Raw genomic sequence first — 57,671 nt, 5'->3', positions numbered from 1 at the left:
ATTAACGGCATGCAATACCGGGCCGCTGCTCTAGCAGGCCTTGCTACCCAGCTTTTCTTCGGTTTTGTCTTCATTATGATCTACGCGGCTTTTTATAGCGGCGGCACAATCGCTGCGCCGATCTCCCTGCAACAAATCATCACTTACATTTGGCTTCAGCAAGTGTTCTTATCTTTTATTATGCTTTGGTTCAGAGACCAGGAGTTGTTCGATCTCATTACAAGCGGTAACATCGCTTATGAACTTTGCCGGCCGATGGCTCTATATCCCCACTGGTATTCCAAGCTTCTTGCCCAGCGCGTATCCAGCGCCTTGCTTCGCTCCTTCCCGATGCTAGCTGTTTTATTTATTATTCCAGAACCTTATCGGATGAGCCTGCCGCCTTCTTTTGCATCCTTTGGCTTATTTTTGATCGCTCTGGTGCTTGGCTTGCTTGTCATCGTATCGATATCGATGCTGATTTATATATCTGTATTTTGGACGATGTCGCCGATTGGCTCTATTTTAATGATATCGGTGGCAGGCGAATTTTTGGCTGGCATGATTATTCCTCTTCCGCTTATGCCCCCATGGCTGCAAAACATCGCTTACGCGCTGCCTTTTAGATGGACGACGGATTTCCCGTTTCGCGTCTATTCCGGACATATTCCCGTCCATGAAGCGGTATGGGGAATCGGCATTCAACTGCTGTGGCTAGCTGTTCTTGTTAGTGTTGGAAGACTACTGATGCGCAAAGCGCTTCGTTCCGTCGTTGTGCAAGGAGGTTAATATGAGGCTGTATTTTAAATATTTGACTATCCATCTAAAATCTCAAATGCAATACCGGACTTCGTTTTTTCTGATGAGCTTCGGCCAGTTTTTTATCCCGTTTGTAGTATTTGGCGGATTGTACCTGATGTTCGAGCGATTTGGACAGCTTAAAGGCTGGAGCTTTTTTGAGGTGGCGCTCTGTTTCGCCGTTATTCATTTGGCCTTTTCTTTGAGCGAATGTTTTGCCAGAGGGTTTGACGCTTTTTCTTCTCTTATCGTGAGAGGAGATTTCGATCGGCTGCTGGTGAGGCCTAGAAGCGCCGCGCTTCAGGTGTTGGGCTCCAAATTCGAGTTTACGAGAATCGGCAGGCTGACGCAAAGCATGGTCGTGATCATTTGGGCCATTTCCAATTTGCCGGCGGTATGGAGCCTCCCTAAGCTGCTTATTTTACTATGTATGATTATGAACGGCGTGTTTATTTTTACGGGCATATTTATATTGGCGGCTACTTTTTGCTTCTGGACGGTGCAAGCGCTGGAGGTGGCGAACGTATTTACAGACGGAGGGAGGGAAATGGCTCAATATCCTCTTAGCATCTACGAAAAAGGGGTGACGAGGTTTTTTACCTTTATTATTCCGTTTGGCTGCGTCAGCTACTTGCCTCTACTTTATTTATTGGATAAAAAAGAAGGAAGCTTGCTGCTGCCCATCCTTATTCCGTTTGGCGGGCTGTTGTTTTTGCTCCCTTGTCTGCTAGTATGGCGGATAGGAGTTCGGCATTATCGTTCGACGGGATCGTAATGAGCGGGCAGACAACCTCGAAAAATAAAAGGAGCCCGCTCCTCCATTTGTAGGGGATTAGGGCTCCTTTTGTTTCCGTTGCCGGTGCATCCGGCGCAAGGGTTGAATTTAATCCAACGACAAATAGGCGACGGCGCGCTGCTGAAGAACCGCTTCCTCAGAAAAGCCAACATCTGTTGGGGCACCGATTTTTTGAGTCCCTGATTCATGAAAAAGCTGAACGGCTCCAGCAAACAGTTTGTAAGCGCGGTAGTCGGGGTTAATGGATTCCGCAATTCGCTCGGCAAGACTTTCCGATAAGGAAGCAAGCGTGAATCGTCCGAGAAAAGATCGGAGCAGCGTTCCCCATCGGTCAAGCTGCAAGCTGGCGTCGCTGTCGCTGACGAAATGCTCGCTCCATCCATATCCAAGATCGCTGCTAAGACGCAGACAGACACGATGGCCGGAAGGATCGATCGCAAGTGCAGGAATCACAAATACTTCAATGCGGTGAATGGTTAGATGCTGGGGCTCGTTCGGTGGATACGGGGAATCATGTACGGATAATGACAACATAAGACATCTCTCCTTTGTCCGCTTACGAGGTTAGCTGTCGGATTCGGGCTAGAGAGTAGCCCTACCGGAGATACCAATCCCCGGATTCACCCCTTGCAGGCAATGGCATGCGATCTATAGAGCAGCCCCTGCGTTGGTTCCCCCGCTTTTTTCTTGATGAAAAAATTCAGCATTTATGTTTACATAATAGTTTAGCTCTAAAATATCAATTTGTAAATCAAATATTCGGTGAAGGGCAATCGTCTAAATTATCCAATTACCGACATATTTGCTTTGCGTTCATGGTCTTTTTCAAGTATGATGGTAGTTAAAAATGAACTCATGTTCAGATCAAAAGGAGCAGCAAGTATGCATTCGAAAACTAGTCATTGCAAAATTGTCGATTGTACAATCCGCGACGGCGGACTCGTGAATAACTGGGATTTCAGTGTCGAGTTTGTCCAGCACCTTTATAATTGCCTGAACGAAGCCGGCGTAGATTATATGGAGATCGGCTACAAAAACTCGCCTAAATTGCTGAAGGGTGCGGAAGAGGCAGGCCCTTGGCGTTTTCTAAACGATGATTTTCTTAAGAAGGTCATTCCGAACAAAGGCAATACAAAGCTGTCCGCGCTGGTTGATATCGGCCGCGTTGACGAAAACGACATTTTGCCTCGCAGCGAGAGCTTGCTCGACCTGATTCGCGTAGCCTGCTACATTCAAGATGTAGATAAGGCGCTCGAGCTTGTGCAAGTGTTCCACGACCGTGGCTATGAAACGACTCTTAACATTATGGCTCTTTCCAACGTTATGGAGAACCAACTGGTAGAGGCGTTCAACCTGATTAACGATAGCGTCGTCGACGTCGTTTATATCGTGGATTCCTACGGCAGCTTGAAGCCGGATGATGTTGGCTACTTGGTGGATAAATTCCAGCAATATTTGCCGAACAAACGTCTTGGCGTTCATGCTCACAACAACATGCAATTGGCGTTTGCCAATACATTAGTTGCTGCCGGCAAAGGCGTAGAGCTGCTGGACGCTTCCGTTTACGGCATGGGCCGTGCAGCGGGCAACTGCAATACGGAGCTTCTTGTTTCCGAATTGCAAAATACGAAGTATAACGTCCGCCCAGTGCTGGACATGATCGAAAAATACATGATCCCGCTTCGCGAAAAAGAAGAGTGGGGCTACATCATTCCTTACATGATTACAGGCATTTTGGATGAGCATCCGCGCTCCGCAATGGCGCTTCGCGCATCGGCTGACAAGGACAAAGCGGTCGATTTCTACGACCGTTTGACGACACCGGAAATTTCTTCGAAATAATTAGACGAAATTATTTAGTTGAACTTATTTGGTTGAAATTGTGTAGCAGAAATAAATACAAAAGGAGGGAGCATAACGCTCCCTCCTTTTGTGTTGTTGAGAAACTTTTGATATACGTAAGTCTGAGGCTTTGAGACCGCCAAAAACTATGATCAAACCGTCTGACAAGCTAATTTAGTGGTTTCTGGCGCAACTAAAAGCTCCAAATGGCGGGAAACGACTCGTGTAGTGGTTTCTGGCGCAACTAAAAGCTCTACATGGTGGGTTAAGACTCGTGTAGTGGTTTCTGGCGCAACTAAAAGCTCTACATGGTGGTTACGACTTGTGTAGTGGTTTCTGGCGCAACTAAAAGCTCTAAGTGGCGGGTTACGACTTATGTAGTGGTTTCTGGCGCAACTAAAAGCTCCAAATGGCGGGTTACGACTTGTGTAGTGGTTTCTGGCACAACTAAAAGCTCTAAATAGTGGGTTACGACACGTGTAGTGGTTTCTGGCTCAACTAAATGCATCCTCGGCTTGTTTGGCTTGGCAGTCACCATACTTCCTTTTGGCAAGAGCGATTGCCTGGCGAAACGTTCGTCCTAAAAAAGAAATTTAAATGAGAAGGACGGAGCACAACGCTCCGTCCTCTTTTAAACTTTAAATAAATTATTGCGTCTTCTTCAGTTCGCCTTCTCCTCGAATAGCTGCCGCCCGGTTCGGTTCATTAGGATGCAAATATCCGGTTCCTTCCCAAACCTCACCGCTCTTCACCACGGCGAGCAGTTCCACTTTAATATCGTCGCTATGACTGAACCATTCCAGAAGCCCGGCGTCGCTAATTCCATCCACGTCGATATACCAAAGACGGTCGCCATATTGCGTCACCAGAACTAGCTCCGCTTTTTGAAAGTCGAGGCTGTGAAAGTCCCGTCCGCCAAAGCGGATATCCAGCTTTTCCAAAACGAGCGTCTCCATATCCATGCTGTTCATTCCTTCCCCAATCAGTACCGCTTATCTAACCACACCTGTTAATATAACTTCCCTTGGCGGTAAAGGACGGATGAAAGCTTCGTTACCGCATGAACAAAACAATTTTGCCGTAGCGATAGTGGATCGCCGAAATAAGCCGGCAGAATGCTGCTCATCGTTTTTTGCATTTTGGCGAACAGTTGCTTATACACTTCCTCTTCCGAATAGAACTGTGTTTCCCGACCTTGCAGCCACTCGAAATAAGAGACGATCACCCCGCCGGCGTTCGCCAAAATATCGGGAATAATGATGACGCCCTCTGCCGCGAGAATTTCATCCGCTTCTCCCGTTATAGGCGCATTGGCTCCCTCGACAATGATTCTGGCTTTGACGTCCTGCACGTTGCTGCTGTGGATTTGATCCTCAAGCGCAGCCAGAAACAATACGTCTACATTTAAATAAAGAACATCTTCGCGCCCTAGCAGCTTTCCTTGAATTCCGCTTTCCTGCAAAGCCGCTTCAGTGGCAGGCAGGTCGCCCCTATTCGCAGCCGCATATTCGACCAGAGCAGGAATGTCTAGGCCGCCTTCATGGTACAGAGTGACGTTCCGGTCGCTGACGGCGACTACTTTGCCGCGAAGGGACTCGCATTTGAAAGCCTCCATTGCCGTGACAGATCCGACATTGCCGAAGCCTTGAACGGCGATGCTAAGCGGCTTGTCCGCGTGGGCAAGAGCTGTTTCCGCAAACGCGTTGGACGTTTTGGCCAGCCAGCTTCGATTGTCGCGGATAAAATCGTGCAGGAGGTAACGGAATGTAAAATAAACCCCTTTGCCCGTCGCTTCCCTACGGCCTAGCGAGCCGCCGCTGACGATGCTTTTGCCTGTGAAGCTGCCAAGATAAGGAGAGCCGGGATGGATATTTTTGAACTCTGCCATCATCCAGTCCATTTCTCTTTCGCCTGTTCCCATATCGGGAGCGGGAATATCTTTATCCGGCCCAAGCACATCGCTGAAATATTGAACGTATTTTTTGCATATTTGATAAAGCTCTTTTTCCGAATAAATTCTCGGGTTGAGGACAACGCCGCCTTTTCCGCCGCCAAAGGGTACTTCATGCAGCGCATTTTTCAACGTCATCAGCGCTGCCAAATTGGTGACCTCATCTTCGTTTACCGATTCATGAAAACGAATGCCGCCTTTGTAAGGCCCAAGAGCATCGTTATGCTGAATCCGAAACGCCGGAATACGCACGACATTCCCATTTTCCAGCGCAATCCGCAAAAAAGCTTTATGTACCTTATTGGGAGTTGAAAGTATCGCCCCCAAAGATTGAAACGCCTGCTCGCGGCGTTCGCCCTGCACTTGCGGCAGGAAGGACGGATCGTCCATTAATGCGTTTAGTGATTGCTGTACAATGGCTCCGGTTTGGCTTGCCATAAATTTATGACCTCCTTGTTGTAGGTAATAAATGTATTGCCTTGTTTGATTGTAACATATATTGCCGATTCCTTTGAAATAGGTCATAATGTGAGGCAAGTTGACGTGAGAATAGTGACGGGCGGAAAGGAAGTTTAGATGTAAACGATGTCAAACATTCATGTGTTTATATATGGCTCGCTGCTTCCAGGGCAAAGCAATTACGGGGTGGTGGAGAGGTTTGTCAAACGTTCCGAGCCGGGAGTTATTATGGGCAGGTTGGTTGATGTCGGTACTTACCCTGCTGCGGTGCGGGATGAAGCGGCAAGGAAGGGATACAGCGTCATTCGCGGCTTATGGATTGAAGTGGATCGGAGCGGGCTTGCGGCGATGGATGGGCTGGAAGAGTTTGCGGGCATTGAGGAACTGAACGATTACGAGCGCGTTTGGGTAAGCGATTTGGCCGATCAGTCGAAGCAAGGCTGGGTTTATATATGGGAATCGGATCGGGGATGTCCTGCCGTCGCTGAAGACTATTGGCCGGACTACGTGTTACTCAAACAAAAGAACTAATATATCGACGGCCTGGTCCGTAGTTTCTGTTCTTTAGGTTCTGTTCTTTAGGTTCTGTTCTTTAGGTTCTGTTCTTTAGGTTCTGTTCTTTAGGTTCTGTTCTTTAAGTTCTGTTCTTTAAGTTCTGTTCTTTAAGTTCTGTTCTTTAAGTTCTGTTCTTTAGGTTCTGTTCTTTAGGTTCTGTTCTTTAGGTTCTGTTCTTTAAGTTCTGATCTTTAAGTTCTGTTCTTTAAGTTCTGTTCTTTAAGTTCTGTTCCTTAAGTCCATTAGGTTTAAAAAGCAATTGGAGGAAGTGGCGAAATGTTGGGGATGCCGATAAGTCAAAAGAGCGAAAAGGGGGGACGCATAAAAAGAGAAGTCGGGGCTAGAACTGCTATCTACCTGAGGTTGCCGCTTGGTCTCTTATCAATTGGTCTATTTATTGTCCTTTCGATTTGGCTTTTAGGATCGTATCCGGCAACGGTATTTGCCTCCGATGCTCAGGGCCTAGCGATTGAACATACCGCTTTTGCCCCCAAAGTACAGGACATAGCGGTTGAACACACCGCTTTTGCCCCCGAAGCGCAGAGCTTAACGGCTAAACAAACCCTTTTGACCGCACTGGAAGTTTTCGAACACGAACACGATTCTGAGAAATCACTTCAAGAAAGCGCTTCAATTGGCGAGATCTTGATGGAAGCCCTCATGTATACTTCGAGGATTGGTTATTATTTTACGCTTTTGCTGGCTGCGGGGGCCATGCTCCTTAGTCTTTCCATTCCAAAAAATGAATCGGGAGCCGGACAGAGAATATTAATAAGAGGCTGGAGCGGCCCTATTACCAAATCTTTTTTTATGGCTGCACTCGTGTTTATTTTTTTGGCATCCAATGAAATTGTTCGCGAGCTTGGAGGCGGAGCCGAGCAATTTGGCCGCTTATTTTTGGAAACGTCCTCTGGACGGATTTGGCTGGCGCTGCTTGGGCTGGCCATAGCCGGTTTGGCCATGCCGAAACTTCCTGAAGTCGTGCAAGCGGCATGGGCTATGCTTCTGCTTGCCGCAGAAAGCTTTAACGGTCACGCTGCCGCTGCGGAGCGGGCCGAAACGGCCATTTTGTTTGACTTTATCCATCTGTCGGGAGCGGCGATTTGGGCTGGCGGCGTTATGCTGCTTCTTTTATTTTGGCGGACGGACCGCAAAGAAGCTGGCCGCTTTGCAGAGCGGTTTGCGGCTATCGCTTGGATAGCCATTGCTGCGCTGACCGCAAGCGGACTCGTTTTAACGTTTACACTGCTTCCTTCATGGCTCTATCTGATTTACACGGATTGGGGGAGATGGCTAATCGTGAAAACGGCTGCAGCTGCGCTGGTCGTCGTGCTTGGCACAGCTCTTCGCCGCAGGGCAATTCAAAGAGAAATGCCAAGAGGCAAGCTTTTGAAATGGGATGGAGTTCTAATGGCCGTTATTGTGCTCATTGCCAGCATATTCACATGGATCAGTCCGGCACCGGAGAGCAATCCCGTAAGTCTGCATCAGATGGGGGACAAGCTTCATTACACGTTGAAACTGGCGCCAAACGCGCCGGGACCCAACGACGTGTCGCTGACGGTTTGGCTGCCGCTTGCAAGCGGCGAACCGGAGCGCGTATCTCTGACAATGGTTCCGCTGCATTCAGCAAAAGGCGGGACGATAAACGTCTCATTTCAAAACATGGAGGAGGCTGCGAGCGGTATTGCGTTTCCGGGTTTTGCGGAATACCGTTATGCCGTAGAAGGAATGACTTTTCCCCGCCGTGGGGAGTGGAAAGCGGTATTGACCGTAGTGGACGGCAAGGGTGCTGAAATAAAGAGGGAAGAGCTGTTCTCCAATTAAAAGAGGAGCGGTTTCAAAAAGGGGGGTGCACGGGATGTCCTATAAGTGGTTGAAGTGGCTCATTTTATGGATTCCAACGCTTGTAATCGGGCTTTGGGAATATGCTCGCCATGCGTTTTTGCTGCCATACGTTTCGATGGAGCTGGGCAATTGGCTGGCTCCCGTATTTGTTTTTATTGTGTCGCTTACCCTTGTGCGAAGACTATTCCGCAAGCTCGAGGCGATGCAGGAGTCGTTAAAAAGCCAACAGGTCGTCAAAGCCGCGTTTGAGGAACGGGAGCAGCTTGCCAGAGAACTGCATGACGGCATTTCCCAGTCCTTGTTTATGCTTTCGGTCAAGCTGGACAAGCTGGGCAGAGCCCAGTCGGAAGCCGACGCCAGCCAAGCGATGGAAAGCGTCCGACATACCGTCCGCCATGTCTATGAGGATGTTCGCCAATCGATCGCCAATTTGCAGGATGCGCCTCAGCCTGGCGATTCCTCTTGGCTGCAAAGCGTTCATGGCTTAGCCATGGAGCTAGAAGAAAATAGCGGAATAGAAACCGTAATTGAAGCCAGATTGTATGAGGGATTATTTTCCCCTAAGGACAAGGTCGAGCTGCTTGCGATCATTCGCGAGGCATTAATGAACATCCAGAAGCATGCAGCCGCAACGAACGTTCGCATTACGGCCAGACATATAGGAAAACTCAATGTGCAATCTCCTTCTTTCGTATGTATCATTGAAGACGACGGCAAGGGCGCTACCCATAAGCAACTGCAAGAGCCCGGAAAATATGGGATCAAAATGATGCGCGAGCGGGCGGAGGCGATGGGCTGGGTTTTTGAAGTCGGCCCTGGAGAAAACGGCGGAGTCAAAATTGAAATTAAAGGGGGATGACGGCGGTGAAAAAAAACGGCGTGCAAGTTCGAGTGATGATTGTGGACGACCATCCCCATGGCAGAGAAGGCATCCGGGATATTTTGGCCGGCGACGAAATGTTTATGGTGGTGGGCGAGGCGGCTAGTGGGGAAGAGGCCATTGCCCAAGCGGCGGATTTGAAGCCGGATTTGGTGCTCATGGATATTCGGATGCCGGGAATGGGGGGGCTGGAGGCAACCTACCGGCTGAAGCTTCTTATTCCAACGCTGAAAATTATTATGGTAACGATATCGGATGATATTACCCATCTGTTTGAAGCGATCAAAAGGGGGGCGCAAGGCTATTTGCTCAAAAATTTGGACCCCTCCGCTTGGCTGCAATATTTGCGGGAGGTGGCGGTAGACGAGGTGTCTATGTCCAAGGAGCTGGCCTTTAAGCTGCTTCAAGAATTTTCGCTTGGTGCGGGCAAAGGCGATTCCACACCCGCTGCTCCGCGGGAGGCGGCGGCCTATCCGGCTTCTCCGCTCACAGAGCGTGAGAAGGAAGTGCTGCAGCGCGTCGCCACCGGGGCGTCCAACCGCGAAATTGCTGCGCTGCTCATGCTGTCGGAGCATACCGTCAAAAACCATTTGAAAAACATTCTCCAAAAGCTTCATCTCGACAATCGGGTTCAGCTCACGCGATATGCGATGGAGCAAGGGCTCGTTAATCGGCGGCAATAACGTTTGGCTTGGATGAATCCTCGCCGATTGCTTGTTGCAACAATGAGGGACATTGCATATAATAAAGATTAATGTTTGAAAATGTGAGAAAGCTATGATGGAGAATAGTAAGCAGTGCCTTCGTACAGGGAGAGAATGCCGGAGATTGAGAGCGTTCTTGCGAAAACAGGCTGCCGAAGTTCGCTCCGGAGCATGCGCTTGAACCGCAGGGAGAGACTCCTGCACAGTAGGGTGGCACGGTTCCCGCCGTTACCGGGGGCTTAAGGAATGGCGCGGCCGTATGGCTGGAAATAGGCGCGATTCGAATTAGGGTGGTACCACGGTTCTTCCGTCCCTTCGGGGAGGAAGGGCCTTTTTTTATGGATTCCCGGTCTGGATGGAAATGGGAAATACAACTAGGAGGCGATAGGTGTGAAAGAAAGATTGGAGGAACTTCGCGTTGAAGCGCTGCAGGAGCTGCAGGGTGTGGAAACGCAGCAGACGCTTAACGATTTGCGCGTCAAATATTTGGGCAAGAAGGGCGCCCTTACGGAAATATTGCGTGGAATGGGCGGCTTAAGCGCCGAGGAGCGTCCTGTCATCGGACAGGTAGCCAATGATGTGCGCGGCGCCATCGAGGCTGTTATTGAAGAGAAAGCGGCGGCATTCCAGCAGGAGGAAACGAACAAGCGCTTGCTCGCGGAAACGATTGACGTTACCCTTCCGGGCAAAAGCTTACCGACGGGAGCTGTTCACCCGCTTAACAAAGTGGCGCAGGAAATCGAGGATGTTTTTGTCGGGCTTGGTTATTCCATCGCAGAGGGTCCCGAAGTCGAAACGGATTATTACAACTTCGAGGCGCTTAACTTGCCGAAAAACCACCCGGCTCGCGATATGCAGGATTCTTTCTATGTGACCGACGAAATTTTGATGCGTACTCACACGTCTCCGGTTCAGGTTCGGACGATGAAGGCCAAGGAAGGCATGACGCCGGTTAAAGTTATCTGTCCGGGCAAGGTATACCGCAGAGATGACGACGACGCAACGCACTCCTTCCAATTCAACCAAATTGAAGGGCTTGTCATTGGCAAAGGCATCCGGATGAGCGATTTGAAAGGGACGCTTCTGCAATTCGTGCAGCAAATGTTCGGTTCCCAGGCGCAAATTCGCCTTCGTCCAAGCTTTTTCCCGTTTACGGAGCCTAGCGCCGAGGTTGATGTGACATGCGTGCAATGCGGCGGTCATGGCTGCCGGATGTGCAAGCAAACGGGCTGGCTCGAAATTTTGGGCTGCGGCATGGTTCATCCAAGAGTGCTTGAGATGGGCGGCTACGATCCGGAGGAAGTTTCAGGTTTTGCTTTCGGCATGGGTGTAGAGCGTATTGCTCTTTTGAAATATGGCATCGACGATATCCGCCATTTTTATACGAACGATTTGAGGTTCTTGGGTCAATTCGCAAGAATGTGACTGTGACGAAGAGAGAAGGGACGAGAGAAAATGAAAGTATCCTATCAATGGCTGAATGAATATATCGAACTGGACGGACTGACAGGAGCGGAGCTTGCCGAGCGCATGACGCGCGGCGGCATTGAAATTGACGTTGTGGAATCGCGCAACAAAGGAGTAACGGGAGTTGTCGTTGGTTATGTGAAATCGAAAGAAAAACATCCCGACGCCGACAAGCTGAACGTGTGCAAGGTGGATGTTGGAACCGGCGAGGAGCTGCAAATCGTATGCGGCGCGAGCAATGTCGATGCGGGACAACGCGTTCCGGTTGCGGTCATTGGAGCCGTGCTGCCGGATGATTTCAAAATCAAACGCGCAAAGCTGCGCGGCGTGGAGTCGCAGGGGATGATCTGCTCCGCGAAGGAGTTGGGGCTGAATGACAAGTTGCTGCCGAAAGAACAGCAAGAAGGAATTCTAGTTTTGCCTGAGTCTACTCCGATTGGCGCTCCAATTACGGCTATTCTTGGCATCGACGATGAGGTGCTTGAGCTCGACTTGACGCCGAACCGTTCCGATTGCCTCAGCATGCTGGGCGTCGCTTACGAAGTGGGCGCTTTGACGGGCCGTGAGGTGAAGCTGCCTTCCGTATCCGTATACGACGCAGCAGAAAAAACGGAAGGTCAAGTATCCGTTTCTGTATTGGCAACGGAGCAGTGCCCGCATTATTCCGCCCGCTTGATTAAAGATGTGAAGATCGGGCCTTCGCCGCAATGGCTTCAAAACCGGTTGATGGCTGCAGGCATTCGCCCGATCAACAACGTTGTCGACGTCACGAACTTCGTCATGCTGGAGTATGGCCAGCCGCTCCATGCATTCGACGCTGACCGCGTTGCCGGAGGACGCATCGTCGTTCGTATGGCCAATGAAGGCGAAACGCTCGTGACGCTAGACGATCAAGAACGCCGCCTGGAGCCGCATATGCTCGTTATTACGGACGGCAATAAGCCTATCGCGCTTGCGGGCGTAATGGGCGGAGCCAACTCCGAAGTGACGGGATCGACCACACATATTATTTTGGAATCTGCCAAATTTGATGGAGGCACCGTGCGCAAAACGTCGCGCCAGCTCGGACTACGTTCCGAATCCAGCCTCCGTTTTGAAAAAGAAGTCGATCCGGCATCCGTTATTCCAGCGCTGAACCGAGCCGCTGCCCTTATCGCGGAGCTTGCCGAAGGACTTGTAACGGACGGAATCGTCGAAGTAAAATCGACCGCTGCGGCACCTCGCCAAATCGGCATTACGCTGGATCGCATTAACGGGTATTTGGGCACCGATCTGTCGACCCTTGAAGTCCGCTCTATCTTTGGCCGTCTTCAGTTTGCATACGAACTGACGGGCGAAGACGAGTTTAACGTGGAAGTTCCAACCCGCCGTGGAGATATTACGCGCGCCGTAGATCTCATAGAAGAAGTTGCGCGTTTGTACGGATATGATAATATCCCAACGACGCTCATTCATGGCGATGTCATTCCGGGCGCCTTGACAAGGCCGCAAGCGATTCGCCGCGAGCTTCGCAAACGTCTGACCGATTCCGGTCTACATGAAGTAATGAGCTATTCCTTCACTAGCCCGGCTCGGACTGGCCTGTTCCCTATACTTGCAGAAGAGGCGAAGCCAGTGAAGCTGGCGATGCCGATGAGCGAGGAGCGCAGCGTGCTGCGTACAACTTTGCTGGCTCAATTGATTGAAACGGCGATTTATAACCGCAACCGCAAAAACGAGTCCGCCGGCTTGTTTGAAATCGGAAACGTGTTCCATACGGATGAAGAGCAGCTTACTCGTCTTCCGCGCGAAAAACACCGTTTTGCCGCTTTGCTCACTGGAAACAAAAGCACGGCTCAATGGAACAGCAAAGCTGTCGCTTACGATTTCTACGATGCCAAAGGCATTGTGGAGACGGTAACGGAGGCGCTTGGCCTTTCTTCCAAAGTAGTATTCGCTGCTGCTCAGCCGGAGCATTTCCATCCGGGCAGAACGGCGTCGGTTGCCATTGAAACGGCTGACGGACCGGTTCCTATCGGTTATGTAGGACAATTGCATCCCGCGCTGCAAGTGGAATGGGATATGCTGGATACGTATTTGGTTGAGCTGGATCTGGATGCGTTGTATGAAAACGCGGATTCGGAGATTGTGTACAAGGCGCTGCCAAAATATCCGGCTATGGAAAGAGATATCGCCGTTGTTGTCGATGCTGCGGTTGCCGCGGGCGATCTGACGACTTCCGTGCGGAGCACAGCGGGATCGCTGCTTGAGTCTCTGCGAGTGTTCGACGTTTATACGGGCGAGCGGCTTGGCGCAGGCAAAAAGAGCGTTGCACTGTCGCTTGTATACCGCCATGCGGAGCGTACTTTGACAGACGAAGAGGTTACGGCGCTGCACGGCGAGGTTGTCCAGCAATTGGAACAATCTTTTGGCGCAGAATTGCGCAAGTAGGCAGGAAACATCCGAAGCCGCATCGAATTAGTTCCTAGCGAACTTCGATGCGGCTTTTTCCACCATGGATTGCGCCTGTTTAGGGGTCTCGCGGGTACTTAGCCGAAACGGACGAAAGCGATTTGAGTGATAGGAGGATATGACTTCATGGATGGGGATCAAACAGTTGTAACCGTTGACATATATGGCATTCCGTATAAAATTAAAGGCCATTCCAATATCGATTATATGAAAAGAGTGGCCGGCTCCATCGATGACAACATGAAGAAGCTTGCTAAGACGAATCCTAGGCTGGATATGCAGAAGCTTGCCGTCCTTTGCGCGATCCAGACGACGGAGGACGTTTTCCGCCTTAGGCGCGAAAATTCCAGGCTGCAAGAAGAAGAGGCTAGGGCCGTCGAAATCCGGCGGGAGCTAGAGGCGGAAAAAGCGAGAACGGAAGAGCTTTATCGTTTAAAAGAAGAGTTGCAGCGCCATCTGGAGGAAACGAAGCTGGGAGCTGATCAGCGGCTGAGCGAAGCAAACGCGGAAGCGGAGAAACAGCTTGCGGAGTTTATTGCCTTGTCGGAGGAGCAGGCAGCGGCTTCTGAGGAGAAGCTTGTGCGGCTTAAGCAAGAGCTGGCGGAGGAGATGGAGAAGTCCCGTCAAGAGCTTTTGATGGAAAAGAAGACGGAGCTTGTGCAGCTAAAAAGCAGGCTGGAGACGGAACTCGCAAAGCTCGGCAGCGAGAAGGAAAAAGAGATTTCCGAGCTGACCGTCGCAAGAGACAAAGCTATCGCACAAAATGTGGAGCAGAAAGAGGCGCTCTCCGCCCAATTTGCAGCCCAAAAAGAACGGTTGCTTTCGGAGCTTGCAGCGCAAAAGGAAAGTTTGCTGGCGGAGCACGCTTCAGAGAAAGAGGCTCTATCGGCTCTTTATGAGTCGGAAAAGGAGTCTTGGACGGCACAATTTAACATAGAAAAAGAGTCGCTTACGGATAGCTATAAGCTGGAAAAAGAGGCTTTGACTGCACAATTTTCTTTGGAGAAAGGGAAGCTTGTTGCAGACCATGCCGAAGTGAGAGAAAAGCTGGTAGCCGAGCTAGAGCAGCTGGCGGCGGCAAAATCTGCGGAGATGAAGTCGGCTGTCGAAAGCTTTGCCAAGGAAAAAGATGAAGAACAAAGCCGGTTGCAGAGCGGCTGGCAATCCAGGTGGGATAAGCGAGAGAATGAGTGGTCTGCGGCGAAATCCGCTGAACTTGCTTTGCTGGAACGATCGGCTCAGGAACGCGAAGCCTTCTGGAAGCAGGAGCTTGCCAAAGCGGAGCAGGAGAGCAAAGCCGAGTTGGAGATCCAGCTAAACGGTTGGTTGGAGGAAAGCGGAAAGCTGAGCGCTGAGCTGACTGAGCTTGGAGTGGCGCGTGAAGCCGAGAAGTCTTCTTTAGAGCAGCGAATTGCGCTTGCCGACGATCAGTTGGTTCAGGCGTTGGAGCAGGAAGAGGCTCTTCGTTCGACCCTGTCTCAGCTACAGCAGGATCAAGAGGTTATGCAGGAGCAGCTTGAAGAAGCGGCCGAATTGTCGAATCAATTCGTACAGGAGCGCAAAAACTGGGAGCTGAACCAGCAACAGCTTAAAGCTCAGCTGGTGAGCGACTATGAATATAAAGTGGAACAGCTTAAGCTGCAATTGGCTAAAGAGAATGAGCACAGTGCGGAAGAGCTTGAATTGCGGCTGATGAGCGACCATGAGCAAAAGATGCAGGAGCTTGAATTGCAACTGGCGGTCGATTATGAGCAAAAGATGCAGGAGCGGGAGCTTGAGCTTAAGGGCGAGCAAGATCGGAAAATTCAGGATCTTGAACTGCAGTTGACAAGCAATCATGAGCAGAAAATGCAAGATATTGAGTTGCAGTTGATGGTTGATCATGAGCAAAAGCTTCGTGAGCTGGAGGAGCAGCTTGGAAGCGAGCTGAGGCAGCAAGAGCAATTGCTGAAGCAGCAATTTGCGAGCGACCATGAACAGAAGATGCAGGAACTTGAGCTTCAACTAATGGTTGATCATGAGCAAAAAATGCAGGAGCTCGAGCAGCGTCTCGTTAGCCATCATGTGCAAAAAACGGACGGCCTTGCAGCGGAGCTTAAAAAGTATCAGGAGCGGATTGAAGCTGCGGAGCAAAAGGATCGCAGCAACGCGGATGAGCTTGAGCAGCTTGCTTACAGAGAGCTGGAGCTTGGGGAGCAGCTTGAAAAGTTGCAGCTGAGCGAAAGCGAGCTGAGAGCGGAGCTGGAGCGCAAGCAGCAAAGTGAGGGCGAGCTGAGAGCGGAGCTGGAGCGCAAGCAGCAAAGTGAGGGCGAGCTGAGAGCGGAGCTGGATAGTAAGCAGCAAAGTGAAAGCGAGCTGAGAGCGGAGCTGGAGCGCAAGCAGCAAAGTGAGAGCGAGCTGAGAGCGGAGCTGGAAAGTAAGCAGCAAAGTGAGGGCGAGCTGAGAGCGGAGCTGGAGCGCAAGCAGCAAAGTGAGAGCGAGCTGAGAGCGGATCTGGAGCGTAAGCAGCAAAGTGAGGGCGAGCTGAGAGCGGAGCTGGAAAGTAAGCAGCAAAGTGAGGGCGAGCTGAGAGCGGAGCTGGAGCGTAAGCAGCAAAGTGAGGGCGAGCTGAGAGAAGAGCTTGAGCGCAAGCTTGCGTCCGAGCGAGAGCTTTTGGAACAAGTGGATTTGTTGCAGCAACTGGAAAAAGAAGCTTATTCGGAGGTTCAGGAACGCCGCTCGGCAGAAAAGGCCCTTCAATCAAGTTTGGACGAGCAGCAACGGTCAGAGCAAAATATTTTAGCAAAGCTGGAGAATCAGGAAGCCTTATATTTGGAGCTTCAAAAGAAATGGGATCAGTTGCAGCAGCTTGAACATGAAGCTCGAGCGGAACTGAATAACCAGCGTTCTATGGAGCATGCATTGAACGAGCAATTGGAAACTGCGCAAGCTTCAGAGAATGAGCTTCGAGATAAGCTAGCGGAGCGGCAATCGAAAGAATTTGAACTATTGGAGCAGCTAGAGCTTACAGCAGCTAGAGAACGGATTGCAAGCGGTCAGCTTGAAGCGGCCGTTGTTCGCGAGGAAGATTTGGAGAAGCAAATCCGCCAGCAGCAAAACATCATCGTAGAGCTTGAAGCTGAGACAGCTCGCCTAGAGCAAGCCAAGCAAAAATATGCGGCGGAAGAAGAGAGTTTAAGAGAGAAGATAGAACTGGCTATGCTGGAAGCATCGGCATCCTCGGTCACAGAGGAGCGTTGGGAAGAGCAGCTGATTGAAACTAGGCAAGAACGGGATGAAGTAATCCGCAAATCAGAGGAATTGTCGGAACAGCACTCCGTTTTGCAGGAACAGCATCACAAATTGAAAGTCGAGTATTCCAAGCTTCAAACGGAATACAACGAATGGATTGAGTTGATCGAGCAGAGTTAAGGCTGGACTCAAATAGTCCATTCGAAAACAGATTTGTCATATCCATTTCGGACGAACCGTTTGTCAGTGGAGACCGTTCTTCATTTATTTTATAAAATTCAGCATAAAAGACGCCTTCGATTCTGCTTAAAAGCAGCAAGATCGGGGGCGTCTTTATTGTTCGGAGTTATTACATACCTTGTAATTGGATAGCTCAATTTCATATTACATTTGTTGAAGCTGAGCGGTTAGCCATAAGAATGAATCGTTCCCGTTGGTCCGCCGAACGATAAGCTGGCTAGTCTGACGATGTCAGGGGTGACGATGGCGGGATCTTTCCCAGTAGCATGCATTTCGGTGCGCAATGTGCCAGGATTGTATAAATTGACGAGAATACCGTGTTCATGTTCTTCGTCAGCGATTGTCCGCGTAAGCGACTCTAATCCGGCTTTGGCGGCGCCGTATGCCGCGAATCCACCTGCGCCGTTTCGCGATAAGCTTGACGTTATATTAATGATACGGCCGTATCTTTGTTTGCGCATGGAAGGCAGTACTGCCTTGGTTAACAAAAAGGGTCCTGTTAAATTAGTGGCGATTTGATTTTGCCATTCTTCCGAGGTTTGTTCCAAAACGGAACCAGGCTCCAATACGGCGGCATTGTTGAGAAGGACGTCAATTTTCCCCCACTTCTGTAGGGCTGTTTCTACAGACTCCGCAACTTGATGCTCGTCGGTCACGTCGGCGCTGATTACAGTGGCTGTTTTCCCAGTGCGCCGCAAAATAATGGCGGCCGTTTCCTCAAGCCGGTCTACCCGGCGCCCCAATAGGGCTACATCCGCCCCGGCTTCCGCAAATGCAATTGCGGTTGCCCGTCCAAGCCCGCTGCCCGCGCCGCTGATCAAGGCTACGCGATGATCGAGTGCTCCCATCCGCATTCCTCCATCCATGAGATGTTGTGCATTAATTTTATCAAAGCAGGCTTGGCATTGGAAGGCTTTTGGCCATCAGACTTTTTTGGGGGAGAGGTAAGGAAATCTAATATTGTCTATAAGCGCAGTGGAGGACTTTCGCCTGACGGCTATGTTCCTGAGGGAGATATTAATACAGTTGTGTCAAAAACCACTAAACTTGCAGGATCAAGCTAAATGGAGCATTTAGTTGTGTCAAAAACCACTAAACGTGCCCGAGAGCGTGGAATGGAACGATTAGTTGTGCCAAAAACCACTAAACATGCAGGATTAAGCTGAATGGAGCATTTAGTTGTGTCAAAAACCACTAAACGTGCAGGATCAAGCTGAATGGAGCATTTAGTTGTGTCAAAAACCACTAAACGTGTAGGATCAAGCTGAATGGAGCATTTAGTTGTGCCAAAAACCACTAAACATGTCCGAGAGCGCGAAGTGGGGCAGCTAGTTGTGCCAAAAACTACTAAACTCTTCGATAAGCAAGCAGAGGAGCTTCGCCAAATGGCGAAGCTCCTCTTGTTGCAATTATTGACTTGTCCTACTCGACGATCAACTTTGCTACCATTGTACGGTGGCCGGTGCCGCAAGGTACGGAGCAGATCATATCGTAAGTGCCCGGCTCGTCAATTTTGACGGCAACCGTTTTTTTGTTGGCGATATCATAATCCGTTTTAAGGATGCGTACAGCATGCACTCCGCCAGCGGATTTAACCGTTACGTCGACCGTTTCGCCCGCTTTTATTTTGTATTCTTCTTTATCGAATTCCCAGTTTTTTGCGGTAATAACGAGCTCGGATGAAGCAGCCTCGCCGGAGTCAACAGCTTCGCTTCCAGCATTGGAAGAACCGCCCTCCGATTTTTTGTTGCCTTCCGAATTTGCACCGCAAGCCGCAATGACAAGCGTCAAAGCTAGAACGGAAATAAAGGTAAGCCATTTTTTCATCATGTATCCCCTTCCTGTCTCCCTGATAAATTATTTAGGGAGCATACTTCATCATTTTACCCTAAATTTGGGACAGGACAAGCGCTGAAAGGGACAACAGTTTGACAAGTTCATGACATGTAATTTAGGAACGGCCACACAAGCGGATGACAACTGGACTATAGCACTGCACTCCTCAAGCAATAAGGCTGCAATAAGGCTGCAATAAGGCTGCAATAAAGCAGTAGCACTGCTCCGCAGAAGCCTCAAATTGCGGGACGACCTGGCTGCAAAAGAAAAAGCCAACCAGTATAACTGGCTGGCTACGTTCCAACAATCGTCTTTAAACCTGTCAATGCCGAACAGACCGCATGAAATGGTTGCCTCATTAGTCGCCGCTGCGTCTTCCGGCTTCATAAGGGGTGCTGACCGGGATGAACAGGTCGATAATCCCGATAACAAGAGCGGCGAGAATAGCGCCAAGCCAAGTAACCGTAACGCCGCCCACAACGAACTGGGCGATCCAGATCACGGCGGCGCTGGCGAGGAAGCCGACGATACCGCGTCCGAAAGGAGTTACCTTTTTGCCGAAGATGCCTTCAATAATCCAGCCCAGTGCGGCAATGACAAGCGCTAGGAAAAACGCGCTCCAAAATCCGCCTACGCTAAACTGAGGAACAATAAACCCAACGACCATCAGCACCAAAGCGGAGACGATAAATCGTACGACATGCCCGAGAAAGCTCATATTCAAACCCTCCTAACGAATATTGTGGAACCTGCAATTGTGGAACCTGGAAGTGGAACCTGCATTTGCTGAGCTTGCTTTTGCGGAACTTCTTGCTGCATCAAACGTTAATTCTTTTTGGATGATGGATTTTGATTCGTGTTTAGTGTTGCCATCTTAGTATGAAATATATGCGGTAAGAAATGACCATAACCATCTTAGGCTCGTGCATCGCAACGAAGGTTCGGCTATAATATAAGGGCGAGAGGAGTGTTTAGGGTTGGATTCCAAAATATTGACGACACTTGAATATCCAAAAATTATAGATAAATTAATCGGACACGCAAGCACTATGCTGGGCAAAGCGACTGCGGAGCAGCTTCACCCTGTTTCCGGACTGGAAGAGGTAAAAGCGCTCCTGCAAGCAACGGATGAAGCCTACGCTGCAGACCGGCTGAAAGGCAGCGCTCCGTTCGGCGGAATTACGGATATCGCCGCTCCTTTGCATCGGGCTAGAATCGGCGGGACGCTTAGTCCAGCGGAATTGCTTGATATCGCTTCCACCTCGCGCGGCGGACGCCGAGTCAAAAAGCATATAGAAGCTATTCACGAAACTCATCCTGTACCATTGCTGCTTGCTTTGACAGAAGGAATCAGCGAGCACAAGCCGCTGGAGGATGCGATTTTTGACTGCATCGACGAGCAGGCAGAAGTGATGGACAGCGCCAGTTCCGAGCTTGCATCCATACGGAGAGAGCTGCATAACGGCGAATCGCGCATTCGAGAAAAGCTTGAGAGCATGATTCGGTCATCCTCCGTGCAAAAAATGTTGCAAGACGCAATCATTACACTGCGAAACGACAGATACGTTATCCCCGTAAAACAAGAGTACCGTTCCAATTTCGGCGGGTTAGTTCATGACCAGTCGGGCTCAGGGGCTACGCTGTTTATTGAGCCGGAAGCAATCGTTGCCATGAACAACAGACTCAAGGAACTGAGAGCCTCCGAGCAGCGGGAAATCGAGAAAATATTGCAAAAGCTTACAGCGCTTGCTTCCGATCATGTAGAGGACCTTCTTCTCAATCAGGATTTGCTTGGCCAACTGGACTTTGCATTTGCAAAAGCGAGACTGGCCCATGTCATGAAGGCGACGCAGCCAAAAATGAATGACAGAGGGTTTTTAAAGCTGAAAAAAGGTCGCCATCCGCTTATCGATCGAGATAAGGTCGTTCCGCTTGATGTAGAGCTGGGCAACAACTTTACGGCGATCATTGTAACGGGACCAAATACGGGCGGCAAAACAGTCTCTTTAAAAACGATCGGCTTACTTAGCCTAATGGCGATGTCGGGCCTGTTCGTTCCAGCAGAGGATGGCAGCCAGCTTTGCGTATTTGACGCTATTTATGCGGATATTGGCGACGAGCAAAGCATTGAGCAAAGCCTCAGTACTTTTTCCAGCCATCTGACGAACATTATTCGTATTCTGAACTCTTTAACCTCCAAAAGTCTTGTTCTGCTCGACGAACTTGGAGCGGGCACCGATCCTGCTGAAGGCTCTGCGCTTGCTATCGCGATTTTGGAGCATATTCATGCGAAGGACAGTCGGATCGTAGCGACGACTCATTATAGCGAGCTTAAAGCTTATGCGTACAATCGCAAAGGCGTCATCAATGCCAGCATGGAGTTTGATGTCGCTACTCTCAGCCCGACCTACAGGCTGCTTGTTGGCGTGCCGGGACGAAGCAATGCATTTGCCATTGCCGAGAGACTTGGCCTGCATCGTTCCATTATCGAGCATGCCCGCGGCGAAGTGAGCGAGGAGGATTTGCGCGTCGAAAATATGATTGCGTCACTGGAGGAAAATCGTCTGAGCGCGGAGTCGGAGCGCCAATCGGCCGAAACGCTGCGCCAGCAGATGGAAGAGCTAAGCGCGAAGCATGAAGCGGAACGCGAGCGGTTTGAGGAGCAGAAGGAAAAGCTTCTGCAAAAAGCAAAGGACGAGGCGCGCGAAACAATTGCCAAAGCAAAACGCGAGGCAGAGAGCATTATTGCCGATTTGAGAAAACTCGCTATGGAAGAAGGCGCCTCCGTCAAGGAGCATAAGCTGATCGAAGCACGGCGCAAGCTGGACGAAGCGCAGCCGGAAGAGAAACTAGCGAAGCGGGCCAAGTCGGCCGCCGGCAAACCGCAAAAAATCGGGCCGGGAGACGAGGTTATGGTCTACAGCCTGAACCAGAAAGGGCTTGTCGTCGACATACACGGATCGGATGCGACGGTTCAGCTTGGCATTTTGAAAATGAAGGTTGCTCTTGCCGATATGGAGCTTATTAAGGGGAAAGAGCCGGAAAAAGCGCAGCAGCCAAGGCAGTCGGCCAGCCTGAAGCGTACGCGGGACGACAACGCCCGTATGGAGCTGGATTTGCGCGGCGAAAGTTTGGAAGAAGCGATTATGGAGGTCGACCGCTTCCTTGACGAATCCTTTTTGTCCGGATTTGGCCAAGTCTATTTGATCCATGGGAAAGGGACGGGCGTGCTGAGAACGGGAATTCAGCAGTATTTGCGCAAGCATACACACGTCAAGAGCTTCCGCAACGGCGATTACAGCGAGGGCGGAATCGGAGTTACGGTAGCTGAGTTGAAATAAGGGATCAACAAATGGGGGAGAAACGATGGAAACGGAAATCGACAAACTGTTGGACAATCCGTATGCTTCTTCGCTGGTTTTTGTGTCGGTTACGGTATTGTCGCTGATCGTCTTTTTATCCGTCTTCGAGCTTGTGACAAAATATAATTGTTGGGGCGAAATTAAAAAAGGAAACATGGCGGTCGCCATGGCAACGGGCGGAAAAATATTCGGTATTTGCAATATTTTCCGTTTTTCCATCGAAGCCAACGATTCCATTTATCAAAGCTTGATATGGGGAGCTTTTGGCTTTATTATTTTGCTAGTCGCTTATCTGTTGTTTGAATTTTTAACTCCGGTATTTCGGATTGACGAGGAGATCGCGCGGGACAACCGAGCCATCGGATTTATTGCGATGATTATTTCGATCTCGCTTTCTTATGTTATCGGTGCAACTGTCGTGATATAGGCTGGGGGATATAAGATGAAATATCTATGGATGACTTTGGCTGTAGTAGCGGTATTATTTTTTATTTGCGGCGTTATTTATGTAATGATGAATTAGAAGGTAGAAGGGAAGTACAATAAATGGAACAAAGTCAGGTTTGCCAGTGGTGTTTGTCGGAAATTATTTGGGATGAGGAAACAGGGCCGGAATCGCATTGCCCGCATTGCGATAATGAATTAAGCGGCTATCGCTCGATGAAAATTGGAATCGATAAGGATGGAGACGCTCAATCCCGCGAGCTGGATGAGGAAGAGGAATGGGAAGAAGATTCCGAGGGTCAGGAGCAGGATACAAGCTGGATGGATGAAAGCGAAGGTTTCCGCGGCGGCAGCAGAAGCATGCTGGCTGCGGAGGGCGTCGTTCAGCGCATTCTTGATCAGCAGCTTGAAGTGCCAGAATGCCCCGCATGCCGCGAATATATGATTGAGGCTGGCGTTCAAACGATTGGCGGGGAAGGATTTGTTCCGACTGTATCGCCGGCAATCGGCATTTCGATTGTGCCAAGCCCGTTCAAGCTGCAATGGTACGTTTGCCCGGCATGTCATCACACCGCTTCATTCCTAAGCGTCAGCGACCGCGAAGAGATGATCGAGCGGCTTGCGGAGCGTTCCTAAAGCTGCCAATATTGGGCGGGCATCGGAAGGTTTCGTATAGGGCATCTTACAAAACGAATGTCTAAGGGCATATGATGTCCCATGGAGGTATCGTTTTGGCAAATGCAGCATCACCTAAAAAGAGAGCGGCAGCACTAGACAAACAAGCTGGTTTGCTACTTGTCGTACAAGCGCTTTACGGCTTTGCCAGCGCATTGTCGGGCACTTTTGTGCCCGTTTATTTATGGAAAGCCAGCGGTTCTTATATGACGATCGGCTGGTTTTCTTTTGCCCAATTCACGCTTGGAGGGCTTACCTTCTGGATTGCGGGGAAATGGTTGAAGGAGCATAACAAAATGCACAGCTTGCGCGCGGGAATTGCGATGTCCGGTCTGTTTTATTGCGCTGTTCTGCTGCTTGGATCAAGCGCCAAAGATTGGGCAGTCCCTCTCGGCATAGTGAGCGGCATTGCGCTGGGACTTTTTTGGCTTGCGTTTAATGTGGTTTATTTTGAAGTAACAGAGCCGGATACAAGAGACAAATTTAACGGATGGGCGGGACTGCTCGGTTCTGTGGCGGGCATTGTTGCGCCTTGGCTGTCAGGTCTGCTCATCACTTCGCTTCAAGGCGAGAAGGGCTATAGGCTCATCTTTACAGCGTCGCTCGTTATTTTCGCCGTTACCGTACTGTTAAGCTTTTGGCTGAACAAACGCCACGGCGAAGGCTCTTATGATTGGACTCGGGGCTGGCGTGAGCTCAGGCAAAAAGGAAATCCATGGAGACGCTTGTTCCCCGCGATTGCAGCGCAAGGGGTGCGTGAAGGCGTCTTTATGTTTTTAGTAGGGCTGACTGTCTATGTGGCGACCAAAAACGAGAGCAAACTCGGCAACTTTTCACTCATTACGTCGCTAGTCGCGCTTGTCAGCTTTTGGGCGGCCGGGAAGTGGCTGACGCCAAAAAGGCGGGGACTGGCAATGCTTGCTGGCTCTATTATGATTGCCGCCATCATTTTGCCGCTTTTTTGGGGGGTGAATTATGGATCGCTTCTCCTTTTCGGCATAGGCACCTCGCTTTTTTTGCCGCTTTATATGATCCCCATGACATCAAGAGTGTTCGATATGATTGGGCGGACGCCGGAGAGCGCAAAGGCAAGGGAAGAATTTATTGTTCTTAGGGAAGCGGGACTTACAACAGGGCGTATGATTGGCGTTACCGCTTATCTTATTGTGCTGCCGCTAGACAGCTCTCCGCGCGCCATTACATGGCTGATGCTGGCTGTAGGGTCCGCGCCTATTTTGAGCTGGTGGCTGATGAGACCTTTTTTGTCGGGAGAGAAAGATGCGGTACCAAAAGCAACAACTAACGGAAGCAGGGGGAAATATGGCTAAAGTCGTATCAAATATAACGGAACTGATCGGCCATACGCCGGTTGTAAAGCTAAACAGATTGGCGGGATTGGAAGGATGTGCGGACGTTTGCGTAAAGCTTGAGCGGTTTAACCCGAGCGGCAGCGTGAAGGATCGCGCCGCTTATTCGCTTATTGCAGCCGCGGAGAGCGACGGGCTGATCAAGCGTGGCGATACGCTAATTGAGCCGACAAGCGGCAACACGGGAATCGGCCTTGCGATGAATGCGGCAGCGAAAGGCTATAACCTTATCCTAATTATGCCGGACAATATGTCGGCGGAACGGATTAAGCTGCTCCAAGCATATGGAGCCGAAGTTGTGCTTACACCTGCGGCGGAGCGGATGCCGGGAGCGATCCGCAAAGCGGAGGAGCTGCAGCGGGGCTTGCCGGGCAGTTTTATTCCGAACCAATTCCAAAATCGCGCCAATCCGGACATTCATCGAACAACGACCGCTCTTGAAATTATGGATCAAACGGATGGAAGGCTGGATGCATTCGTAGCTACGGCCGGCACGGGCGGTACGATTACGGGGACAGGCGAGGCGCTGAAGGAGTTTATTCCTGGTCTTCATGTTGCAGTTGTGGAGCCGCAAGGATCTCCCGTGCTTTCAGGAGGGCAGCCAGGTCCGCATAAGCTGGTTGGTACAAGTCCGGGCTTCGTGCCCGCCATTTTAAATACTTCTATCTATGATGAAATCATTCAAGTGTCGGATGAAGATGCGCTGAATACGATGCGAGAGCTGGCGCGCAAGGAAGGGCTGCTGCTTGGACCATCGTCGGGCGCTTCGGTATGGGCGGCGATACAAGTGGCGAAGCGGCTTGGAGAAGGCAAGCGAGTGCTTTGCATTGCTCCGGATACCGGCGAGCGTTATTTGAGCATGAATATTTTTTAATGGGTTTTTGATCAATTCAACGTGAGTTAACCGGCCGCTGGCCGGTTTTTGTATTTTATGCGCATGATGGAGTTCGCTTCTGGACAACCTTTGGTGGTGAGGAAGTGATTGCCATCATGAAAGTGAAACCATTCGGAATAATTCCCGCCATAGCCACACTTGTTTTGTCTGTTGGGCTTGTTAATCATGTGCTTGTAGTGCCTATCTTGCTAGCTGAAGCCAAACGCGATTCGTGGATGTCCGTTATCGTTTCCTTGGCCGTTGTTTTGCCATGGGCCGCAATCCCATTGTTCGGTTTGCTCAAAAAGCTGAACGGAGTACGTTTCGACATATGGTTGTCGGACAGGGTTCATCCGGTCATTCGCTGGATCATTATGTCTTATTTGCTTCTGGTACTCTTTATGATCGCTGTGGAAGCGTTAATTGTAACCTCGTCTTGGACAGGCACGACTTATCTCCCCAATACGCCTACCGTCATAATCGCTGCCGTTTTTTTAGGTCTAAGTTTGTATGCGGCTCACATGGGGCTTCGAACGATTGCTTTTATGAGCTGTCTGCTAATTCCAATGGTATTGTTTCTCGGCGATTTTGTTATGGTTACGAATATGCCGAACAAAGACTACCGCTATTTGCTTCCTTTTTTTGAATATGGCCTTTCTCCTGTTGTAAAAGCTTCAATTAATTGTCTAACGGCCTTTAGCGAGCTGTTTGTTCTTCTGCTCATTCAACATCATTTCAAAGCGAGGCTGAAACTTTGGCATCTGGTCGCGCTTGTCTTGTTTTTGGCTCTTTTAGCGATTGGCCCGCTGACAGGCGCGCTTTCGCAGTTTGGGCCGGAGGAAGCGAGAAAGCTTAAATATCCTGCATTTTCCCAGTGGAGGCTTGTAACGGTTGGACGTTATTTTGAACATGTCGATTTTTTCGCTATTTTTCAGTGGCTGTCTGGTTCTTTAATTCGGCTTTCCTTGAGCTTGTACGTCCTGCTGGAGTATTTTCCGATTCCCCGTAAAAAAAAGAAATGGATTGCACCCGCAGTGTTAGGCGCCGTGATGGTGTCACTAGCTTATTACTGGACAGATCATATGATCTTTTACCGTGTCGTCGTGAAGTATTGGTTTCATTATATGGGCATGACGACGATGGCCGTAATCGCGATTGTGTTTGGAATCAGCTTCTTGAACAAAAAGCGGAGGGAACAGCATGAGCGGCAGAATGGATCAAGAGAGACAAAAAAGCAATACGCCTGATCGATATATGACGGTGGAGCAATTTCGGGAGAAGCTTAAATATTGCGACGATGTATTTGAACAGACCATTTCCATTGGCGGCAGCGAAGAGAGGAAAGCGATCGTTTTTTATTGCGATGGGCTTATTGACAGTCAAATGTACCATATGGGGATGCTTCCGACTCTTGAAAAATGGGAGCAGGGTAGGGATACATCCTATGAAATCGATTCGTCATTAAGCGATCATTCTAGGCGGAGCGATCACCCAAGCCGAATGTACATCAAACTAGATGCGAGTCATTCCGATCATCTATTTGCCCGGTTGTTTGCCGGCAGCGTGATTGTTACCTTTAACGATCATGAAGGCTTTTACGAGTGCAATATTGCGAACCAGCCGGCTAGAAGTCCGGAAGAGTCGACGATGGAGCTTTCCTTGAAAGGACCAAGGGATGGGTTTGTGGAGCAGTTGTCCGTTAATGTCGCTTTGGTTCGAAAGCGGCTGCGCACTCCAAAAATGCATGTGGAATATTTAAAAATCGGCACTGAGACGCAAACGGAAATTGCAATATTGCATGTAGAGGATCAAATTCCGGACGGCCTGCTCGATGAGGTGAAAAGAAGGCTGCATTCCATCGATAGAGCCGCTCTTCACGGGGCGGGCGAGCTTGAAGAGTTGCTTGCGGATCGGCCGCTTGCTTTGTTTCCTCTGCTCGATTATATCGGCAGGCCCGATTACGTCGTGCAGGCGCTCATGAAGGGCAGGTTTGTCATTTTGGTCGACGGCTCCCCCGCTGCCCTTATCGGACCCGGCAATCTTATGCTGTTGATCAAGTCACCTGAAGACACCCATTTGCCGTATTATTTTGTATCGCTAGAGCGGCTGCTGCGCATCTTGGGTTTAATGCTGTCCTTGTTTTTGCCGGGCTTTTGGATTGCGCTATCCTCGTACAACACGGATCAAATCCCGTATACGCTGCTTGCTACGGTAACCATATCGCGAGTAGGGCTCCCTTTGTCTGCAACGATGGAAATGTTTTTGATGCTGACACTATTTGAAGTGTTTCGTGAAGCGGGCGTCAGATTGCCGCGGCCGGTTGGCCAGACGGTGTCGGTTGTCGGCGGCCTAATTATCGGAGATGCGGCAATTCGTGCCGGGCTGACATCCCCAACCATGCTGGTTGTGGCGGCTGTATCTGCCGTCTCCACCTTTACGCTGGTCAATCAGTCTTTGTCCGGGGCGGTCACCCTGTTCCGATTTGTTATTCTTATATTTTCTTCCGTTTTAGGCATGTTCGGCTTTTTTGTCGGGATGTTTACTCTCATGCTGTATTTATGCTCGCTTGAATCGTTTGGTCAACCGTATTTGCAGCCGCTTGCTCCAATCCGATTCAAAGATTTAGCGGGGGCTATATTTCAAAAGCCATGGAAGCTGGAGAGCAGCCGGTGGAAAAAGCGATGACGACGGGTAAAAAGGGGAGGCTGGAACGTGCCGCTGCTGCTTTGTTTACCGTTGTTATATGCTTTTGTCTTCCAGGTTGTTGGGACGAGGTAAATTTGCAAGAGGTTAATTACGTTTCAGCTTTGGGAGTCGATTATAAAAACGGAAATTATGAGCTATATGCCAAACTCATCAATTTTGCTTCCGTAGCCAAAACGGACAGTCCACAAAGCAACAACAAAGAGGTGTGGATTGGTCGGGGCAGCGGTAAATCTGTGCTGCTGGCATTTTATGATTTAAGCCAAGCATCCAGCAATACGCTTAATTTGGAGCATTTAAAATCTGTCGTTTTGCATAAGCGGGCGGTTAATAAAATTTCAGATGTGCTGGATGGATTGAATCGTCAACGGGCTTCTCGTTATACTTCTCTGTTGTTTGGAACGATGGAGCCTTTGGAGGAGCTGTTTACAACGGAAAACTTTTTTGATCAATCCCCGTTAAACAGCATTCTTTATCAACCAGAGCCGAATCAAGAGCAATTTACGTTTGTTAGTCCGCTTCATATGCAGTCGGCCGTTCAAATGATGCGGGAGCCGGGCATGACGACAGCTTTGCCTGTATTAAATGAGAGCTCTAAATTTTGGATGAATGGCAAAAAAAAGATAAACACGCAATTCATAAACGGAGTGTTTGTTTTTAAAAACTTTACTTTCCAAGGCTATATTGAGGAAAAAGACATTCGCGGCATTCGCTGGCTTAGCGAGTCGTTTCACAGGGTGCTGATGGAGGCGGGAAGCAAGCCAAACGAAGCTACTGTTGCAATTGTAGGAGCGAGTTGCAATCTGTATTTCGATCTCAACAAAGAAACGTTTAAGCTGAATGCCAAGCTGGAGGGCCATGTCGTGGAACTGGACGGCAAAATTTCCGAAACGGAAATTGAAGCTTCATTAAACAAGCGCGTTAAAGATGAAATTGAAGAGTTGTACCGGTTCGGTGCTGAAAAAGGGATGGATTTTCTCGATTTGGAGCATCATTTGTACCGCTATCACCATCAGTACTGGAAGCAAAATATGGCGGGGAAAGTTTGGCGGCCGAAACCGGACCGGTTGGAAGTCGATGTGAAGCTGAATGTTACCGATTCAGGCAAATTTAATCTGTACAGCGGCACATAAAATGAGGGGAATGGCTCATAATACGGAAGTCACAACAATGATAAAGAGGAGGGGTAATATGTTGCAGCCTTTAACAGCGAAGGAATTGGAATATATCGCAGATTCCATGTCAAACGAGGACTTGCTCATTAAACAAAATGCGGCCCTCGTTTCGATTGGAACGACACCGGCTTTGCGAGAGCTGAGCACCCAATTCATTCAATTGCATCAGCAGCACTACGATTCGTTGTTGCATGCAATTTCTCACCATCAGCAAATCGCGCCTACGCAGCCTCAATAGGCTGATCACCATGAAGTACGCTAATTTGGAGGGAATAAGATGAGCAATCAACAAAATCAGGCCATTCTGACGGAAGAGGATCTCGCCTCCACCGTATTGTCCGATTTGAAAAGAGTCGTTCGTGAGTACGCTACAGCAGCTACAGAATCTACTTGCCCAGACATTCGCCAACTGTTTACTAAGCTGCTCGACAATACGCTGAAAGCGCAAGGACAGCTGTTTCAAGTCATGCAGCAAAACAACATGTACAACACAGCTTCTCCGGCCTTGCGCCAGGAACTGGACAAGCAAGCTCAGCAATATAAGCAAACGGCGCAAAAAACGAAGCAGACTCTTCAGCAAAAGCTCGGCGGCTTCACGCAAGGTTCATTTTATAACCCAATCACCCATCAGCAAACTGGGGCTCAGCAGCAGCAGCCTTATTACAACTAAAGACCCTTAAGGGGTCTTTTTTTTGTTGGACGATTCTCATTTTTTCTTTGCAGGAAAGGGCAATTCGTTGTAGAATACTTTTTAACACATCGCATTAACTTTTGGCGAGCTGGAAGGAGTTTTTCAATGAACGAGCTGCAATTAAAAATCTTGGAACTGCTGAAGGAAGACGCCCGCAGAGACGCGGAGCTTATCGCGACCATGCTGGACATTCCAGCCCAGGAAGTGAAGGATGCCATAGCCGCGATGGAGCAAGACCATATCATCGTAAAATATGCGACCGTTGTGAACTGGAGCAAAGTGGATGATGAAAGAGTAACCGCTTTGATAGAAGTGCAGATTACCCCTGAGCGCGGACGCGGATTTGAGGGTATTGCGGAGCGAATTTATTTGTATCCCGAAGTGAAATCGGTCTACCTGATGTCGGGCGCCTATGACTTGCTTGTCGAGGTTGAAGGGAAAAACTTGAAGGAAGTCGCTTCATTCGTTTCCAACAAGCTGTCCCCGATTGATGCGGTGCTTTCGACCAAGACATTTTTTATATTGAAAAAATACAAACAAGACGGCATCATCTTCGAGGAGAACGAAGACGACCATCGGCTGATGGTTTCGCCGTAAATAAAGGGTGATGGCGATGATCAAAGAGGAATCGGAAGAAACCATCCCTGTGCAGCGATCGATGGCTGACTATTTGTCTCCGCTCGTGCGAGACATTAAACCGTCGGGAATCCGCCGGTTTTTTGATTTAGTCAGCATGCGCAAGGATATTATTACGCTTGGCGTAGGGGAGCCAGATTTTATTACGCCATGGCATGTGAGAGAAGCGGCTGTTTATTCGATTGAATCGGGTAAAACACAATATACGTCCAATGCGGGCATGCCGGAGCTTAGGGGAGCGATCGGACAATATTTGAACGATTCTTTTTCTGTAAGCTATAATCCGGCCAATGAGATTTTGGTTACGGTGGGCGGCAGCGAAGCGATTGACCTCGCCTTGCGCGCCTTGATTACACCGGGCGACGAGATTCTGGTGCCAGAACCTTGTTACATTTCTTATTCGCCGATAACGGCGCTAAGCGGCGGGGTTCCAGTCGGCATTGAAACATTCGCCGAAAATAATTTCAAGCTTGGCGCGGAGCAGCTCAAAGCAGTTATCACGCCTCGCTCGAAAGTACTTATTTTATGTTATCCGAGCAATCCTACGGGCGGAATTATGACTTACGAGGATTGGCTTCCAATCGCCAAAGTGGTTGAGGAAAACGATCTGATTGTCATTTCGGATGAAATTTACGCCGAGCTGACGTACGGATCCAAACATGTCAGCTTCGCTTCTTTACCGGGAATGAAGGATCGAACTATTCTAGTTAGCGGCTTTTCCAAAGCGTTTGCGATGACGGGCTGGCGGTTGGGCTATGCGTGCGGACATCCCGATCTTATTTCCGCTATGTTGAAAATTCATCAATACACAGTGATGTGCGCTCCGGTTATGGCGCAGCATGCCGCTCTTGAGGCGCTTCAGCACGGTTTGGAAGAGAAAGACCGAATGGTAGAGTCCTATAATCAGCGGCGCAGGCTTGTTGTAAAAGGATTCCGCGAGATCGGACTGGAGTGTCACGAACCGCAAGGCGCATTTTATGCCTTCCCGTCTATTGCTTCCACAGGGCTGACGAGCGAACAATTCGCTCAGCGACTGCTGGAGGAAGCCGGAGTGGCAGCCGTTCCAGGCGATGTATTCGGCATCGGGGGCGAAGGCCATCTGCGTTGCTCTTATGCAACCTCCGTCTCTCAGCTGACGGAAGCGCTGGATCGCATCGGCCAATTTGTATATAAACTTAATCGAGGCTAGTCCTTTCAGCAGGTCAGATGAACAATCGGGCCTGCTGTTTGTTGTAAGCGGAGAGTTGCAGGTTTGCCAGAAACAACTAAAACAAGAATGAACCCGGGGGCTGAATATATGCAATTGTATACAAAAACAGGCGACAAGGGACAAACCTCCTTGATTGGGGGCAGAGTAAGCAAAGATGACGTTCGAGTCGAGGCGTATGGCACAATTGATGAATTGAACAGCTTTGTAGGGATTGCCCAGGCGGAGTCTGCTAAGCATGAAAGCTTGGCTGAGCTTGCGGAGCGGTTGGTCGAAATTCAACAAGAGTTGTTCGATTGCGGCTCTGATTTAGCTTATGCTCAAGAAGGAGCGCCATTTAAGATGGACTCGGAGCCATCCCTCCGGCTTGAACAATGGATTGACCAATATGTAGCGGAGGCCCCGGAAATTACTCGATTTATTCTTCCTGGCGGAAGCTCGGTATCCTCCATGCTTCATGTGTGCAGGACCGTTTGCCGCAGAGCGGAAAGAAGGGTAGTGACATTATCCGGTCAACATGCCATCAACGAAGCGGTATTGATCTATATTAACCGGTTGTCCGACTTTTTCTTTGCAGCGGCTCGGGTCGCAAACGCTAAACTAAATGTGCCGGACACAGAGTATATCCGGAGCGCGGAAGTTTTCCGCAAGCGGAACAAAAAATAAACCCGCCGCACTTAAGTCCAGTGCGAATTTTACGAACGCATCAGTTTGGATTAAAATGAAAGTGCGTCATTAAAGAACGGCAACCGCCAGAAATGAATGGAATGTGATAAGAGGCATGACGGAGCGGATTAATAAAGACGGTGAAATGGAACAAGGGAGCTCCTCCAACAAACCCGCTCTTTGGCGAGGCTATGTTGAGTCAAAGGCTTCAGCAGAAGCCATAGCTTCAATGGATATAAACGAGCTGAATGCACGTTACTATAGGCCGCTTGAGGTTGTTGTGGCGGAAGAGGACGATGGGAGAGCCGTGCGCAATGTGCTGGAGAAGAGGCTTGGCGTCTCTCGAAAGCTGCTTTCGCAAGTGAAATTGACGGAGCATGGATTAACCGTTAACGAGCAACGGGTTTATACAACGGCTTTAGTGCAAACGGGCGATATAATTCGGGTCCGGATGGAGCGCGAAGAGTCTGAAGATATTTTGCCGCAGCCGATCCCTTTTGAGACCGTATTTGAAGATGAGGACTTGCTCATCGTGAACAAGCCCGCCGGCATGATTGTCCATCCAACGCATGGGCATTATACGGGAACGCTTGCGAACGCCGTAGTTCATCAATGGAAGGAGCGCGGGGAGAAGGTGCGGTTTCGGCCGATTCACCGACTCGATGAAGAAACGTCGGGGCTTGTCGCCATTGCCAAAACGAGCTACGCTCATCAGCAGCTTTCCGAGCAGCTCCAAGCCGGACTTGTAACTAAGCTGTATAGAGCTTATGTATACGGCAGTTTGACTCCGGACAAAGGGACGGTGGACGAGCCGATTGACCGCGACACCGATCGCCCGCATCTGAGAGTTGTTACCCCAAACGGTTATCCGTCTATAACCCATTACGAGGTGATGGAGCGTTTCCTTCAGAGCGAACACGCTTTAACCTCTGCAGCAGCTGTCAAACTAAAGCTTGAGACCGGACGGACGCATCAAATTCGAGTCCATATGCGGTTTAAAGGATGTCCGTTAATTGGGGACAAGCTATATGGTCCTGAAGTTGGCTTTATTCAAGAGTGGGAGGAAGCGGCAGGCCGTCAGGCGCTTCATGCAGAGACGCTTGGTTTTATTCATCCGATGACAAAAGTAAGGATGGAGTGGACGGCCCCACTGCCTCCGGAGCTGCTCCAACTGGAACAGCTGCTTCGCGGAGACAGCGAATAGCGGAACGCTCTACAAATCCGCGCATTAGACTCTTTGAATGGGAATCTCCATAAAAGCACATTTAAAGCGAACATAGAAAAGCAACAAATAAGGAAGGGGCCTAAATGTAGTGCAATCCGAAAAAACGGTTACGATCATTGAATATCCAAAATGCAGCACATGCAAAGCGGCTGTGAAGTCGCTGAAACAAAAAGGGCATTCAGTCCATTCGCGTCATATAGTAGAGGATACGCCATCTGCTGCCGAACTTAAGCAGCTTCTGGAGCTTAGCGGTTTGGATATTAAAAAGCTCTTTAATACATCGGGCGATGTTTATCGGGAGCTTGGATTAAAGGACAAGCTGCAAGACATGTCTGACGAACAAAAGCTGGAGCTGTTGTCTTCTCACGGCATGCTGATCAAAAGGCCGATCGTCACGGACGGGAAACAAGTGACCGTTGGCTATAAGGAAGATACATACAAGGAAGCTTGGGGCGCTCATGAATAGTTGGAGCGGCAAAACATTATGGCGATCGGATCGATTGTCTAAGCTCGGTTCGTCGATTTTTGCGGAAGTGGCGGCTTGGAAGAGGGAAGCGGCCGCAGGCGGGATGGATATGATTGACCTTGGCATCGGCAATCCGGATCGACCTCCGACCGAAGCCGTGCGCATCGCATTAAGCGAAGCTGCCATGAGGGAGGATCAGTACTCCTATCCCGTTATTCGAAGCGGCATGCCGTTTCGCGAGGCGGCTGCCGATTGGATGCGGTTCAGGTTCGGCGTCGAGGCCGATCCTGGGAAAGAGATTGTAACGCTCGCCGGTTCTCAGGACGGGCTGGCTCATCTGGCAATGGCGGTATGCGATGCTGGAGACTTCGCTTTGCTGCCCGATCCTGGTTATCCCATCTATGCGGCTTCATTGGCGCTTGCCGGAGTAGAGCCTATTCTTATGCCGCTGCGTGAAGAAAACGGCTATTTGCCCGATTTGAATGCGATCAGCGAGGAGCATTGGCGCAAAGCCAAATTTATTTTGCTCAACTACCCTAACAATCCGTTGTCGGCTGTGGCCAATTTAACCTTTTTCGAGCGGCTTTTGCAAAAAGCCGAGCAGTATGGCGTGCTTGTCGTTCATGATTTAGCCTACTCCGAAATGGGCTTCGACGGCTGCGATCCGCCTAGCGTGCTGCAAGTGGAAGGCGCATTGCGTCAAGCGGTAGAGTTTCATTCCTTATCCAAAAGCTTCAATATGGCTGGCTGCCGGATCGGATTTATGGTCGGCAATGCCGAAGCGGTTGGCGCATTGCGGGAATTAAAGGCGAATATTGATTATGGCGTATTCGATCCTGTGCAGGAAGCGGGAATTGTTGCATTGCAAGAAGCAATGAGGACGGAAGACGCCCCGCCTAAAGCTGGCGAGCTTTATGAGCGAAGAAGGGATGTTCTAGTGGGAGCGCTGCGCAGGGAAGGATGGCCGGTGGATTCGCCAAAAGCGACAATGTTTTTATGGGCCAAGCTTCCGGTTATGACTTGGGACATGGGCGAGCCATGGACCTCCAGAACCATTTCCCAGGAAATGTTGAAGCGAACGGGCGTTGCGGTCATTCCCGGCGAAGCTTTTGGCTCAGAGGGGGAGGGCTATGTGCGCATAGCGCTCGTTGAAGACGAGAAGCGGCTGCTGGAAGCGGCGGAACGAATTGGACGCTTTATTCGGGGAGAACATATGGTACACTTGCCTTAGTGAATAAAATTGAGAGTTGCTATGATAGATTGGAGTTGTTCGATTTGAGCGAGCAAAGATTGTTATTAGTAGACGGAATGGCTATATTGTTTCGTGCGTATTTTGCGACATCGTTTACGGGGAGCATTAGACGGACAAGCACGGGCTTGCCCGTTAACGCGGTGCATGGCTTTGTCCGTTATTTTATGGATGCGGTAACCAAATTTGATCCTACCCATGTTATTTGCTGTTGGGATATGGGGAGCAAAACGTTCCGTACGGAGCAATATGACGGATACAAATCCAATCGGCCGGACGCGCCGGAAGATTTAATTCCGCAGTTCGATTTGGTCAAGGAAGTGGTAGCGAGCTTCAACGTTCCTAATGTGGGCATAGAAGGATTTGAAGCGGATGATTGCATCGGCACTTTGGCGGCGCGATTTAAAGAGGAAGCTCAAATTTATATCGTAACGGGAGACCACGATCTTCTGCAATTGGTTGACGACCGGGTTTCGGTTGCCATTATGAAAAAAGGAATCGGCAATTATAAAGTGTATTCCCCTGCTGCTTTGCTTGAAGAACGCCAGCTGACGCCAGCGCAAATCATTGATTTGAAGGGTCTTATGGGCGATACAAGCGACAATTATCCGGGCGTCCGCGGCATCGGTGAAAAAACGGCGCATAAGCTCCTCACGGAGCATGGCTCCATCGAAGGACTTTTGGCCAATTTGGACTCCGTTTCCAAAACGGTACGGACAAAAATCGAAGCGGATTTGGACATGCTCCATTTGTCGCGCCAGCTTGCGACTATTCGTTGCGATGCCCCGGTTGATACGGATATCGTATGCGGCTGGAACTACGACAGAGGAGTCGTGCTCAGCAAGTTTGAAGAGCTGGAATTCAAAAGTTTGGTTGCTTTGATTAGCTAAGCGACAATTGAATCTAAGCAATCTGTACTAGAGTGCGAGAAATTAGGCTGCCTGCCGGGCAGCCTTTTCGCGTTTTTTACACCGGAAGCTGATTTTACGATAAACGGGTATTCGCTTAATCAACAATTTACAAATAAAAAGTATACTGTGGTAAGGAAAGACGCGACGAAAGGAAGGTGGACGAGCATGGGAATTCATCATTATTTTAGATCACTGAATGAACTGGAACGTATTATTAGATGCCCGGGCAAGTTCAAATTTGAAGAGCATAGTGTAGCGGCACACTCGTGGAAAGTGGTGCAGTATGCCAAAACGCTTGCCGATATAGAGGAAAGAAATGGAGCCAGCATTGATTGGAAAAGGCTCTATGAAATTACGAGCAGCCACGATTACGGGGAAATTTTTATCGGGGATATTAAAACGCCGGTTAAACACGCGTCACCTGAGCTGCGTTTGCTCATTCAGCAGGTGGAAGAAGGTATGGTGTATAAATTTGTTGAGGAACATATCCCGGATGAATATAAGGAAACCTTTCATCGCCAACTGCGCGAAGGGAAAGACAACTCCGTGGAAGGCATGATTTTGGAGGTCGCAGACAAGCTCGATCAAGTTTACGAAGCGTTCGCCGAATTGCAAAGAGGAAATACGGAGAAGGAATTTGTTGTCATGTACCGCAATGCGTTGATCAAAATCAGCAGCATTCCGCTTTGCTCAGTCGATTACTTTTTGAACGATATTTTGCCGGATATGGTCAACGACGTGATGGCATCGGCGATTGACATTAGGCGCATTACGGAAGAGGCGCTTGAAATCGGAGCAAGACAGTCCCGCAATGTTTCATAAAAAGGGGCTGTCTTTTTTGTTCCAAAAAGCTGGAGAATGATGTTCGCTATAGTGAATATTATGAATGTTTTTTTATAAAAAGCAGGCGGGGATAGGTATTGACCTGTTCTCTTTAAAGAACTAAAATGGAGATATTGTCCGTTATAAGAAACCCTATAGCCGATGCGCAAGCAAGCAAGTACGGATCTAATCTGACTGAAGGAGAATATTATGATTGGGGAACGGATCAAATCGCTTAGAGAAAAAAAGGGTTACTCCATTACGAAACTCGCCGATTTGGCGGGCGTCTCCAAGTCCTACTTGAGCTACATCGAACGAAATGTGCAAAACAATCCTTCCTTGCAGGTCCTCGCCAAAATTGCCTACCATTTGGATACCCATATCGAATATTTGCTCGGCGAAGACCTCTCCCCAAAGGTGTGGGTGGATGAAGTACTGGACGAGGAATGGCATTCCATTATTCGCGACGCTGTGGACGAAGGAATGAGCAAAGGGGACTTTAGGGCGCTGAAAGATTTGGTACGTTCGAACAAATGGAGAGAAGGTCATGACAAGAACAAGGAATACACGAGCTACGACGGAAAAAAGAAGTCCAATATTATTATCCTTCATATCGATCACTAAAGCCTTTACACAAAAAAGATAGTGGATTTGTATTGACACGTTCTATATAAAGAACTACACTTGTGTTAATGTTCATTATAACTAACAAAATAAGCGGGTGTAGCGATAATGGAATCGAACCGAAAAAAAGATTCGCTTTCTTCTCCAAAAGGCAATGAAATCGATCTAAGGAAACTGATTGGCACGATTCGAAACAGAGTATGGCTGATCGTCATCATCACCGGATTTTTGACAGCTTTTGCCTACATGTACAACTCTCAAGCCGAGCCGGATATTTACGCTTCGTCATCGCGCGTCATCATTGCTGCATCGAACGACATGATGTCGACGGTCAGGGCGCTAGTGCGCGAGCCGATTGTGCTGGATCAGGTGATCAAACAATTGGATTTGGATGCGTCCCCCGGGCAGCTTAGAAGCCAAATTCGCGTCGACAGCGTTGATTCTTCCTTAATTACGGTTATTACCGTTGCCGATACGAACCCGGAGCGGGCGGCCGATATCGCCAATTCCGTTGTCAGTGTTTTTCGAGAGATTGCAAATGATACGCTCGGCGTAAGCAGCATCAGGCTGTTGACAGAGGCAAAGCCAGAACCGTTTTCCATAAATGTGAAAAGCAATACGATCGTATACGTCGCTTTTATCGTCGGACTTATTTTAAGCATGAGCTTGGCCTTTTTGCTTGATTCGCTCGACGATTCCATTCGGACGGAGCAGGATATTGAGGGAACGCTTGGGCTGAACATGCTCGGCCAAGTGTCCAAAATCAAGCAAAGGCATACGACCGCTTCCGCCAAAAAACAAAAACCAGCGCTAATTAGGAGTGAGTCCATTGGTTCGTGAACGGGCAAAAATCGCTAGGAAGGTTGTCAGCCGGAGTTTAATTGCTTATTTGAATCCGACACATCGCATTTCGGAGCAATACCGGACGATTCGCAACAGCATTCAATATGCGTCAGACGGCAAATCCGTCCGTTCGCTTATCGTCACATCGCCGGGTGAAGGGGACGGGAAGTCGACGGCGGCAATCAATTTGGCGATCAGCATCGCGCAAAGAGGCGAGCGAGTGCTGCTCATCGATGCGAATTTCCGAAACCCGATGCTTCATAAAATATTCAATACGCAAATTTCTCCGGGCCTTTCCAATGTGCTCACCGATCAGCTAACTTTCGAGGAGTCGACGCAGGAGACGGAAGTAGAGGGCCTGTGGCTCATGACCAGCGGACTTAGCTTCGGAAATTCCGCCGATATGCTGGATTCGAATAAAATGAAGGAATTGCTTAGAGGAGCGACGGACCGCTTTGACCGAATCGTCATTGACAGCCCGCCGGTTCTGACGGCTCCCGATACGAACGCGCTCGTAAACAAGTGCGACGGAGTAGTGCTGCTGCTCCGCTGCGGCAAGACGACACACAGCAAAGCTTTGGAAGCGAAGCAATCTCTGTCCTTTGCCGGAGCCAACATTATAGGGGCTATTTTGAACCAAAAGAACGTTAGATGATGTTTCATCGGATAACGTCTTTTTTTCGGCCAAATTGTTCGTTATAAAGCACGAAAGTGAAAGGCGCTTGCCTTAAAGAAAGGATGAGGTTGAAATGACCTATCGAAGTAGACTGTCTTTGCTTGTGCTGCTGGACTCGGCAATTGTACTTGCGGCTCTTGGACTTAGCCGTTGGCTGCTAACGCCGTCGTTTCCGGCGGATGGGGCCTTCTACACGCTGGCCGCCCTTCTCCTAGCGCTTCATCACGTTTTTTTCTTCTATTTCAAGCTGTACAAAAAAGCGTGGGAATATGCCAGCGTCGGGGAACTGCTCATTATCGTAAAAGCGGTAGGGCTTTCGTTTCTATTTGCGGGACTGGCGCAAGGCGCTCTGCATCAGCAGCTTCCTCATAAGCTGCTTGCGGTCACGTGGATGATTCATATTTTGCTCATTGGCGGTTCCAGATTGTGCTGGCGCATTGTGCGCGGCAACTTGATCCGGCAAAGCGGCAAGCGGAAGCGGACGCTTATTGTCGGAGCGGGCTCGGCCGGGACGATGCTGGCCAGGCAGTTGATCCATAACCCGGACGCCGAGCTTCTCCCCGTTGCGTTTATCGATGACGACGCGCATAAGCAAATGCTGGACATTATGGGCATTCCGGTTGCGGGAGGCATAGCGGATATTTTCACAAAAGCGAAAGAGCTGGACATCGACAATATCGTCATTTCCATTCCTTCTCTGACCAAAAGGGAGCTTTACGATATTTATACGGAATGCGCAAAAACAAGCTCAAAAACGCAAATTATTCCGATGCTCGAAGATTTGGCAACGGGACGCATCTCCGTTACGCAATTCCGCGACGTGCAAGTGGAGGATTTGCTGGGGCGCGAGCCGGTGGAGCTCGACATTGAAAGCATCTCCGGTTATTTAAAAGGCAAAGTGGTGCTTGTAACCGGAGCGGGCGGCTCGATTGGGTCGGAGGTTTGCCGTCAAATTTCCCGTTTCTTGCCGGAGAAGCTGGTATTGCTGGGCCATGGGGAAAACAGCATTTATGCGATCGAGATGGAGCTTAAAGAAATGTTCAAGGAAACGGACATTAAATTTTATACGGAAATTGCCGATTTGCAGGACGCGGAAAAAATGATGGCGGTCATGATGTTCCATCGCCCGGAGGTCGTCTACCATGCTGCGGCGCACAAGCATGTGCCGCTTATGGAGCGCAATCCCGAGGAAGCGTTTAAAAACAATGTCATCGGAACGCTAAATGCGGCAAGGGCGGCAAGCAAAAGCCGCGTAGGCTCCTTTGTCATGATCTCTACGGATAAAGCGGTCAATCCGACCAGCGTAATGGGCTCGACGAAGCGGCTTGCGGAAATGATTATCCAGCATATGGATCGAGTTAGCGGCACCAAGTTTGTCGCGGTGCGCTTCGGCAACGTTTTGGGAAGCAGGGGCAGCGTCATTCCGTTGTTCAAAAAGCAAATTGCCAAAGGCGGGCCGATTACGGTCACGCATCCCGACATGGTTCGTTATTTTATGACGATCCCGGAGGCGTCGCGCCTGGTCATTCAAGCGGGCGCGCTTGCGAAGGGCGGAGAAATTTTTGTGCTCGATATGGGCGACCCCGTCAATATTACGGAACTGGCGCAAAACGTCATTCGAATGTCGGGATATTCGCTCGATGAAATCGATATTGAATATACGGGCATCCGTCCGGGCGAAAAGCTGTTTGAGGAAATGCTCAAGCACGACGAAGTGATGGAGGGGCAAGTTTACCCGAAAATTTACATAGGAAAAGCGTCGGTCATCTTATACGAGGAAATCGAAAGGCTGATTGGCGATTTCCATTCGATTAACCATGCGGAGCTGAAGGTGAGGCTTCTGGATCTGGCGAATCATGACGAGCCGGAAGCAAGCCATAAGCTGGCATCGGTAACGGGATAAAAGCGAAGGAGAGATGACGAGATGAAAGTAAGAAAAGCGATTATACCTGCGGCGGGCCTTGGAACCCGTTTTCTTCCCGCTACGAAAGCGATGCCGAAGGAAATGCTGCCAATCGTCGACAAGCCGACCATTCAATATATTGTGGAGGAAGCGATCGAGTCCGGCATTGAAGATATCATTATTGTAACGGGCAAAGGGAAGCGGGCTATCGAAGATCATTTTGACAACTCCATGGAACTCGAACAGATGCTGGCCTCCAAAAGCAAATTCGATTTGCTGCAAGAGGTGAGAAAATCGTCGGATATGGTCGACATCCACTACATTCGGCAGAAAGAGCCGAAGGGGCTCGGCCACGCGATATGGTGCGCCAGAAAATTTATCGGCGATGAACCGTTTGCGGTGCTGCTAGGAGACGATATTATTTCCGCGGAGAAGCCCTGCCTGAAGCAAATGATCGAAAAATACGAGCAATACGGCTCTTCGATTATCGGCGTCCAGCAGGTGGGCGATGAAGAGGTATCCCGTTACGGCATTGTGGACGGCATGGTGATGGAGCCTTCCTTCCATCGGATCAACCATTTGGTGGAAAAGCCGAAAAGAGAAGACGCTCCATCCAATATGGCTATTATGGGACGGTACATTTTGACCCCTGAAATATTCGACATTCTCGGCAATCAAAAGCCGGGCTCCGGCGGAGAAATTCAGCTCACGGACGCGATTGCCGAGCTGAATCGTTCAAGAGCTGTATTCGCTTACGAATTCAGCGGGAAGCGGTACGATGTTGGCGAGAAGATGGGCTTTATTCAAACGACAATCGAATTTGCGCTGCAGCGCGATGAATTGCGGTTTGAGCTGCTTCAATATTTATCCCGGATGATCGAGAGGGAAACGGTTCGCCATGAAGCCTAAAATTTTGTTTTGCGCTACGGTCGACTATCATTTTAAAGCTTTTCATCTGCCGATTATGGAGTGGTTTGCGAAACGCGGCTGGGAAGTGCATGTGGCGGCGAGCGGCGAGCTGGATTTGCCATTCGTCGACCGCAAATTCAATATCCCGATTCAGCGCTCCCCGTTCCGGGCGGTCAATGTAAAAGCTTATTTTGAACTGAAAGCGATTATGGAGGCGGAGAGCTACAGCCTCATTCATTGCCATACGCCGATGGGCGGCGTGCTTACCCGGCTTGCGGCGAGAGGGGCGAGGAAAAGCGGCGCCAAAGTCATTTATACCGCGCATGGATTTCATTTCTACAAGGGTGCGCCCGTTCAGAACTGGCTGCTCTATTATCCGATTGAAAAGCTGCTCTCCTCTGTAACCGACAGCCTGATTACTATTAACGGGGAAGATTACAGGCGCGCGCTGGCAAAAGGGTTCCGCGCAGGCGAAATCCATCATGTACACGGAGTCGGCGTGCATACCGGGATGTATGCGCCGCTTGCCGCGGAGGAAAGGCGGGCTCTGAGAGAACGGTTTAATTATACGCCGGATCATTATTTAATGATCTACGCCGCCGAGTTTAATGCGAACAAAAATCATGAGCTGCTGCTGCAGGCGTTAGCCAAGCTGAAAGGGAAAGTGCCGGGAGCAAGGCTGCTGCTTGCAGGAGTCGGACCGAAGCTTGAGGATTGCCGCGCGCTCGCCTGCGAGCTTGGCGTTGCGTCTATGGTTGATTTTTTGGGCTATCGGAACGATTTGCGCAAAGTGATTCCGATGTGCGATGTGGCTGTATCCGCTAGTCTGAGAGAAGGATTGCCCCTTAACATTATGGAGGCGATGGCCAGCGGTCTGCCCGTTGTTGCGACAAGGAACAGAGGCCATGAGGAACTGGTGGAGGAAGGGAAAAACGGCTTTCTGGTTGAGCCCGGCGATCCGGAGGAATTTGCGAGCAGGCTTCAGCTTCTGAAATGCTTCCAAGAATCGAGACAACGGATGGGCCTTAAAAGTCTGGAGCGTGTGAAGGGTTATTCGCTGGAACGCGTGCAAGAGGAGCTTGCGGGCATTTACAACTCATTAATGACGGAGGCTGCCGATGGAGCCGGTTATCAGTATCGTCGTTCCTATATTTAATATGGAAGCTTATTTGTCCAGATGCTTGGACAGCTTGCTTGCGCAAACCTTCCCAAATATCGAGATTATAGCGGTAAATGACGGGTCTACGGATGGAACGGACGGCCTGCTGATGGGATATGCCGCACTCGATTCCCGGATACAAGTCATTCGGGTCGAAAATGGCGGGGTATCCGCCGCGCGCAACATCGGGCTTGGCTACTGCCGCGGACGTTATATCGGCTTCGTAGATCCCGACGACTGGGTCGATGCCGAGATGTACGGCACCATGTATGACGAAGCGGTGAAGCATCATGCCGATATCGTCATGTGCGGCTATGTTCGCGAGTTTGGCGGGCACAGCAAGCCAAAGCCGTTTCCTCTTCCCGACGGCACGCTTTATCTAGGCGAAGAGGTACAGCTTCAGCTGACGCGAAGGCTGATCGGGCCGCTTGGAGCGGAGACGGGGTTGCCCGAATCGCTGGATGCATGGGGAACGGTCTGGTCGAAGCTGTACCGGGCTGAGCTGCTTCAAGGCGGCGGCGGTCTCTTTTTTACCGACCTGAAGGCGATTGGCAGCAACGAGGACACTTTGTTTAACGTGTCGGTTTGCAGCCGGGCGCAATCGTTTCTGTTTTTAAACAGGCCCTATTATCACTATTGGAGAGCGAGCGCGGGATCGATTACGACCCGCTACAAGCCGGAGCTGCTGCGCCAGTTTAAGACGCTGTACGGAAAAATGGCGGAGTTTGTACGATTGAACGCGCTTGGAGGCGAATACAGCAGCGCTTTGCAAAATCGCATTTCGCTTAATGTGCTCGGTCTTGGACTAAACATTGTCGGCGATTCCAATCCCGCTCCCGCACGAAAAAAAATTGGGGAAATCAAAAGATTGCTTGGCGATGCAACAATCAGAAGCGCGCTGCTGTCCTTCGACTCCTCCGCGTGCTCGCTTCCTTGGAAGGTATTCTATGGCTTGGCCAAGCGGAGGTGGGCGGCGCCTTTGTATGCCATGCTGTACGGCATTGAAGGTTTAAGGACGAAGAAGTGGACAAGGAGGAGAAGAAGTGGTGCAAACAGAGCGGGCGCAGAGGGACAAGCGGTCACAGCAAGCGCAGAACGATAAGCGAGCGCAGAGACAGCAAACGCAGAACGATAAACGATCGCAGCTGATCCCAATGGAGGAGCAGCCGAAGCCGATGCGCATTTTGCAGGTCGTCACCGTCATGAATCGCGGAGGCCTTGAGACGATGCTTATGAATTATTACCGTCAAATGAGCCGAAGCGGCATTCAGTTTGACTTTTTGGTTCATCGAGCGGAAGAGGGGCATTACGACAAGGAAATTGTTGCGCTTGGCGGAAAGCTATACCGGATGCCGCCTATCCGGCCCGGCAATTATCGCCGCTACTTCAAGGAGCTGGACCGTTTTTTTGCAGAGCACAAGGAATATAAAGTCGTTCACTCCCACATGAATGAAAACAGCGGATTTGTGCTGCGTGCGGCCAAAAAAGCGGGCGTGCCGTGCCGGATTATCCATAGCCATTTGAGCGATCTCCGCTTGGATTATAAATTTCCGTTTCGCATGTATGCGAGATATTCCATTAAAGATCATCCTAGCGCTTATTTCGCATGTTCGGAGAGGGCGGGGGAGTGGCTGTTCGGCAAATCAAAATCGGCGGGCGGCAGCGTAACCGTTTTAAATAATGCGGTGAACACCGAGGAATTTGCTTACAAGCCGGAAGTAAGGGCGGCGATTCGGCAGGAGCTTGGCGCGGGCGAGGGGCTCGTTGTTGGCCATATCGGACGATTCAATGAACAGAAGAATCACTCGTTCCTGCTTAACATCTTTGAAGCGCTGCTGCGCCGGAGAACGGATGCGCTGCTCGTACTTGCGGGAGACGGTTATTTGCGTCCCGTCATCGAGAAGGAAGCGGAAAAGCGCGGACTTGCGGCTTCCATTCGTTTTTTGGGCGTGAGAGAAGATGTAGCGGATCTGCTTCAAGGGATGGATGTTTTTTTATTTCCGTCCCTGTTCGAGGGGCTGCCAGTCGTACTGGTGGAAGCTCAGGCGGCGGGACTGCCCTGCATCGTATCCGACCGGATTACGACGGAAAGCAATGTGACGGGGAGAGTAGCGTTTGTGCCGCTTGAACGTTCGGCGGAGGAATGGAGCGAGCTCATTTTAAATACGCCGCTGGAACGTACAGACACTAGAAGCCTGCTGAAGCAAAGCGGATACGACGCCGCCGCGATGGCGGAATGGCTGGGAGCCTTTTACGCCCGGCAAGCCGCGGCGGCTTCATCGGAATAGGGGGAGCGAGAAGATGGCGGGGGCAAAACCTGCGTTAACCGTGTTTACGCCTACCTACAATAGAGCGTATACGCTGCATTTATGCTACGAAAGCTTGCAGCGCCAAAGCGATAAATCGTTTATTTGGCTCGTTGTGGACGATGGATCATCCGATGGGACGGCTGAGCTGGTGCAGAAATGGAAGGAAGAGGCCGATTTCGACATTCGGTATATTTATCAGCAAAATCAAGGAATGCACGGCGCTCATAATACCGCATACGAGCATATCGATACGGAGCTCAATGTGTGTATCGACTCTGACGACTACATGGCCGATAATGCGGTAAAAAAAATAGTTCAGCATTGGCGGCGTTATGGCGGGGAAGATTACGCCGGCCTAGTTGGCCTCGACGCTTCGCCGGATGGAGCGATTATTGGCAGCAGACTTCCCGAAACGCTCACCAGCGCTACGTTGTCCGGGATTTACGCCGTCCACGGCGTTACGGGCGACAAAAAGCTCGTTTACCGGTCCAAGCTGACGAAGGAATGCCCCCCGTATCCTTTATTCGAAGGGGAAAAATATTGTCCTTTGTCCTACAAGTACATTTTAATTGATCAGCAGCTGCCTCTGCTTGTTTTGAACGAAGTGTTATGTTACGTCGAATATCGCGGCGACGGCTCCAGCATGAATATGGTCAAGCAATATTTGAGCAACCCAAAGGGCTTTTCCTTTTTTCGCAAGACGGCCATGCGTTATGCTCTAACGTACAGGGATCGCTTTCGGGAAGCGATTCATTATGTATCCAGCAGCCTCATGCTTCGCAACGCCCGATTCCTGTCGGAATCGCCGCGCAAGTGGACGACGCTGCTTGCGGTACCGCTTGGCTGCGCCTTGTACATTTACATTCACCGCACAAAGCGGAAAACGGTTATGAAAAATAGTTAGGCTGGCGAAAGAGCGCGAGAGAAGGAGGCTAAAGGATGGAGTGGATATGGTTTGCTTTGCTCGCCGGTTTTTTCGGTACGGTGATGGCCAGATACTTTTCCATGGCGACCGACAAGGGGCCGCTCCCCATTCAGCCTAATAAATTTTATATTTGGCTTGCCGGTGCCTGTATCATTGCGGTTGCGGGACTTCGCAACAACATCGGCGATACGTTCCTGTACATGCACAGCTACAGAGTTACGGAATTCAACTGGCAATCCGTTATGGGCATGGACGACATCGGCTTTAATTTGCTTCAGATGGCTCTGAAGCAATGGACGCAAGACCCGCAATGGTTGATTTTTGTAACGGCGCTAGTCACGAACTTTTTAATTTTGGCTGTTTTCTATCGATACTCCAGACTGATCGAGCTTAGCGTATTTGCTTACGTAACGACGGGAGCGTTTATCGTATCGATGAACGGAATCCGGCAGTTTTTGGCGGCAGCCATCGTGTTTGCGGCGACCAAAGCTTTAATTGAAGGGAAATGGAAAGTATATTTTGCCGTCGTCATTCTGGCTTCTTTTTTCCACCAAAGCGCTTTGTTTATGCTGCCGATTTATTTTTTGGTGAGAAGGAGAGCTTGGACGATCACAACGACTTTGATGCTGACTATCGCCATCTTGATGGTGGTCGGCTTTAACTATTTTTCCTCTTTGCTGTTCGCCGTCATCGAAAATACGCAATATGCCGAATATGAAAGCTTCAAAGAAGGCGGAGCCAACATATTGCGGGTTGTCGTTTACATCATTCCGATCGTCATCGCCTTTTTGGGGCGGGAAAAGCTGAGAACGATTTTTCCGCAAAGCGACATCATCGTTAATTTATCGCTCGTCGGGGCGGTTATTATGATCATTTCCACGCAGAACTGGATTTTCGCACGGCTGGGCATCTATTTTACGCTGTACCAGCTTATTTTGATGGGTTGGATTGTAAAGCTTTTTCGAGAGAAGGACCAACGATTCTTTTATTTTGTTTTTGTCAGCTTCTACCTGGTCTACTTCTTCTACGAAAATGTCATCATTCTCGATATTCGCTATTCTAGCGACTATTTGAAATGGCCGTTCTGACTAAGAGGACTAAGGGGGATTTATTGTGGAGGCGCAGGAACGAATACCGCGGATCGTCCATTATTGCTGGTTTGGGCGGGGGGAGAAGCCGAGCAAAATACGAAAATGCATGAAAAGCTGGGAAAAGCATTTAAAAGGCTACCGCTTTATCGAGTGGAACGAAGACAATTTCGATATCAATAGCTCCCGTTATGTCAAGGAAGCTTACGAGGCAAAGAAATACGCTTTCGTTAGCGACTACGTCAGACTCTTCGCACTTAACGAGCATGGCGGAATCTATTTGGACACGGACGTCGAAGTCGTAAAGCCGCTTGATCCGCTTTTGACGCATGACGCATTTACTGGCTTTGAAGATGAAACCTTTTTGCAGTCGGGCACGATGGGGGCGTCTCCCGGTCACCCTTGGATTCGGGCGCTGCTGCAAGATTACGAAAGAAGATCGTTTCTTCTGCCTAACGGCACTTACGATATGCTGACCAATACGGCTGTCATTTCGGAACATTGCAAAAAAGAGGGACTGCTTTTAAACGGGGAGCATCAGGTGCTGGGGAATGGGGTTGTGTTTTATCCGAGAGTGTTTTTCAGCCCTTACGATTATATAAACGGCGGCAATTTTATTACGACGGACAGTTATACGATTCATCATTTTGCCCAGTCATGGCTGCCCGCCCGCGTACGGTTTAAAAGCGCCGTCAAGCGTGTAATCGGACGAATTGTCGGACCAAGCGTTATTTCGATGATGAGGAAAATGTTTAGCCCCAATTCTTAGGTAGAGACGGGCAGAGGAGAGAGAGTTGTGTTGTTGAAACGAATGTTTGATTTAGCGGTGGCTTGCTGTCTGCTTGCGGCACTGTCGCCGCTTATTGCGGTTACTGCCGTTTTTATCCGCATCAAGCTGGGAGGGCCTGTTCTCTTTAAGCAGCAGCGTCCCGGCTTGCATGGCCGCCCGTTCTATTTGTACAAATTCCGCACAATGACGGACGCCAAAGATTCGGAAGGAAGGCTTCTGTCGGATCAGCTTCGTATGACTCCGTTTGGGACGCTGCTTAGAAAGCTCAGCCTGGATGAGCTGCCTCAGCTTCTGAACGTCGTTAGGGGCGAGCTGAGCCTCGTAGGACCACGCCCTTTGCTGATGAGCTACCTGGAGCTGTATACGGAGGAGCAGGCGAAACGCCACAATGTGAAGCCGGGCATTACGGGCTGGGCTCAAGTGAACGGGAGAAACGCCGTATCTTGGGAGGAAAGATTCGAGCGGGATGTATGGTATGTCGAGCATCGCAGCTTTTGGCTCGATCTTAAAATTTTGCTGCTGACGGTCAAAAAGGTTTTGCAATCGGACGGGGTCAGCCATGCCAGTCATGTCACTATGCCTTTGTATGAAGGCACAACGACCAATCAGAAAGGATGAGCTAACCTTTGACTGAGCCAAATCGCCAAAAGGGCCGCATTTATCTTTCTCCTCCTCATATGAGCGGCAAGGAGCAGCCTTATATTGAAGAAGCGTTTGCAACCAATTGGATTGCGCCGCTTGGTCCTCATTTAAATGCGTTCGAACGAGAAATGGCGTCGTATGTCGGAACAGCGGGAGCAGCGGCTGTCAGCTCCGGGACGGCGGCCATTCATTTGGCGCTTCGCCTGCTCGGGGTTGGGCCGGGCGATACAGTCGTCTGCTCCAGCTTTACGTTTGTAGCCAGCGCAAATCCTATTCGTTACGTAGGAGCCGAACCGATCTTTATCGATTCCGAGCCGGATTCATGGAATATGTCGCCCAGAGCGCTGGAGAGAGCTTTGCAGGATGCGGAGCGCAAAGGCTGTCTTCCGAAAGCGGCAATTATCGTTCATCTGTATGGCGGGCTGGCCAATATGGCGGAGCTGATGGATATTTGCGACCGCTTTGGAGTACCTGTCATTGAAGACGCCGCCGAATCGCTTGGTTCCACCTTTGAAGGACAGCAGAGCGGGACATTCGGAATGTTCGGCGTTTTTTCCTTCAATGGGAACAAAATTATTACAACATCCGGAGGGGGCATGCTCGTTTCGGATCAGAGCGACCTGCTGGAGTCGGCCCGCTTTCTGGCTACTCAAGCTAGAGACGCCGCCGCGCATTACGAGCATAGCCAAATGGGATACAACTACCGACTGAGCAACGTGCTGGCCGGTATCGGCAGGGCGCAGCTGGAAGTGCTGGACGACCGTGTTGAAGCAAGGAGAGCCGTATTTGCAGCTTATAAGGAAGCGTTAAAGGAGTGGGAAGAGGCGGTTTGGATGCCTGAGCTGCCCGGCGTAAGATCGAACCGGTGGCTGAGCACGTTGACGTTCCGCCATCCGGAAGCGGAGCTCATCGTCCGAAAATTGCTTGAAGCAATGGCGGATGCGGATATTGAAGTAAGACCGCTTTGGAAGCCGCTTCATATGCAGCCGTTGTTCGACGGAGTCCCGTTTTATTCCCATTACGAGAACGGGCCGTCCGTTTGCGAGGAACTGTTCCGGACGGGACTTTGTTTGCCGTCGGGCTCAAGCCTAAGCGAAGAAGAGCAGGGGCGGGTCATCGAGGTGCTGCGTAAAGTGCTGAGCAGCACCTGCGGCAAGGAAGCGCAGAGCATTGGAGGCTAGCGCAACTAAAATAGCGAGACTCAAAAATATTGCATCTCAAAGCTATGGAATCTAAAGATACCGGATCTAAAGATACCGGATCTAAAGATACCGGATCTAAAGATATCGCTCTCCCTGCTTGCGGGTACGGATCGGTTTTGCGGGTGTGCCGTAGGCTACTGTATAAGAAGGGATATCCGATACGACGGTGGCGCCTGCGCCGATGACGGAATGTTCGCCAACGGTGATGCCGTGAATAAGGGTGGCGCCGATTCCTATAGCCGAATAAGCGCCAATTCGCACATCGCCACCGCTAACGCTTCTTGGGGCGAAGCTGACGAATGGACCTGTTCGGGAGTCGTGATCGACGTTTACTAGCGGATAGATCACGTTATGCCCGCCCATTTCGGCATCGCTGCCAAGGACGGCCCCCGCCATGACGACTGAGCCTGCTCCTATGCGGGCTCCTCGTGCTATTTGGGCAGAAGGGTGAATGGCGGTTGAAAATGGAAGAGAGGGATAAAGCCGCAGCAACTGCTCCGTTACTGCCGCGCGCGTCCAATTGTCGCCGATAGCGACAATGGCACCGTCAATGGAGCCCCCGTGCTTCAGCAACCAACAATCGTCTCCCAGCACTTCATAACCGTACACCGATTGGCCCGGCGGCTTGTTGCCGTCCAGCAAACCGGCGATAGAGTGGCGCCCTTCCTTTTCTACCGTATCGATAATCGCTTTGGCATGACCGCCCGCGCCGAACAAGACGATTGATTTCGACATGCGTGTAACCTCCGAAATGTTCGTAATAAGGAACTCTTTTATTCTAGCATAGGCGATTGACATAATAATAGGGGAGTGATAATCTGTAGTTGTGTTCGTTTTATAGAACAAAACTATTTTTTTGTTCGTTATTAATGATTGAGCGTGAAGGAGTCCCCCATGAAAACCGACATTATTCTCCATACTGGAGAATTTTCGCAGGAACTGCGGCTATTGCTGGCTTTGCTCGAAATGGATGAAGGCACCCCTATGACCTTTGAGCATTGGGAGCTGATGCAGGAAACAAGCTGGCCCCAGTTTATTGAGCTAGCCCGGCATCATCGCGTGTTCCCAACGATAAATCGCACACTTCAGGAGCTGAAGACATCCCTTATTCCGTCCTTCGTTACGGGACAACTCGCGCGCGATTATTATCGAAATACATTGCAAATGCTCGCCTTAAGCGGCGAAATGGAGCAGCTTTCTTCCCGATTTATGTCGAGCGACATCCGTGCGCTTTTTTTAAAAGGGCCCGTCATCGCCGCCGATCTGTATGGAGACATTTCCTTAAGAACGTCGTGCGACCTCGATGTTTTGGTTCCGATTGATCAGTTGGAGGCGTCGGAGTCGCTGCTTGTTTCTCTCGGCTATGAGAAAGACGACTATTTCACCAGCGTGCTGAACGATTGGAAGTGGCGGCATCATCATATTACGTTTCTTCATCCGGAAAAAGGGATTAAGGTCGAAGTCCATTGGCGGCTTAGTCCCGCCCCTTCCAGCGAACCCTCCTTTGAGGAGCTGTGGAGCCGCAAGCGGCAAAGTCCGCTCGTTAATCGCCCGATCTTTTATTTGGGACGGGAAGATTTATTTATGTTTTTGGTCTCCCACGGCGCCCGGCATGGATGGTCGAGATTGCGCTGGCTGCTCGACATTAAGCAGCTGATGAGCCAGCCGGTCGACTGGAGCAGACTGATCGCTCTGCTGCGCAAGCATCAGCTTTTGCATATTGGCGGGCAGGCCGTCAGCCTTGCCGCTAAACTGCTGGCCGCGCCGCTCAAGGAGGAGATGAGGCCGGTTCTTGCATGCCGCAAGGCCGAATGGCTGGCGGAGGATACCTTGTTTTATGTGCGGAGGATGGTCAACTTGCATAGTCCGCCAGTGCCCAAAGAGGTGGAGCGTTACCATAAGCAATATTTGTTTGCGCTAATGACGAAACGGCAGAAACTTATTTTTCTGGCCAGCCTGCTCCATCCTTTGCCGGAAGACGCTTTGACGCTGCCGCTTCCCAAAAAGCTGCATTTTCTCTATTTTCCGCTAAGGCCGATTTTATGGCTGACAAGAAAAGTATCGGGGCGCTCCAAAGAGGGCGGAGACAAGGGAAACCGAGCGACGGCCTAAAGAAGGCTTTGAGAAGGGAGGAGATGCGGGATGGGAGCTTTGCGCCAAGTTGTTCGAACGTTTCGCCGGCAATACGAGGACCGCGGCTTTGTTAGCATGCTTGCGCTGAATAAGCAGCAGTTTTTTGGCTTGCTGCGAGCGTGTCTCGTCAAGATTTTGTATGCCGGGCGGTTAAAGGGCGGCATTTTTTTTATGCAGGCGGGCAGTTCCATTGAGCTGCTCAGCAGAGGGGCGCGGCTTAGCGTCGGCAAGTTTGTGTTTATCCGAAAAAATACAAGCGTGCGAATTGATCACCGGGGAGAGCTGCTGCTTGGCGACCACGTTTTTATTAACGACAATTGCACCATTAATTGCGTCGGGCGGATGAGCATCGGCGCCTATACCAAAATTGCGCCCAATGTTTGCATCAACGACCATGACCATAACTTTAGAGATGCCAGAGCCGGACATTTGATTGTAAGCGACGTTACGATCGGCCGGCATGTGTGGATCGGAGCGAACGCCGTTATTTTGCGGGGGACGGTCATTGGCGATTATGCCGTTGTGGCTGCGGGCAGCGTCGTCAAAGGGGAAGTTCCGGCACATACGCTGTATGTCAATAAGAGGGAGAGCCGAATGATCCCGATCGGGCAACGGGAACCTTTTCCGGCCACAGCATCGATATGAAAAAAAACATCTTAATAACCGTTTACGATATGGAAATTGGCGGGGTGGAGCGCAGTCTCATCAATATGCTGCGCAGCTTTGATTACGAGCGCTATGACGTGGATGTGCTCGTTTGCTCCCATCGCGGCGAGCTGCTTCGCGAGCTGCCGGCTGGGGCTTCGCTGTTGCCGGAACGGGGCGCGTATACTGTTTTTCGAAAGTCATTAAAGGAATGTGTGCGGGAGGGGCGGGGCCTATCGGTTCTTGTTCGTATGCTGGTCAAAGCATTGGCGGCTGCAAAGGCCAAGCGGCTGGGCTTAACGGAAGGCTCGGGCTATATTCAGCTCCAGCTGACCTCCAGCATTTTGGCCCGTATGCTGCCCCCTCTTCAAAAGCGCTACGCCGCGGCTATCAGCTATGCATGGCCTCATGATTTTGTGGCGCACCGCGTCCAGGCGGACAAGAAGCTGGCTTGGATTCATACCGACTACAGCAAGCTTGCGATCGACAACAAGCTCGATGAGCGGATGTGGGCGAAATACGACGGGATTGCGTCCATTTCGGATGCGTGCTCCGATTCATTTCTGGCGCAGTATCCGGGACTCTCCAGCAAGCTGTCCCTGATCGAAAATATTACTTCTCCCTCTTTTATCCGCAAAATGGCGGAGGCGGGGGAAGCGCCGGAGCTTAAGCGGAGCAGCTTCAACATCGTTTCGGTCGGCAGGCTTTCGTATGTAAAAGGATTCGATATGGCGGTAGAGGCCATGCTCCTGCTGAAAAAGAAGGGATATGCCGGGCTGAAATGGCATATTGTCGGCTTTGGCGGCAGCGAGGCCGAGCTGCGCTCGCTTATTGAAAGGCATGGGCTGCAGGAGCAGTTCATTTTGCTCGGGAAACAGGAAAATCCTTACCCTTATATAAAAGCTTGCGATTTGTACGTGCAGCCTTCCAGATATGAAGGCAAAGCCGTTACGGTGACGGAAGCGCAAATATTGGGCAAGCCGGTGCTCATTACCCGGTATCCCACATCGGGCAGTCAGGTGAGGGAGGGAGTGGACGGCGTTTTTTGCGAAGTGTCGCCGGAAGCGATTGCCGCAGGGATCGAGCGATTGTACAAGGACGAAAGGCTGCGCCAGCTGCTGTCCTCCAATTTGGCGCTGATCGATTATGGCAATAGCGGCGAGCTGAACAAGCTGTACCGCTTCATCGAAGGCGAGAGCAAGGAAGGGGGAGAGCGGATTGAGGGAAGCGTCGAAGCTCGGTTGGAAGCCGAAAGTGAGCGTCATTATTCCCGTGTATAATGCCGAGGCGCATTTGCGGGAATGCGTGGAATCGCTGCTTGCCCAGTCGCTTCGGGAATGCGAGTTTATTTTTGTCAACGACGGCTCTTCGGACAGCAGCGCATCCATTCTGGAGCGTTATCGAAGCAGCGACGAAAGAATCATCCTCATCCATCAAACCAATGCGGGAGTGAGCGAAGCGCGAAATGCGGGTTTGCTCTCGGCTAGCGGAACCTATATCGGTTTTGTGGATGCGGATGATTGGGTGTCGCCCCATATGTACGAAACGTTGTATGAGGCGGCGGTAGGCCATAGCTGCGACGCCGTATTTTCAAACTATATTCAAGGGGACGAGCAATCCGGCACGGTGATGCGCCTTCCGATCCCTGATGGAGCGAAATTGGATCAGACTTTTATCCGCCATACGCTTCTGCCTCTTTATTTGGAATCGGATCAATACAATTCCGTCTGCAACAAGCTTTACCGTAGGGAGCTTGCGAGTCGCTGCGGCGTTGCTTTTCCGAAAAAGGTGGCGCTAGGCGAGGACGGACTGTTCAATATGAAGTTTCTTGGCGTATCGGAATCCGCTCTTTACCTCGATTACGCGGGGTATCATTACCGGGAAACGGCGGGGAGCGCGACACGAAATGCGGCCGTCGATTATTTCGCCAGAACGGTCGAGGTGTACCAGGCGGAGCTGCCGCGCGAAGCGGTTCAATCGTTGAGCGGGGAGCAGCTTCTACTGCTGCGGACCAATAAGTTCGTCCGATCCGCCATGTCGGTCATTCATTCCTATTATTCGGAGGAAACGCCGCTTTCTTTTGCTAAAAAATACAAATACGTCAAATCGATGTTGGGCCATTCCGAGCTGAAGACGGCTCTCTCCCGCTACATTCGGCAAAACGGGAGCGGGATGGGAAGATACGAGCGGCTTTTTATACGAATGATGAGCTTGGAATCGGCGCTTGGCCTGTATGGAGCCGCCGCTTATAGCCGGGCCAGAAACAAATCTTGAAAGGGTGGATTACCTATGAAAATTATGATGTACGCGCATGGAGGCTCAATGAATCGGGGGTGTGAAGCGATTGTCCGTTCTTCAGCTTCCATCATTAAACAATCCATTCAAAAATCAAAAGTATATCTGCTGTCCGACAATCCGGATTCTGACGCCATCATAGGCAAGCTCGACGGCATTTATGACGGCTCCGACCGGCCGCTGGCGAAATATACGTACGATTGGCTTGTGTCGTCGATTCGAAACAAGCTGTTTCAAGACGAGTCGTACGCGCTTGGAAAAATTCATACCAACATTATTAAACATATCGACGATATGGACGTCTGCTTGTCCATTGGTGGCGACAACTACTGCTACGGCGAGCAGCCCGGCTGGTACGAAATTAACCGCAGGGTGAAGCGAAAAGGGAAAAAGCTGGTGCTGTGGGGCTGTTCCATCGGCAAAGAAGATTTGTCCCCGCGCAAGCTTGAAGATTTAAAGGGATATGACTTGATTCTTGCACGCGAATCTCTTACTTACAATACGCTGCGGGAGCATGGGCTGACGAACGTCAAGCTATGCGCAGATCCCGCTTTTACGATGGAAAAAGAGGAGCTGGAGCTGCCGAGGGGCTGGCAAGCGGGCAACACGATCGGCATTAACTTCTCTCCTCTTGTCTGGAAAAGGAATGAGGCGTCGAGGGGAGCGGTGAGCGAGCTGATCCAGCATATTTTAAATACGACGGATAGTACGATCGCGCTCACCCCGCATGTCATTCAAGAGGGCAACAACGACTATGACGTGTTGAAGCTTTATTTTGAACAATACAAGCATACCGGCAGAGTCATCCTGCTCCCCGACCATTTGAACGCGATTCAGTATAAAGGATATATCGCCAGAATGCGCTATTTTATCGGGGCGCGTACCCATGCGACCATTGCGGCTTACTCCAACGCGGTTCCAACTCTAGTGCTTGGATATAGCGTCAAATCAAAAGGGATCGCCCAAGATTTGTTCGGGGAAGAGAAGCTGGTGCTGGGCATTCAAGAGCTGTCTAGCGGCAAATCGCTGATTGCGGCTTTTGAGGAGATGGCGGAGCAGGAGAGCGAGATAAGAGCAAAGCTGCAAGAGTCCGTCCCGCGCATTCAACAAATGTCCCATTTGGCCGTCAACTATTTAGCCGAGCTGGCGTGAGGTACCGGATGAAAAAGAAACTATTGTTTGTGATGCCAAGTCTCGCGGCCGGGGGCGGGGAAAAAAGCCTCGTCACGCTGCTTGCCCATCTCGATTACGAGCAGTATGACGTTGATTTGTTTCTGTTTAACCCGGAGGGCATCTTCATGAGCGCTCTGCCTAAGCAAGTTCGCCTGCTCGAAACGGGAGCCGCTCATGCCGTATTTTCGCTGCCGCTGCTTCAATCGCTGCGCGCCATGATGGCGGATCGCTCCCTTCGGCTGATGGTGAATCGGATCGGCTATTTTTTAAGGAACCAGTATCGCCGCGGCAGTTCCGTCACGGAGCAGCAAAGCTGGAAGTATATCGCGAGCGCCTTGCAGCCGCTGGAGCAGAAATACGATGTCGCCATCGGTTTTTTGGAGAAATCGTCTACTTATTTTTGCGTCGATAAAGTGCGCGCCGACAAAAAAATCGGCTGGATTCATATCGATTACGACAAGCTGGGAATGGATCCTCATTTCGACAACCCGTATTTCCAGCAGCTGGATTATATCGTGACGGTATCGGAGGAGTGCGAAAATATTTTGAAAAGGCGCTTTCCGCAGCAGCAAGACAAAATCCGCACGATTCACAATATTGTCTCCCCTAAACTGATCAAAGGGCTGAGCCAAGGGCAAAGCCGCGACGTCTACGGCAGGAAAGGGAAGGAAACGATTCTTCTTTCCATTGGGCGGCTGCATCCGCAAAAGGGGTTTCCGCTTGCGATTGAAGCTTGCTCGAAGCTGATTGCCGGCGGGTATAACGTACGCTGGTTTATTATTGGCGACGGAGAAGACAGGGAGATGCTGGAAGCGGAGATGAAACGGCATCGTCTGGAAGGCATT

General features: G+C 50.3%; 54 protein-coding genes and 1 riboswitch (2 of these 55 cut by a window edge). Of the genes, 47 read left to right on the top strand and 7 right to left on the bottom strand.

Annotation, left to right across the window (positions count from 1 at the left end; all coding sequences use genetic code 11):
• Together ACFQZE_RS10670 and ACFQZE_RS10665 are read left to right on the top strand one after the other, a co-directional pair.
• Positions 1-768 carry the 3' portion of an ABC transporter permease gene (locus ACFQZE_RS10670; protein WP_379356580.1) on the top strand. The gene continues 36 nt to the left of window position 1, outside the view, so the window shows 768 of its 804 coding nt (coding positions 37-804); its start codon lies beyond the left edge, outside the window; the stop codon is at positions 766-768.
• A 1-nt stretch (position 769) separates the two neighbouring features.
• Entirely contained in the window at positions 770-1,552 is a 783-nt protein-coding gene (locus ACFQZE_RS10665; protein WP_379356578.1) for an ABC transporter permease, read from the top strand.
• 108 nt (positions 1,553-1,660) lie between these two features.
• Here the strand turns inward: ACFQZE_RS10665 and ACFQZE_RS10660 are convergent, their stop codons facing one another.
• Positions 1,661-2,107: a hypothetical protein gene (locus tag ACFQZE_RS10660; protein ID WP_379356576.1), complete on the bottom strand. Its 447-nt coding sequence runs from the start codon at positions 2,105-2,107 to the stop codon at positions 1,661-1,663.
• Positions 2,108-2,111: 4 nt separating this feature from the next.
• Positions 2,112-2,289: riboswitch (cyclic di-AMP (ydaO/yuaA leader) on the bottom strand.
• Between the two features lie 166 nt (positions 2,290-2,455).
• Between ACFQZE_RS10660 and ACFQZE_RS10655 the strand changes: the two genes are divergently transcribed.
• Complete coding sequence (locus ACFQZE_RS10655) at positions 2,456-3,415, top strand: aldolase catalytic domain-containing protein (RefSeq protein WP_379356574.1); 960 nt, start codon at positions 2,456-2,458, stop codon at positions 3,413-3,415.
• 647 nt (positions 3,416-4,062) lie between these two features.
• Here the strand turns inward: ACFQZE_RS10655 and ACFQZE_RS10650 are convergent.
• Together ACFQZE_RS10650 and ACFQZE_RS10645 are read right to left on the bottom strand one after the other, a co-directional pair.
• A complete protein-coding gene (locus tag ACFQZE_RS10650) occupies positions 4,063-4,386 on the bottom strand; it encodes a hypothetical protein (protein ID WP_379356572.1) in 324 nt (107 codons plus the stop codon).
• Between the two features lie 38 nt (positions 4,387-4,424).
• The gene (locus ACFQZE_RS10645; protein WP_379356570.1) at positions 4,425-5,804 is read right to left on the bottom strand and encodes a Glu/Leu/Phe/Val family dehydrogenase; all 1,380 of its coding nucleotides are present in this window, start codon (positions 5,802-5,804) and stop codon (positions 4,425-4,427) included.
• A 147-nt stretch (positions 5,805-5,951) separates the two neighbouring features.
• Here ACFQZE_RS10645 and ACFQZE_RS10640 point away from each other — a divergent pair, with 147 nt between their 5' ends.
• The 7 genes from ACFQZE_RS10640 (at position 5,952) to ACFQZE_RS10610 (ending at position 17,141) form a co-directional block, all read left to right on the top strand.
• Positions 5,952-6,356: a gamma-glutamylcyclotransferase family protein gene (locus ACFQZE_RS10640; RefSeq protein ID WP_379356568.1), complete on the top strand. Its 405-nt coding sequence runs from the start codon at positions 5,952-5,954 to the stop codon at positions 6,354-6,356.
• 300 nt (positions 6,357-6,656) lie between these two features.
• Positions 6,657-8,207, top strand: a complete 1,551-nt coding sequence (locus ACFQZE_RS10635) for a copper resistance D family protein (RefSeq protein ID WP_379356566.1) — start codon at positions 6,657-6,659, stop codon at positions 8,205-8,207.
• A 34-nt stretch (positions 8,208-8,241) separates the two neighbouring features.
• The gene (locus tag ACFQZE_RS10630) at positions 8,242-9,087 is read left to right on the top strand and encodes a sensor histidine kinase (RefSeq protein WP_379356564.1); all 846 of its coding nucleotides are present in this window, start codon (positions 8,242-8,244) and stop codon (positions 9,085-9,087) included.
• On the top strand, positions 9,084-9,791 hold the full coding sequence (locus ACFQZE_RS10625; protein ID WP_379356562.1) for a response regulator: 708 nt from the start codon (positions 9,084-9,086) through the stop codon (positions 9,789-9,791). The genes ACFQZE_RS10630 and ACFQZE_RS10625 overlap by 4 nt, the downstream gene beginning before the upstream one ends.
• Before the next feature lie 411 nt (positions 9,792-10,202).
• Positions 10,203-11,237, top strand: a complete 1,035-nt coding sequence (gene pheS, locus ACFQZE_RS10620; RefSeq protein WP_379356560.1) for a phenylalanine--tRNA ligase subunit alpha — start codon at positions 10,203-10,205, stop codon at positions 11,235-11,237.
• Between the two features lie 30 nt (positions 11,238-11,267).
• Positions 11,268-13,709 carry a phenylalanine--tRNA ligase subunit beta gene (pheT, locus tag ACFQZE_RS10615; RefSeq protein WP_379356558.1) on the top strand — a complete coding sequence of 814 codons (2,442 nt, stop codon included), beginning with the start codon at positions 11,268-11,270 and terminating at the stop codon, positions 13,707-13,709.
• Positions 13,710-13,856: 147 nt separating this feature from the next.
• Positions 13,857-17,141, top strand: coding sequence for a cell division protein ZapA (locus tag ACFQZE_RS10610; RefSeq protein WP_379356556.1), 3,285 nt, complete (start codon positions 13,857-13,859; stop codon positions 17,139-17,141).
• A gap of 227 nt (positions 17,142-17,368) precedes the next feature.
• Here the strand turns inward: ACFQZE_RS10610 and ACFQZE_RS10605 are convergent, their stop codons facing one another.
• From ACFQZE_RS10605 to ACFQZE_RS10595, 3 genes are all read right to left on the bottom strand, one after another.
• The gene (locus ACFQZE_RS10605; protein WP_379356554.1) at positions 17,369-18,049 is read right to left on the bottom strand and encodes an SDR family NAD(P)-dependent oxidoreductase; all 681 of its coding nucleotides are present in this window, start codon (positions 18,047-18,049) and stop codon (positions 17,369-17,371) included.
• Positions 18,050-18,623: 574 nt separating this feature from the next.
• Positions 18,624-19,031, bottom strand: a complete 408-nt coding sequence (locus ACFQZE_RS10600; protein WP_379356552.1) for a cupredoxin domain-containing protein — start codon at positions 19,029-19,031, stop codon at positions 18,624-18,626.
• Between the two features lie 364 nt (positions 19,032-19,395).
• On the bottom strand, positions 19,396-19,755 hold the full coding sequence (locus ACFQZE_RS10595) for a phage holin family protein (protein WP_379356550.1): 360 nt from the start codon (positions 19,753-19,755) through the stop codon (positions 19,396-19,398).
• Between the two features lie 259 nt (positions 19,756-20,014).
• On the opposite strand from ACFQZE_RS10595, the gene ACFQZE_RS10590 reads away from it, so the two are divergent.
• From ACFQZE_RS10590 to ACFQZE_RS10440, 31 genes are all read left to right on the top strand, one after another.
• Positions 20,015-22,378, top strand: a complete 2,364-nt coding sequence (locus ACFQZE_RS10590; RefSeq protein WP_379356548.1) for an endonuclease MutS2 — start codon at positions 20,015-20,017, stop codon at positions 22,376-22,378.
• A gap of 25 nt (positions 22,379-22,403) precedes the next feature.
• On the top strand, positions 22,404-22,826 hold the full coding sequence (locus tag ACFQZE_RS10585) for a DUF350 domain-containing protein (RefSeq protein ID WP_379356546.1): 423 nt from the start codon (positions 22,404-22,406) through the stop codon (positions 22,824-22,826).
• A gap of 119 nt (positions 22,827-22,945) precedes the next feature.
• On the top strand, positions 22,946-23,479 hold the full coding sequence (locus tag ACFQZE_RS10580) for a hypothetical protein (protein ID WP_379356544.1): 534 nt from the start codon (positions 22,946-22,948) through the stop codon (positions 23,477-23,479).
• A 95-nt stretch (positions 23,480-23,574) separates the two neighbouring features.
• A complete protein-coding gene (locus ACFQZE_RS10575) occupies positions 23,575-24,846 on the top strand; it encodes an MFS transporter (RefSeq protein ID WP_379356542.1) in 1,272 nt (423 codons plus the stop codon).
• A complete protein-coding gene (gene cysK, locus ACFQZE_RS10570; protein ID WP_379356540.1) occupies positions 24,839-25,759 on the top strand; it encodes a cysteine synthase A in 921 nt (306 codons plus the stop codon). The genes ACFQZE_RS10575 and cysK overlap by 8 nt, the downstream gene beginning before the upstream one ends.
• Before the next feature lie 116 nt (positions 25,760-25,875).
• Complete coding sequence (locus ACFQZE_RS10565; RefSeq protein ID WP_379356538.1) at positions 25,876-27,006, top strand: endospore germination permease; 1,131 nt, start codon at positions 25,876-25,878, stop codon at positions 27,004-27,006.
• A complete protein-coding gene (locus ACFQZE_RS10560) occupies positions 26,960-28,444 on the top strand; it encodes a spore germination protein (protein WP_379356536.1) in 1,485 nt (494 codons plus the stop codon). The genes ACFQZE_RS10565 and ACFQZE_RS10560 overlap by 47 nt, the downstream gene beginning before the upstream one ends.
• Positions 28,429-29,595: a Ger(x)C family spore germination protein gene (locus ACFQZE_RS10555; RefSeq protein ID WP_379356534.1), complete on the top strand. Its 1,167-nt coding sequence runs from the start codon at positions 28,429-28,431 to the stop codon at positions 29,593-29,595. The genes ACFQZE_RS10560 and ACFQZE_RS10555 overlap by 16 nt, the downstream gene beginning before the upstream one ends.
• Before the next feature lie 58 nt (positions 29,596-29,653).
• Positions 29,654-29,875 (top strand): hypothetical protein, encoded by a 222-nt coding sequence (locus tag ACFQZE_RS10550; RefSeq protein WP_379356532.1) that lies wholly within the window; start codon positions 29,654-29,656, stop codon positions 29,873-29,875.
• A 39-nt stretch (positions 29,876-29,914) separates the two neighbouring features.
• A complete protein-coding gene (locus ACFQZE_RS10545; RefSeq protein WP_379356530.1) occupies positions 29,915-30,307 on the top strand; it encodes a spore coat protein in 393 nt (130 codons plus the stop codon).
• Between the two features lie 126 nt (positions 30,308-30,433).
• The gene (locus ACFQZE_RS10540) at positions 30,434-30,925 is read left to right on the top strand and encodes an Lrp/AsnC family transcriptional regulator (protein WP_379356528.1); all 492 of its coding nucleotides are present in this window, start codon (positions 30,434-30,436) and stop codon (positions 30,923-30,925) included.
• Between the two features lie 16 nt (positions 30,926-30,941).
• Entirely contained in the window at positions 30,942-32,153 is a 1,212-nt protein-coding gene (locus ACFQZE_RS10535) for an aminotransferase class I/II-fold pyridoxal phosphate-dependent enzyme (RefSeq protein WP_379356525.1), read from the top strand.
• 108 nt (positions 32,154-32,261) lie between these two features.
• Complete coding sequence (locus ACFQZE_RS10530; RefSeq protein ID WP_379356523.1) at positions 32,262-32,837, top strand: cob(I)yrinic acid a,c-diamide adenosyltransferase; 576 nt, start codon at positions 32,262-32,264, stop codon at positions 32,835-32,837.
• A 229-nt stretch (positions 32,838-33,066) separates the two neighbouring features.
• The gene (locus ACFQZE_RS10525) at positions 33,067-34,041 is read left to right on the top strand and encodes an RluA family pseudouridine synthase (RefSeq protein WP_379357034.1); all 975 of its coding nucleotides are present in this window, start codon (positions 33,067-33,069) and stop codon (positions 34,039-34,041) included.
• Between the two features lie 109 nt (positions 34,042-34,150).
• A complete protein-coding gene (locus tag ACFQZE_RS10520; RefSeq protein ID WP_379356521.1) occupies positions 34,151-34,528 on the top strand; it encodes an arsenate reductase family protein in 378 nt (125 codons plus the stop codon).
• Complete coding sequence (locus tag ACFQZE_RS10515) at positions 34,521-35,759, top strand: aminotransferase class I/II-fold pyridoxal phosphate-dependent enzyme (RefSeq protein ID WP_379356519.1); 1,239 nt, start codon at positions 34,521-34,523, stop codon at positions 35,757-35,759. The genes ACFQZE_RS10520 and ACFQZE_RS10515 overlap by 8 nt, the downstream gene beginning before the upstream one ends.
• A gap of 44 nt (positions 35,760-35,803) precedes the next feature.
• On the top strand, positions 35,804-36,667 hold the full coding sequence (locus ACFQZE_RS10510) for a 5'-3' exonuclease (RefSeq protein WP_379356517.1): 864 nt from the start codon (positions 35,804-35,806) through the stop codon (positions 36,665-36,667).
• 186 nt (positions 36,668-36,853) lie between these two features.
• A complete protein-coding gene (locus tag ACFQZE_RS10505; protein ID WP_379356514.1) occupies positions 36,854-37,510 on the top strand; it encodes a YfbR-like 5'-deoxynucleotidase in 657 nt (218 codons plus the stop codon).
• A 210-nt stretch (positions 37,511-37,720) separates the two neighbouring features.
• Positions 37,721-38,134, top strand: coding sequence for a helix-turn-helix domain-containing protein (locus ACFQZE_RS10500; protein WP_379356512.1), 414 nt, complete (start codon positions 37,721-37,723; stop codon positions 38,132-38,134).
• Between the two features lie 108 nt (positions 38,135-38,242).
• Positions 38,243-38,974 (top strand): YveK family protein, encoded by a 732-nt coding sequence (locus ACFQZE_RS10495; protein WP_379356510.1) that lies wholly within the window; start codon positions 38,243-38,245, stop codon positions 38,972-38,974.
• Complete coding sequence (locus ACFQZE_RS10490) at positions 38,964-39,632, top strand: CpsD/CapB family tyrosine-protein kinase (protein ID WP_379356508.1); 669 nt, start codon at positions 38,964-38,966, stop codon at positions 39,630-39,632. Before ACFQZE_RS10495 ends, ACFQZE_RS10490 begins: the two co-directional genes overlap by 11 nt.
• A 94-nt stretch (positions 39,633-39,726) precedes the next feature.
• Positions 39,727-41,556 (top strand): polysaccharide biosynthesis protein, encoded by a 1,830-nt coding sequence (locus tag ACFQZE_RS10485; RefSeq protein WP_379356506.1) that lies wholly within the window; start codon positions 39,727-39,729, stop codon positions 41,554-41,556.
• Between the two features lie 21 nt (positions 41,557-41,577).
• Positions 41,578-42,465, top strand: a complete 888-nt coding sequence (galU, locus tag ACFQZE_RS10480) for a UTP--glucose-1-phosphate uridylyltransferase GalU (protein WP_379356504.1) — start codon at positions 41,578-41,580, stop codon at positions 42,463-42,465.
• Positions 42,455-43,621, top strand: a complete 1,167-nt coding sequence (locus ACFQZE_RS10475; protein ID WP_379356502.1) for a glycosyltransferase family 4 protein — start codon at positions 42,455-42,457, stop codon at positions 43,619-43,621. Before galU ends, ACFQZE_RS10475 begins: the two co-directional genes overlap by 11 nt.
• Complete coding sequence (locus ACFQZE_RS10470) at positions 43,584-44,726, top strand: glycosyltransferase family 2 protein (RefSeq protein ID WP_379356499.1); 1,143 nt, start codon at positions 43,584-43,586, stop codon at positions 44,724-44,726. The genes ACFQZE_RS10475 and ACFQZE_RS10470 overlap by 38 nt, the downstream gene beginning before the upstream one ends.
• The gene (locus tag ACFQZE_RS10465) at positions 44,668-45,912 is read left to right on the top strand and encodes a glycosyltransferase family 1 protein (protein ID WP_379356497.1); all 1,245 of its coding nucleotides are present in this window, start codon (positions 44,668-44,670) and stop codon (positions 45,910-45,912) included. Before ACFQZE_RS10470 ends, ACFQZE_RS10465 begins: the two co-directional genes overlap by 59 nt.
• A gap of 13 nt (positions 45,913-45,925) precedes the next feature.
• Entirely contained in the window at positions 45,926-46,837 is a 912-nt protein-coding gene (locus ACFQZE_RS10460; protein WP_379356495.1) for a glycosyltransferase family 2 protein, read from the top strand.
• 35 nt (positions 46,838-46,872) lie between these two features.
• On the top strand, positions 46,873-47,946 hold the full coding sequence (locus ACFQZE_RS10455) for an EpsG family protein (RefSeq protein ID WP_379356493.1): 1,074 nt from the start codon (positions 46,873-46,875) through the stop codon (positions 47,944-47,946).
• Positions 47,947-47,971: 25 nt separating this feature from the next.
• The gene (locus ACFQZE_RS10450; RefSeq protein ID WP_379356491.1) at positions 47,972-48,715 is read left to right on the top strand and encodes a glycosyltransferase family 32 protein; all 744 of its coding nucleotides are present in this window, start codon (positions 47,972-47,974) and stop codon (positions 48,713-48,715) included.
• Positions 48,716-48,742: 27 nt separating this feature from the next.
• Positions 48,743-49,354 (top strand): sugar transferase, encoded by a 612-nt coding sequence (locus ACFQZE_RS10445; protein ID WP_379356489.1) that lies wholly within the window; start codon positions 48,743-48,745, stop codon positions 49,352-49,354.
• A gap of 59 nt (positions 49,355-49,413) precedes the next feature.
• A complete protein-coding gene (locus tag ACFQZE_RS10440) occupies positions 49,414-50,559 on the top strand; it encodes a DegT/DnrJ/EryC1/StrS family aminotransferase (protein WP_379357032.1) in 1,146 nt (381 codons plus the stop codon).
• A gap of 96 nt (positions 50,560-50,655) precedes the next feature.
• Here ACFQZE_RS10440 and ACFQZE_RS10435 read toward each other — a convergent pair whose 3' ends face one another.
• Positions 50,656-51,315 (bottom strand): acetyltransferase, encoded by a 660-nt coding sequence (locus ACFQZE_RS10435; RefSeq protein WP_379356487.1) that lies wholly within the window; start codon positions 51,313-51,315, stop codon positions 50,656-50,658.
• A 159-nt stretch (positions 51,316-51,474) separates the two neighbouring features.
• Here ACFQZE_RS10435 and ACFQZE_RS10430 point away from each other — a divergent pair, with 159 nt between their 5' ends.
• The 6 genes in view from ACFQZE_RS10430 to ACFQZE_RS10405 are tightly spaced (at most 30 nt apart) and all read left to right on the top strand, a layout consistent with a single transcriptional unit that may run on beyond the window.
• On the top strand, positions 51,475-52,692 hold the full coding sequence (locus tag ACFQZE_RS10430; RefSeq protein ID WP_379356485.1) for a nucleotidyltransferase domain-containing protein: 1,218 nt from the start codon (positions 51,475-51,477) through the stop codon (positions 52,690-52,692).
• Positions 52,693-52,722: 30 nt separating this feature from the next.
• Positions 52,723-53,358: an acyltransferase gene (locus ACFQZE_RS10425; protein WP_379356483.1), complete on the top strand. Its 636-nt coding sequence runs from the start codon at positions 52,723-52,725 to the stop codon at positions 53,356-53,358.
• A complete protein-coding gene (locus ACFQZE_RS10420; protein WP_379356481.1) occupies positions 53,355-54,638 on the top strand; it encodes a glycosyltransferase in 1,284 nt (427 codons plus the stop codon). Before ACFQZE_RS10425 ends, ACFQZE_RS10420 begins: the two co-directional genes overlap by 4 nt.
• A complete protein-coding gene (locus ACFQZE_RS10415) occupies positions 54,577-55,632 on the top strand; it encodes a glycosyltransferase family 2 protein (protein ID WP_379356479.1) in 1,056 nt (351 codons plus the stop codon). Before ACFQZE_RS10420 ends, ACFQZE_RS10415 begins: the two co-directional genes overlap by 62 nt.
• A gap of 15 nt (positions 55,633-55,647) precedes the next feature.
• Positions 55,648-56,805, top strand: a complete 1,158-nt coding sequence (locus ACFQZE_RS10410) for a polysaccharide pyruvyl transferase family protein (RefSeq protein ID WP_379356477.1) — start codon at positions 55,648-55,650, stop codon at positions 56,803-56,805.
• An 8-nt stretch (positions 56,806-56,813) separates the two neighbouring features.
• Positions 56,814-57,671, top strand: partial view of a glycosyltransferase gene (locus tag ACFQZE_RS10405; RefSeq protein ID WP_379356475.1) — the 5' portion only. 339 nt of this gene lie beyond the right edge of the window; only the first 858 of its 1,197 coding nucleotides appear in the window; its start codon is at positions 56,814-56,816; its stop codon lies off the right edge, out of view.

This window comes from Paenibacillus sp. GCM10027627, from assembly GCF_042675505.1.
Taxonomy (GTDB): domain Bacteria; phylum Bacillota; class Bacilli; order Paenibacillales; family Paenibacillaceae; genus Pristimantibacillus.
This window is presented reverse-complemented; position numbering and strand designations above follow the sequence as displayed.

What these genes read in the sequence shown, in the direction of transcription:
- ACFQZE_RS10540 (WP_379356528.1), top strand. Translation starts at nt 30,434, where the DNA reads ATGAACGAGCTGCAATTAAAAATCTTGGAACTGCTGAAGGAAGACGCC.
- ACFQZE_RS10410 (WP_379356477.1), top strand. Translation starts at nt 55,648, where the DNA reads ATGAAAATTATGATGTACGCGCATGGAGGCTCAATGAATCGGGGGTGT.
- ACFQZE_RS10460 (WP_379356495.1), top strand. Translation starts at nt 45,926, where the DNA reads ATGGCGGGGGCAAAACCTGCGTTAACCGTGTTTACGCCTACCTACAAT.
- pheT (WP_379356558.1), top strand. Translation starts at nt 11,268, where the DNA reads ATGAAAGTATCCTATCAATGGCTGAATGAATATATCGAACTGGACGGA.
- ACFQZE_RS10660 (WP_379356576.1), bottom strand. Translation starts at nt 2,107, where the DNA reads ATGTTGTCATTATCCGTACATGATTCCCCGTATCCACCGAACGAGCCC.
- ACFQZE_RS10485 (WP_379356506.1), top strand. Translation starts at nt 39,727, where the DNA reads ATGACCTATCGAAGTAGACTGTCTTTGCTTGTGCTGCTGGACTCGGCA.
- ACFQZE_RS10435 (WP_379356487.1), bottom strand. Translation starts at nt 51,315, where the DNA reads ATGTCGAAATCAATCGTCTTGTTCGGCGCGGGCGGTCATGCCAAAGCG.
- ACFQZE_RS10545 (WP_379356530.1), top strand. Translation starts at nt 29,915, where the DNA reads ATGAGCAATCAACAAAATCAGGCCATTCTGACGGAAGAGGATCTCGCC.
- ACFQZE_RS10595 (WP_379356550.1), bottom strand. Translation starts at nt 19,755, where the DNA reads ATGAGCTTTCTCGGGCATGTCGTACGATTTATCGTCTCCGCTTTGGTG.
- ACFQZE_RS10515 (WP_379356519.1), top strand. Translation starts at nt 34,521, where the DNA reads ATGAATAGTTGGAGCGGCAAAACATTATGGCGATCGGATCGATTGTCT.
- ACFQZE_RS10535 (WP_379356525.1), top strand. Translation starts at nt 30,942, where the DNA reads ATGATCAAAGAGGAATCGGAAGAAACCATCCCTGTGCAGCGATCGATG.
- ACFQZE_RS10550 (WP_379356532.1), top strand. Translation starts at nt 29,654, where the DNA reads ATGTTGCAGCCTTTAACAGCGAAGGAATTGGAATATATCGCAGATTCC.
- ACFQZE_RS10610 (WP_379356556.1), top strand. Translation starts at nt 13,857, where the DNA reads ATGGATGGGGATCAAACAGTTGTAACCGTTGACATATATGGCATTCCG.
- ACFQZE_RS10635 (WP_379356566.1), top strand. Translation starts at nt 6,657, where the DNA reads ATGTTGGGGATGCCGATAAGTCAAAAGAGCGAAAAGGGGGGACGCATA.
- ACFQZE_RS10560 (WP_379356536.1), top strand. Translation starts at nt 26,960, where the DNA reads ATGAGCGGCAGAATGGATCAAGAGAGACAAAAAAGCAATACGCCTGAT.
- ACFQZE_RS10475 (WP_379356502.1), top strand. Translation starts at nt 42,455, where the DNA reads ATGAAGCCTAAAATTTTGTTTTGCGCTACGGTCGACTATCATTTTAAA.
- ACFQZE_RS10580 (WP_379356544.1), top strand. Translation starts at nt 22,946, where the DNA reads ATGGAACAAAGTCAGGTTTGCCAGTGGTGTTTGTCGGAAATTATTTGG.
- ACFQZE_RS10640 (WP_379356568.1), top strand. Translation starts at nt 5,952, where the DNA reads ATGTCAAACATTCATGTGTTTATATATGGCTCGCTGCTTCCAGGGCAA.
- ACFQZE_RS10665 (WP_379356578.1), top strand. Translation starts at nt 770, where the DNA reads ATGAGGCTGTATTTTAAATATTTGACTATCCATCTAAAATCTCAAATG.
- ACFQZE_RS10625 (WP_379356562.1), top strand. Translation starts at nt 9,084, where the DNA reads ATGACGGCGGTGAAAAAAAACGGCGTGCAAGTTCGAGTGATGATTGTG.
- ACFQZE_RS10655 (WP_379356574.1), top strand. Translation starts at nt 2,456, where the DNA reads ATGCATTCGAAAACTAGTCATTGCAAAATTGTCGATTGTACAATCCGC.
- ACFQZE_RS10495 (WP_379356510.1), top strand. Translation starts at nt 38,243, where the DNA reads ATGGAATCGAACCGAAAAAAAGATTCGCTTTCTTCTCCAAAAGGCAAT.
- ACFQZE_RS10505 (WP_379356514.1), top strand. Translation starts at nt 36,854, where the DNA reads ATGGGAATTCATCATTATTTTAGATCACTGAATGAACTGGAACGTATT.
- ACFQZE_RS10470 (WP_379356499.1), top strand. Translation starts at nt 43,584, where the DNA reads ATGGAGCCGGTTATCAGTATCGTCGTTCCTATATTTAATATGGAAGCT.
- ACFQZE_RS10525 (WP_379357034.1), top strand. Translation starts at nt 33,067, where the DNA reads ATGGATATAAACGAGCTGAATGCACGTTACTATAGGCCGCTTGAGGTT.
- ACFQZE_RS10440 (WP_379357032.1), top strand. Translation starts at nt 49,414, where the DNA reads ATGAGCGGCAAGGAGCAGCCTTATATTGAAGAAGCGTTTGCAACCAAT.
- ACFQZE_RS10430 (WP_379356485.1), top strand. Translation starts at nt 51,475, where the DNA reads ATGAAAACCGACATTATTCTCCATACTGGAGAATTTTCGCAGGAACTG.
- ACFQZE_RS10565 (WP_379356538.1), top strand. Translation starts at nt 25,876, where the DNA reads ATGAAAGTGAAACCATTCGGAATAATTCCCGCCATAGCCACACTTGTT.
- ACFQZE_RS10420 (WP_379356481.1), top strand. Translation starts at nt 53,355, where the DNA reads ATGAAAAAAAACATCTTAATAACCGTTTACGATATGGAAATTGGCGGG.
- ACFQZE_RS10630 (WP_379356564.1), top strand. Translation starts at nt 8,242, where the DNA reads ATGTCCTATAAGTGGTTGAAGTGGCTCATTTTATGGATTCCAACGCTT.
- ACFQZE_RS10500 (WP_379356512.1), top strand. Translation starts at nt 37,721, where the DNA reads ATGATTGGGGAACGGATCAAATCGCTTAGAGAAAAAAAGGGTTACTCC.
- ACFQZE_RS10455 (WP_379356493.1), top strand. Translation starts at nt 46,873, where the DNA reads ATGGAGTGGATATGGTTTGCTTTGCTCGCCGGTTTTTTCGGTACGGTG.
- ACFQZE_RS10600 (WP_379356552.1), bottom strand. Translation starts at nt 19,031, where the DNA reads ATGATGAAAAAATGGCTTACCTTTATTTCCGTTCTAGCTTTGACGCTT.
- ACFQZE_RS10645 (WP_379356570.1), bottom strand. Translation starts at nt 5,804, where the DNA reads ATGGCAAGCCAAACCGGAGCCATTGTACAGCAATCACTAAACGCATTA.
- cysK (WP_379356540.1), top strand. Translation starts at nt 24,839, where the DNA reads ATGGCTAAAGTCGTATCAAATATAACGGAACTGATCGGCCATACGCCG.
- ACFQZE_RS10605 (WP_379356554.1), bottom strand. Translation starts at nt 18,049, where the DNA reads ATGGGAGCACTCGATCATCGCGTAGCCTTGATCAGCGGCGCGGGCAGC.
- ACFQZE_RS10650 (WP_379356572.1), bottom strand. Translation starts at nt 4,386, where the DNA reads ATGAACAGCATGGATATGGAGACGCTCGTTTTGGAAAAGCTGGATATC.
- ACFQZE_RS10530 (WP_379356523.1), top strand. Translation starts at nt 32,262, where the DNA reads ATGCAATTGTATACAAAAACAGGCGACAAGGGACAAACCTCCTTGATT.
- ACFQZE_RS10425 (WP_379356483.1), top strand. Translation starts at nt 52,723, where the DNA reads ATGGGAGCTTTGCGCCAAGTTGTTCGAACGTTTCGCCGGCAATACGAG.
- galU (WP_379356504.1), top strand. Translation starts at nt 41,578, where the DNA reads ATGAAAGTAAGAAAAGCGATTATACCTGCGGCGGGCCTTGGAACCCGT.
- ACFQZE_RS10585 (WP_379356546.1), top strand. Translation starts at nt 22,404, where the DNA reads ATGGAAACGGAAATCGACAAACTGTTGGACAATCCGTATGCTTCTTCG.